Genomic DNA, 54688 nt, shown 5'->3' with positions numbered 1-54688 from the left:
TCGTCCTGCTGGACCGGGATGAATTTCAGCACGCGGAATATCTGCTTGCCGATGGAATCGCCGTTCTGGTCGGTGAAGTTGGTGGCGGTCTCGATGAAGTAGCCGAAACCCCGCGCCGTCTTCTTCGGCTCGGAGATGCTGTCGATGATGGTGTGAAAGAAGACCTGGTCGCCCGGCCGCAGGTCGCGGTGGAACTCGGTCTTGGTGTTGGTGCCCAGGGTGCCGGTGAAACCGTGGGCTTCGAAGACGTCATGCAGTTCGCGCTGCAAATCCTTCGCCGGGTTCTTGCACATCGGGTAGCCTTCCATGGACCAGATCTGGAGCATGGTGGGCGGGGCGATCAGGCCCTTCTTGCTGGATTTGGCGGCGAATTCCGCATCGGAATACACCGGATTCTGGTCTTCGGTCACCTCGACCCAATGGCGGATCATCGCCGCATTGACGTCGTCCTTGCCCTGTCTGCGCGGGGCGATTTCGCGGCCCACATAGGCGTGGATCTTTTCTTCAAACGCTTTGAGTTCTTCAGGAGTCATGGTTCTTTTCCCAGATGAGATCAAGCTGAAACGTTAATTCATGGAGACGGGCGTCCCCGAACCGGCGGCAGAACGGGGAGCCCTGACCGGAGTTATCGAAAGTACCGTCAGAAGCACGTGGAATCGGCCATCGCAGGCAAAAGGGCGCAGAGTGGCACAGCACAATCCCCTCGTTTCCATTATATGAGGCTGCGACAGCGGGTTTTGTTCGCATCCGCCGGCAGCCTGGCGCCAGGCGCCAGCAACAGCGCCGCCCTCGGTTCGCAACCGGGCGCCATGAAATCTCGGGGAAACCGCAACACCGCTTGGGAATGCCAACGGCAACCCGTGATGCCCGCCGCGGATTATTTGATGCGTGTCAGTTTCGGTCGCGCCGCGCCACTCGACTCCGGTGCCGGGGCATCCGTCGACGACGCGGTCCCGGCACCGGGTTCGGGTTCGAGTTCGCTCGGCTGGCTTTCCTCGTCGAGACTCCGCGACTGCCCGGATGCCTCGCCGGCGACCTCGAAAGCCATGCCCTGGCCATTTTCCCGGGCATAAATGGCAGCCACGGCCGACACCGGCACGATGATGGGAAATGCCGTGCCGTTGAAACGGGCCTGAAAGGTGATTTCCTCGTTGCCCATCAGCAATTGATGGGTTGCATCGACCCCGACGTTGAGGACGATCTGACCGTCTCGCACGTACTCCCGCGGCACACGGGTACGGCTGTCGACCACGACCTGGAGATAGGGCGTAAACCCCTGGTCGACGCACCATTCTTGGATGGCGCGAATCAGGTAGGGCTTGGTGGAGATCATCGGGAAATGCGAGGCGATGGCCGGGACGACGCACCGCCCCGACCAAGTGCGCCTATCGGCGCATGACTTTCTCGGAAGGCGTCAGGGCATCGATGAAACCTTGCCGCGAGAAGATGCGCTCGGCGTATTTCATCAGCGGCACCGCGGCTTTCGACAATTCGATGCCGTAGTGGTCCAGGCGCCACAACAGCGGCGCGATGGCCACGTCCAGCATCGAGAATTCCTCGCCCAGCAGGTGCTTCTGCTTGGCAAACAATGGCGCCAGTTCGGTCAGGCGGTCCCGCACGTGCGCGCGGGACTTCTCGGCCGACTTGAGGTTCTTCTCCAGTGCGTCGATATGGCTGAACAACTCGTGCTCCATGGTGTAGAGCAGTTGCCGCGCCTTGGCCCGGGTCTGCGGGTCCGGCGGCATCAGTTGCGGATGAGGGAAACGCTCGTCAATGTATTCATTGATGATGTTGGCCTCATAGAGCACCAGATCGCGGTCCACCAGAACGGGAACACGATTGTAGGGATTGATGACGGCGATATCTTCGGGTTTGTTGAAGAGGTCGACATCGATCACCTGGAAGTCCATCTGCTTTTCGTACAGAACGATGCGGCAACGATGGCTAAACGGACACGTCGTGCCCGAGTACAGGTTCATCATGGTACTCGTACCCCAGGAATAATCGGCATCGCGCACAACCTTCCGGGCTGGTGGTGCGCTGGCTTCACGATGCCCCATAGTATTGGATCAAGCGATAAGTTAATGAACGTCTTTCCAGTACTCGCGTTTCAGCGCGTACGTCAAGACAAAGAGTCCGGCCAGGGCGATCAACACGATCACGCCCAGTTTCTTCCTGAACTCACCCACCGGCTCGCCCATGAATTGCAGATAGCCGACCAGATCGGCGACCGCGGCGTCGTATTCCTGCGGCGTAAGCTTGCCCGGTTTCTCCAGCTTGAGCTTGTGATCCTCACCCATCACCTGCTCGCCCTGCAGTTCCCAGAGCACATGGGGCATGCCCACGTTCTCGAAGACCACGTTGTTCCAGCCCGTGGGCCTGGAGGGATCGCGATAGAAAGTGCGCAGATAGGTGTACAGCCAGTCTGCACCGGAACCGAACTCCGACGCGCGGGCACGGGCGATCACCGTCAGGTCGGGAGGCGCGGCGCCGAACCAGACCTTGGCATCCTCGCGTTGCATGGAGATGCGCATCAATTCACCGACCTTGTCGGCCGTGAACAGCAGATTGTCCTTGATCTGCTGATCGCTCAGCCCGATATCCTGCAGGCGGTTGTAGCGCATGTAGGACGCCGAGTGGCAGTTCAGGCAATAGTTGATGAAAAGCTTGGCGCCATTCTGCAAGGCGGCATTGTCGCCCGCCCTGTCCGGCGCCTTGTCCAGATGGAGTTCGGGACCGCTGGCCATGGCCAGCAGAGGAGCGAACAGCAGGGTGATGAGCAGTTTTTTCATTATCCAGTCACCCTTTCCGGTTCGGGTTGGCACTTGTCCATTCGCGACCACCAGGGCATCGTCAAGAAGAACAGGAAGTAGTAGATCGTGAACAGCTTGGCGATCGGCTCGCCCGGAATCACGCCGAAGAAGGCATAGGACGGCGGCTTGGTGCCGAGGAAACCGAGCACGATGAAGACCACCACCCAGATCGACAGCAGGGTCTTGTAGATCGGCCCGCGGTAGCGGATCGACTTCACCGGACTGCGATCCAGCCAGGGCAGGAAGCCCAGGATCACCACGCCGGCGCCCATCGCGACCACGCCCCAGAACTTGGCGTCGATCCAGAAGAAGTTGACGGTGACGGCACGCAGCATCGAATAGAAAGGCGTGAAATACCACACCGGCGCGATGTGTGGCGGCGTCTTCATCGGATCGGCGGGGATGAAGTTGTTGTACTCCAGGAAGTAGCCGCCGAACTCCGGCATGAAGAAGATGATCAGCGCGAAGATCATCAGGAACACCACGACGCCGACGATGTCCTTCACCGTGTAGTACGGGTGGAAGGGAATGCCGTCCAAAGGAATCCCCTCGGCATTCTTGTGCTTCTTGATCTCGACACCGTCCGGGTTGTTGGAACCCACCTCGTGCAGCGCGATCAGGTGAGCCACCACCAGGCCCAGCAGCACCAGCGGAATCGCGATCACGTGGAAGGCGAAGAACCGGTTCAGGGTGGCGTCCGACACCACGAAGTCTCCGCGGATGAAAACCGACAGATCCGGCCCGATCAGGGGGATGGCGGAGAACAGGTTGACGATCACCTGGGCGCCCCAGAAGGACATCTGGCCCCAGGGCAGCAGGTAGCCGAAGAACGCCTCGGCCATCAGGCACAGGAAGATCAGCAGGCCGAAGACCCAGATCAGTTCACGCGGTTTGCGATAGGAGCCGTAGAGCAGGCCGCGGAACATGTGCAGGTAGACCACCACGAAGAACGCCGAGGCGCCGGTGGAGTGCATATAGCGGATCAGCCAGCCCAGCGGTACGTCGCGCATGATGTACTCGACGCTGGCGAAGGCGACCGGCACGCCGGAGGCGTTGAGCGCCGCATCCGGCTTGAAATGCATGGTCAGGAAGATGCCGGTGACGATCTGATTCACCAGCACCAGCAGCGCCAGGGAGCCGAAGAAGTACCAGAAATTGAAGTTCTTCGGAGCGTAATATTCGGACAGATGGTCCTTGTAAAGGGACATCAGCGGGAAGCGGGCATCGACCCACCCCACCAGATCCTTCAGCTTTGCATTCACCGAACTCATGTTCTCAGGCCCCCTTATTGTCTTCGCCGATTAGGAGCTTGGTATCGCTCAAGTACATGTGCGGCGGAATCACCAGGTTCTCCGGTGCCGGCTTGTTCTTATATACGCGCCCGGCCAGGTCGAAGGTCGAACCATGGCAGGGGCAGAGGAAGCCGCCCGGCCAATCGGCATCGATGCCCGATTCGGCGCCGGTCTTGAACTTGTCGGTGGGAGAGCAGCCCAGATGGGTGCAGATACCCACCGCCACCAGATACTCCGGCTTGATCGAGCGCGCCTGGTTCTTGCAGTATTCGGGCTGCATGGGCTTTTCGGACTGCGGATCGGAAACCTTGTCCTCGGTCTTTTTCAGCGACTCGAGCATTTCCGGCGTCCGATGGATGATCCAGACCGGCTTGCCGCGCCATTCGACGGTCATCATCTGGCCCAGTTCGAGCTTGCTGATATCGACTTCGACCGGAGCCCCTGCTGACTTGGCGCGCTCGGAAGGTGCCATGCTGGCCAGGAACGGCACGGCCGCCGCCACGCCGGCCACTCCGCCCGCAGCGGAGGTGGCGACGAGAAGACGGCGCTTGCCGCAATCCACTTTTTCGTCACAACTCATGGTGTTGTTGAGCCCCAGAAGATAAAGAATGAAAAAGACGCGCCCGGGCAGCCCCCGGAAAGCGGCCGATTATAGCGGAGTCGGGAGGCCGATTAAAACCCCTCCCCAAGGCACGACTTTCCTCTGGATCAAACCGCCCCCGACGTCCGCAAGGATTGAATTTCATCCGGCGCATAGCCCAGACCGGCCAATACGGCATCGGTATGCTCGCCCAAGGCCGGTCCGATCCACTCGGTACTCCCCGGCGTCGCGCCCAGCTTAGGCACTACGCCAGGGATATGGAACTCGCCGCCACCGGGCAGCGCCACCCGCTCCAGCATGCCGCGCGCCAGGAACTGCGGGTCCTTGAACATGTCGGCCACCGAGTAAATGCGGCTGGCCGGCGTCTCGGCCTGACTGGCGATCGCCAGCACCGTCGCCTCGTCATGGGTCGCCACCCAGTCGCCGATGGCGTCGTAGATCTCCGCCGACCGTGCGTCCCGACCGGCGTTGTTGGCCAGGAGCGGATCGTCGGCCAGGTCGGAACGGCCGATGGCCGTCATGAAACGCCGAAAAATCGCATCGCCGTTGGCGCCGATGGCCACGTGCTTGCCGTCCCGGGTCGTATAGGTGTTCGAAGGCGTGATCCCGGGCATGATGTTGCCGGTGCGTTCACGGACGAAACCGAGGACGTCGAATTCCGGCACCAGGCTTTCCATCATCGCGAATACGGCTTCGTACAGCGCCACATCCACCACCTGCCCGGCGCCGCCGTTGACCTCCCGGTGACGCAGGGCCATCAAGGCGCCGAGCGCCCCCCACAGGGCGGCGATGGAGTCGCCGATGGAAATCCCGGTCTTGACCGGCGGCCGATCGGGGAAACCGGTCACGTAGCGCAGACCGCCCATGGCTTCGCCGATGGCGCCGAAACCGGGCTGTCGCGCCATGGGGCCGGTCTGACCGAAACCGGACAGGCGCACCATCACCAGCTTCGGATTGAGCGCGGAGAGCGCCTCCCAGCCCAGGCCCAGCTTTTCCATGACGCCGGGACGGAAATTCTCCACCACCATGTCGGCGTCTCGCACCAGGCGATGGATCAGGGCAATTCCGTCAGGATGCTTGAGATTGACCGTCACCGATTTCTTGTTGCGGGACTGGACGAACCACCACAGCGACGTATCGCCATGCATCTTGCGCCACTTGCGCAGGGGGTCGCCCTCGCCGGGGGCCTCGATCTTGATCACCTCGGCGCCGAACTCGGCCAGGATACGGCTGCAGAAGGGTCCCGCGATCAAGGTCCCGAACTCGATCACCTTGACCCCGGCCATGGGCTTGGCAGCCACGTTTGCCATACTCAATACTCCCGTCGTTCCACCAGCGCCTGGGCCACGGTGGCGGCATCGGTGAACTCCAGTTCGCCGCCCACCGGCACGCCCCGGGCGATGCGACTGGTCTTCAGCCCCCGCGCCCGCAGCAGCTCGGAAAGATAATGCGCGGTGGCCTCGCCTTCGTTGGTGAAATTGGTGGCCAGGATCACTTCCCGCACCAGGCCGTCGCCGACCCGCGCCATCAGCCGCTCGAAGGCCAGTTCACGCGGGCCGATGCCGTCCAGTGGCGACAGCCGCCCCATCAGCACGTAATACAGGCCGTTGAAGGCGTGGGTCTGCTCCATGGTGTTGAGATCCACGGGCATCTCGACCACGCACAGCAAGGAAGGGTCGCGCTTGGACGAGGCGCAGCGCTCGCACACCTCGGCTTCGGAAAAATTGTTGCAGCGCTGGCAGTGGCGCAGGTTCTTCAGGGCATCGTCGATGGCCCGCGCCAGGCGTTCTCCACCCCGGGGATCGTGCTGAAGCAGGTGATACGCCATGCGCTGGGCCGACTTGGGCCCCACTCCCGGCAGGCAGCGCAACGCCTCGATCAGTCCGTCGAGACAGGACGGACGCGCCATCAGAAGGGCAACTTCATGCCCGGCGGCAGATTGAGGCCGGCCGTGAAAGCCCCCATGCGCTCCTGGGTGGTGGTCTCCACGCGCCGGTTGGCGTCATTGACCGCGGCCGCGATCAGGTCCTCCAGCATCTCCCGGTCGTCCATGGCGGCGGGGTCGATCGCCACGCGCCGCACGTCGTGCTTGCAGGTCATGACGATCTTGACCATGCCGGCACCGGACTGCCCTTCCACCTCGATGGCCGCCAGTTCCTCCTGGGCCTTCGCCATGTTCTGCTGCATCTGCTGGGCCTGCTTCATCAGCGCGCCCAGATTGCCAAGACCACCTTTCATTCCTGCCACTCCTCAAATGGGTTTGATCGTCGATTCGTCGATGGCGGCATCGAATATGTCCACCACTTCGCGTACAAAAGTGTCGCCCTCGATGGCCGCGATGGCCCGTTCCTGACGCTCCCGCTGTACGTTGCGGGCCTTTTGCGCCGGTGTCACCGACTCCGTCTCGGCCAGGTCCAGCGTAAGCCGCAAGGGATGACCGAAATGGTTCTGCAACTCGGCCTGCAATTTATCCTGCTGGATCTTGCCCAGCAGGTGCTTATGCACCGGTGCCAGGCGCAGGGTGACCTGGGTCTCGTCCATCGCCACCAGTTCGCAATGCTGCGCCAGCTGGCGCACCATGCCGGCGAGCGGCAGACGGGCCACCAGCTGGTGCCAGGGGTCGTCGTTCCCGGGGGTCGAACGGCTGTCCGCGGCCGGCTCCGGCGCTTGGACCTGCGCCATCGGCGCGGCGGCCGCGGGCTCCGCACGAACCACGGTCGGCGGCCGCTGCGCTGGCGCCTCGACCCGCGCCGCGCGCGCCGACATGGCCGCCGTTTCCGGACGGAAAGCCGCCAGACGCAGCAGGGTCATCGTGAAACCGGCATACTCGTCCGGCGCCAGCGCCAGATCGTCACGGCCGTGGATGACGATCTGATAGCAAAGCTGCAGGAATTCCGGGTCAAGCGCGTCCGCATAGACCTGCAAACGGCTCCGTTCGGCCGGATCGGAGAGGGCCTCCGGCGCCAGTTGCAGCAGGGCGATGCGGTGCAGCAGGGTTGCCAGTTCCTGCAACGCGGAATCGAAGGCCAGGCTGCGCGCCTCCATGCGGTCGGCCACGGCGACCAATGCCGCCGCATCCGCCGTGACCAGGGCATCCAGCAGCGCGTAGAGATAATCATCCCCCACCGTGCCCAGCATGTCCCGCACCCCCTCCTCCTCCACCTTGCCGGCGCCATGGGCGATGGCTTGATCGAGCAGGGACAGGGCGTCGCGCATGCTGCCCGCCGCGGCCTTGGCCAAGTGCCGCAATGCCTGCGCCTCGCAAGCCACCCCCTCCGCCACCAGGATGCGGGACAGATGCTCGACGATGTGCCCCTGGGGCATCTGCTTGAGATTGAACTGCAGACAGCGGGACAGCACCGTCACCGGAATCTTCTGCGGATCGGTGGTGGCGAGGATGAACTTGATATGTTCGGGCGGCTCTTCCAGGGTCTTCAACATGGCGTTGAAGGCGGAGTTGGAGAGCATATGGACTTCGTCGATCACATAGACCTTGTAACGGCCCCGAGTCGGCGCGTAGGTGGCGTTCTCCAGCAACTGCCGCATCTCGTCCACCCGGGTATTGGTCGCGGCGTCCACCTCGATCAGATCGACGAAGCGGCCGCCATCGATTTCCGTGCAGGCGGAGCAGGTGCCGCAGGGCGTGGGCGTGATCCCGGCCTCGCAGTTCAGCGCCTTGGCCATGATCCGGGCCAGCGTGGTCTTGCCGACGCCGCGGGTGCCGGTAAAGAGATAGGCGTGATGCAGCCGCTGCTGCTCCAGGGCATGGGTCAACGCCCGCACCACGTGCTCCTGGCCCACCAGCGTCGAGAAAGACTTGGGACGCCATTTGCGCGCCAATACCTGATAGCTCATGCCGCCGCCGGGTCGCTTCGAAAAATGGGAAAGGGTGGCGAGCCTGACCCCCGGCACTTGCGAGAATCGGCTGTGGCTGCTTCCTTCCGGACCTGACCAGATTCACCGCCTCACAATGCGGGGAGACCCGCCACGGCGCATTCTAACAGAGGACTCACCCGGCCAACCGGATCGAGGCAGCTATTTCAATGGCGCCACCGGGCTCGCTGTCCAGCTCATCGAGCCCGACCGGCACCCCTAACGCTGCGCAGCAGGCACCACAGGATTGACAGACACCGGCGCTCACAGCACCAGATAACTGATACCCCAGGCGATGGCCGCGATCAGTGCGCTGGCGGGAATGGTCAAGATCCAGGCCCAGAAGATGCCCCGCGCCACGCCCCAGCGCACCTGCTTGGCGCCGGCGGTCGTGCCGACGCCAGCGATGGCGCCGGTGATCGTATGCGTCGTGGAAACCGGAATGCCGAAGCCCGTCGCCATGAACAGCGTCAGCGCGCCGCCAAAGTTGGCGCAGAAGCCGCGCGGCTGGTCCAGCTTGGTGATCCGGTTGCCCATGGTCTTGACGATGCGCCAGCCGCCGAGCATGGTGCCCAGCCCCATCGACAGATAACAGGCCACGATCACCCAGGTGTCGGGCCTGGTCGACGCCGGGTCGGCAACATTGGCGGCCAGCAACAGCATCCAGATGATGCCGATGGTTTTCTGGGCATCGTTGCCGCCGTGTCCCAGGCTGTACATCGCCGCCGACAGCAACTGGAGCCGGCGGAAAGTCGCATCGGCCTTGCCTGCCGGCACTCGGATGCAAAGCCAGGCCACGGCCACCATCAGCAATCCGCCGAGCATGAAACCCAGGAAAGGCGCCACGACGATGAACAGGATCGTCTTGCCCAGTCCCGCCCAGATCAGGGAAGCGAAGCCGCCCTTGGCCACGGCGGCCCCCACCAGGCCGCCAATCAAGGCGTGGGAAGAACTGGACGGAATACCGTAATACCAGGTGATCACATTCCAGATGATGGCCCCCACCAGGGCGCCGAAGATCACATGATGATCTACGATCGTTGGATCGATGGTGCCCTTGCCGATGGTGGTGGCCACCTTGAGCTGGAAAATGAATATCGCGACAACATTGAACAAGGAGGCCCAGATGACCGCCTGATGCGGCTTCAGGACTCGGGTGGAAACCACCGTGGCAATGGAATTGGCCGCATCATGAAAGCCATTCATGAAATCGAACAGCAGCGCCAGTACCACCAGCAGGATGATGGCTGGCAGCCCTATTTCCAGACTGGACATGGCGACACCACCCGATCAGGCGTTTTCGAGGACGATGCCCTCGATGATGTTGGCCACGTCCTCGCAGCGATCGGTCACCGACTCCAGCAGCTCGTAGAGCCCCTTGAGCTTGATCAACTGCCGCACATCCGCTTCCTCGCGAAAAATCTTGGCCATGCCCTGGCGCATCACCCGGTCCGCATCGGACTCCAACTGATCGATCTCCTGGCAGGTGCGCAGGATGGCCGGGGCGTGGCTCATGTCATTCAGCAGGAATACCGCCGTCTTCACCCGCTCGCAGCAGGACACGCAGATGTCGGAAAGCCGCCGGGCCTCCTCCGTGAGCTGGCGCACGTCATACAGATAGATGGACTCCGCCACGTCCTGGATCAGGTCCAGGATATCGTCCATGCGGGTGATCAGCTTGTGAATCTCGTCCCGATTGAGGGGGGTGGTGAACACCGTATGCAGCAGGGAGATCGTGTCATGAGTGATCTTGTCGGCCCGGGTTTCGGTCTCGTCGATGGCTTTTGCATGCCGCCCGAGGGTTTCCAAATCATTGCCGACATCGGCCACCAGCGCGGCCAACTGCCGCCCGCCTTGCACCACCAATTCCGCATGAGCATTGAAAAGTTCGAAAAACTTTCCTTCCTTGGGCATCAGCTTCGAGAACATAACGGAGTCGCTAGTAGGGTTGAACGGCGCGCAGTCTACCAGCTCTGCAGCTCTGAAAGCCGCCAGTCAGAGCGGAATTGCTAGAATCCACCGCAACACTCACTCCTGCGGCCCACCCGCCATGAAACGATCCCGCTTCTCCCGCCGCAGCAAACACACCCCCGATGTCGAAACCCTCTGCCGCCTGGCCCAGGCCCTGGGGTTGTCGTCCAGCCGCATCGAGGATGCGTTCTGGGAAGCCCGGCTCATCGTCCTCATCGACAAGCTGTTGAACGCCGACGACGAAGCCGCCCTCAACGCAGCCCTCGACCATCTGTATCAGACCGGGGAACGGGGCTACGACAACCTGGCCGATCTGATCGAATCCCGCGGCGAAAGCAGGCCGGCGGAAAGCGACGGGGAGTTCGACATCCTGCTGATCGCCGCCCCCGTCCTGTCCTGGTCCCGCTACAGCATCCCTTCCGGCCCCCTGCCGAAAGAGGTGCTGACCGACCTCAAGACTCATCTACAGGCCCACATTCTGGCGGACCATGCCCGGCTGGCCCTGGCCGATGCGCTGTTCAGTCCGGATCAACTGCCCCAGAGCTATTGCGACACGCTGCACCTGACGCAGCGCCTGGGCCGCAGCGCCGTCCAGGCGCGCAACGAGCATTTCGATCCGGCGGACCTGGCCGAGACCATGAACTTCCTCTCGGACACCCGCTATTTGCTGGGTGCCGTGGCAGTGCCCAAAGGCGGCGCGGTCTTCCGCTGGCAGGAGGCCGACGGCAATCGGGAAGGCGCCATCCGCCACTGGCAACTCCAGGGCGGCGAGGCCCTGAAGCCGGCCCTGCCGGCCTGTGCCATCGAACTGCTGGCCCCTTCGGCCTATCATGCCGCCTGCCGCGACGCCGATCGGCAATCCCGGCCGCACGCCCTGCGCGCGGCGCTCGCTTTTCTCCACGCCACGTTGAACGTGACGGCCGACCAACTCCGTGCCGTGATCGCCCCCTTCCACGATCAACGGCTGGAGGAATACCGGGTCGGGCTGACCCTCGCGGCGTCGAACCAGGTCATCCATGGCGTGGTCTGGCCCCTGCTGGAAGCGGAGGACGAAGCCAGCGACATTCCCGGCCAGATCGAGGCCGTCCTGAAGGAGGCGGGGGTCAGGCAAATCATGCTCCTGGACCATCGCTTTCCGCTCGAATACTGCGACGACTGCGGCGCTCCGCTCTATCCCAATCCCGAAGGCGAGCCGATGCACGCCGAAGTTCCCGAAGGCCATGGCACCGAGCCCCCCCGGCATCTGCATTGACGCGTCTGACTGGCCAGGCGACAAAACTTGCGCATGCTCCTGTTGTCCATCCGCCAATTTTGGCGGCGAATCTTTCGAGGCGGAGGGAATTCCATGGCAAGAGTAACCAAGACCGAAGACGACTGGCGCCAGCGATTGTCGGCCATCGAGTATCACGTCACCCGTGAGAAAGGCACCGAACGGCCCTTCACCGGCCGCTACTGGGACTGCGACGAGAACGGGGTCTATCGGTGCGTCTGCTGCGGCGCCCCCCTGTTCGAGTCGTCGCAAAAATTCGATGCGGGCTGCGGCTGGCCCAGCTTCCGGCAGCCGGCGGCCGGCGCCGAAATCACGGAAAGCGCCGACCACAGCCATAATATGCGCCGGACCGAGGTCACCTGTTCCCACTGCGGCGCCCATCTCGGCCATGTTTTCGACGACGGCCCACCCCCTGCCGGGTTGCGTTATTGCATCAACTCGGCCGCCCTGAAACTGGAGAAAAAACCAACTCCATGAAATTCCTGTTCGACCTGTTCCCGATCGTCCTTTTTTTCATCGCTTTCAAACTCGGCGGCGTATTCGTCGCCACGGCCGTCGCCATTGCCGCCACCGCCGTCCAGGTCGCCTGGGTGTGGTGGCGGCATCGCAAAGTGGACACCATGTTGTGGATCAGCCTGGCGCTGATCACGGTATTCGGCGGTGCGACCCTGCTCCTCCACGACGAGGCCTTCATCAAGTGGAAGCCGACCGTGCTGTACTGGCTGTTCGCCACCGTGCTGACGGTCTCCGCGCTGTTCTTCCGCAAAAATCTGATTCAGTCCATGCTCGGCGAGCAGATCACTCTGCCCGCACCGGTATGGACGCGCCTCAACGGCGCGTGGATCGTCTTCTTCCTGGCGATGGGCGTTCTGAACCTGATTTTTGCGTTCTCCTTCCCCCTCGAGACCTGGGTGAATTTCAAGCTGTTCGGCGGCATGGGATTGATGCTGGTTTTCGTCATCGCCCAAAGCCTGTATCTGGGGAAGTATGTTGCAATGGAAAAGAAGGAAAAGCCCTGATGCTCTACGCAGTCATCGCCGACGACAGGCCCGGCAGCCTGGAAAAGCGCATGGCCGCCCGCCCCGCCCATTTGGCCCGGCTGGACGCCCTGCAGGCCGAAGGACGCCTGTTGCTGGCCGGTCCCTGCCCCTCCATCGACAGCCCGACGCCGGGCCCCGCGGGGTTTTCCGGCAGTCTGATCGTGGCGGAATTCGACTCCCTGGAAGCCGCCCAGACCTGGGCCGCCGCCGATCCCTATGTCGCAGCGGGCGTATACGCCCAAGTCACCGTTCGTCCATTCAATCGCGTCTTTCCAAAATGAGCCCGACCATTGCCGCCATGCGCCGCTTGTTGACGGACCTGGAACCTCTCGTCCTGGAAATCGAGGACCAAAGCCACCGGCATATAGGACATGCAGGCGCCGCCGCTGGCGGCGGCCATTTCGACATGACGATCGTATCTCCGCGCTTTATCGGCAAGCGCCCATTGGAGCGCCATCGCTTGGTGTATGATGCTCTCCGCTCCCTGAAAGGCCCGCACGGCTTTCACGCCCTGAGCATCACGGCCAAAGCGCCCGACGAAATCTGATCCCAAAACCAGACAAAACACCAGAGGACTCCTCCATGAAATACCCCCTGCTGAAGGCAACCCTGATCCCCCTGGCTGTCGCACTGAGCGTCCCCGCAGCCTTCGGCGCGGCTCCGGCAAAGCCCGCGGCGGCCTCCAAGGCAGATGGTTCGACTGCGGCACCGTACGTCACCGTGAACGGCAAGGCGGTGCCCAAGCACCGGGCCGAGTTCCTGCTGGCAATGCAGAAGGCCCAGGGTCGTCCCGACTCGGAGGAATTGCGCCAAGCCGTGCGCGAGGAAATCATCCGGCGCGAGATCCTCTCACAGGAAGCCATCAAGAAAGGCGTCGACAAGCGTCCCGAGGTCATCGGCCAGATCAACATGGCGGCCCAAGGCGTCCTGATCAACAGCTACATCAACGACTACCTGCACGCCAACCCGATCAGCGACGAGGCCGTCAACCGTGAATACAATGCCATCAAGGCCCAACTGGGCGACACCGAATATCGGGTGCGGCACATCCTGGTGGAATCGGAAGACCAGGCCAAGGACATCATCGCCAAACTGAAGCAGGGCGAAAAATTCGAGACCCTGGCGCAGCAGTCCAAGGATCCCGGTTCCAAGGAAAAAGGCGGCGAGCTTGGCTGGTCGATTCCGTCGAATTACGTCAAGCCCTTTGCCGACGCGATCGTCAGCCTGGAAAAAGGCAAATTCACGGAGGCCCCGGTCAAATCCGATTTTGGCTGGCATGTCATCGAACTCGAGGAAACCCGAGCCCTCAAGCTGCCGCCGATGGACGAAACCAAGCCCCAGATCGTGCAGCGCTTGCAGCAGCAAGCGGTCGAACGGCACATCGGCGAATTGCGCGCCAAGGCCAAGATCGATTGAATCCGAAGCAAACGGCAACGATCGTCACGGGGGCTGCGGCCCCCGTTTCTTTTTCGCCAATACATTGAAAGCAGCCGATGTTTGAGTGGCTCCGAAACCGATTGCGCCGCAGAGCGGTCGCACAGTTGGGGATCACCGAAGCCGAATGGAGTGCGGTAGAGGCCGGCTTGCCCTGCCTGGCCCGGCTTGACGACACCGAGCGGATGCGCCTGCGCGCACTGGCGCAGAGCTTTATCGTCGAAAAACAGTGGGCGGGGGCCGGCGGACTGGCGCTCGATGCCTCGATGCAAATCTCCATCGCGCTCCAAGCCTGCCTGCTGGTGCTCAACCTCGGCCTGGAATGGTACCGTGGCTGGGTGGGCATCGTGGTCTACCCTGGAGACTTCATCATTCCACGCAAAACCATGGACGAAAACGGCATCGTGCATGAGTACGACGACTTCGCCCTGGGCGAGGCCTGGGAGGGCGGACCGGTGCTGCTTTCCTGGTTTCCGCCCGAGGCACAGCCGTTGGGCATCAACGTGGTGATTCACGAATTCGCCCATAAGCTGGACATGCGCCAAGGCGGTATCGCCAATGGGCGCCCTCCCTTGCATCGAGGCATGTCCCGCAAAGCCTGGCAGACGATCCTGGGCGACGCCTATGAACATTTCCTGCAGACCGTCGACCGTGGTGAAGAAACCGAACTCGATCCCTACGGCGCCGAGCGGCCCGAGGAGTTCTTTGCCGTTCTCAGCGAAGCATTCTTCGAAACGCCGCAGGTGATTCAGCGCGACTATCCTGCGGTTTACGATCAATTGCGCCAGTTTTATCGTCAAGACCCATGCGCCGCCTGCTGATCATCTACCACAGCCAGAGCGGCAACACGGCCCGCATGGCGCAGTCGGCACTGGAGGGCGCACAAGAGGAAGAGGGGGTAACAGTCGTCTTCAAGCGGGCTTTTGACGCCAACATCAACGATCTGCTGGCCTGCGATGGATTGCTGATCGCCACCCCGGAAAATTTCGGCTACATGAGCGGCGCCATCAAGGATTTTTTCGACCGCACCTACTATCCGGCCGAGGGCAAGACGGTGGGAAGGCCTTATGCACTGCTGGTCTCCGCGGGCAACGACGGCAGCGGAGCGGTTCGGGAGATCGGACGCATCGCCACCGGCTACGGCTGGAAACTGGTGGCGGACCCCATCGTCGCCCGGGGACCGATCACCGCCGATACGCTCGACCGCTGCCGGGAACTGGGCGCCGCGATGGCCAGCGGCATCGCATTGGGAATCTTTTGACATGGATCAATGCGAATTCAGTCATAAAAAATCCGCCATAGTGTGCTACAAGGTGAAATTACTGCATGCTACAATCCTGCGCTGGTCGGCGTTCGAACCCGGCCGTCCGGTTCAAGCCGGGCTATATTGACTTGACTTATCGATAAAGGCAAACAAATGAAACAGTCTCTCCTCGTTGCTGCTCTGCTTGCTCTGGCCGTGACCGCTTGCGGCAAAAAAGAAGAAGCTGCTGCTCCGGCTCCCGCTCCTGAAGCTGCTGCTCCGGCTCCCGCCGCCGCTCCCGCTGCTGAAGCTGCTGCTCCCGCCGCCGCTCCCGCTGCTGAAGCTGCTGCTCCCGCCGCTGACGCTGCTGCTCCCGCCGCCGCTGCCGAAGCCAAGAAGTAATTCTGGGCTTCCCAGCACGAAAAAGCCCAGCTTCGGCTGGGCTTTTTTTTGCCGATTTTCCCCATCCGGCAACGCCGGATGGGGAAATGGAGTTTATTTGAGCTGCTCGTGAAGCAGATTGAGGATTTTCCTCGACGTTTCCGATTTATCCACTCCACCCTCCCGGGTCAGGACTTGCACCGAGGTGGCATCGGCACTGCTCTTGACGTGGATGCTGTAGCGGGCGTTGTCGATGGTCACGGGCTTGTCGCTCTTCCAGAACATCAGCTTGGAAAAGAAGCCCGGCTCGCCGGCCGTTTTTTTGACATCGGCCTCGGGGTCCACATAGCGCACGTAATAGACGCCCTGGCTGCGGTCGCGGTCTTCCACGGTGAAGCCGATCCGGTCCAGCGCCAAACCGACCCGGCGCCAGGCCCGGTCGAAAGGCTCGCTGATTTCCAGTGACGCAGGATTACCCGCGCCCGGCGGCAGGATCTTCGCCCGCTCCTGCTGCGGCTTCTCCGCCAGCATCGTCGCGGCGCGCGCCTCCTCGACGCCCAGGCGGACCATCAGGCGGCGCAGCATCTCCGACTCCAGGCCCGTATCCACGGGACGGGGCTGCCAGCGGGTCTGCTCCTTGCCCTCGTTGATGTACACCTCGACCATGCCCCGATGGCTGATGTAGATCTCGGTGGTGCCCGCAGTCGCGCCCGGTTCGAGACGGGAACGGAACTTGTCGAGCTCGCCGGTGGAATACGCGCTGTCGAAGATATTGCCCAGCGTGCTCCGCAGCATGTCCTGGGGAAGCTTGGCGCGATTCTCGGCCCAGTCGGTTTCCATCACGCCGGACTCGGGACGCTCGCTGCCGATGATGAAACCCGACTCCTGCCAGAACTCCTTCACCAGCGGCCAAACCTTGTCCGGCGCTCCCGGCACGACCAGCCAGCGCTGAGTGCCGGCATGCTCGATCCGCATATTGTCGAACTTGGGCAGCACATCCTGGCCGGTGGAAGCCCGCACCTGGCCGCCCCGCTCGCCGGAGTAGGTCGAATAGCTGGCCGTTCCCTTGGGATTGGCGATATCCGGCACCGCATAGCGTTCATCGCGGCTCGGCGCCGAAAGATCGGGGGGAATTTCCAGTGGCGGCAATTTCCCCGCCGACTTGTAGTCAACCTTTTTGTTTTCCAGCAGCGAACTGCTGCAAGCGGACAGCAGCAGTCCCAGCGACAGCGTCAGCACCAACGACTTCGGCTTCATGCGTCTTTACCTTAAGTGGTCAAATCTGGATATCCGCTTCACGCATGGCACTGCGCAGGCGGTCATGGAATTCCGGAGACAGCGGCGTCAGCGGCAGGCGCAGCCCCCCTTCGATGAGGCCCAACTGCTGCACGGCCCACTTGACCGGAATCGGATTGGCCTCGACGAACAGGTGCCGATGCAGGCCCAGGAGACGGGCGTTGAGCTCGCGGGCAGCCGCCAGGTCGCCCGCCAGGGCGGCTTCGCACATCCGGTGCATCAGCCGCGGCGCCACGTTGGCGGTCACGGAAATGGTGCCCTGGGCGCCGAGCAATATCAGGGCGAGGGCCGTGGCATCGTCGCCGCTGTAGATCGCGAACTCGCGCGGCGCCCGCTTGATCAGATCGCAGCCCCGCTCGATATTGCCGGTGGCATCCTTGATGCCGACGATGCCCGGCACCTGGGCGAGGCGCAGCGTGGTGTCGTTGGACATGTCGGCCACGGTACGGCCGGGCACGTTGTACATGATCAGGGGCAGTTCCACCGCCTCGGCGATGGCCTTGAAATGCCGGTACAAACCTTCCTGGGTAGGCTTGTTGTAATAGGGCACCACCGACAGATGCGCAGCGGCGCCGGCGCGCTTGGCGAACTGGCCCAGCTCGATGGCTTCGCGGGTCGAGTTGGCGCCGGTACCGGCGATCACCGGTACCCGGCCCGCCACGTGGCTCACCGCCGTCTCGATGATCTGGCAATGCTCTTCCACGTCCACCGTCGGCGACTCGCCCGTGGTGCCGACCACCACGATGGCGTCCGAACCTTCGGCCACATGCCAGTCGAGCAGGCGCCTGAATCCAGGCAGATCCAGGCTGCCGTCCTCATGCATGGGGGTGACGATTGCGGGGATGGAACCGGTAATCATGAACAAATCCAAGACAAATGAGCTTGTGATTCTAACCGAAAGCGCCCCGCCTACAGACCGGCCAGAACCTTGATGTGGGCGGCGGCGCTGCGCCCCAGGGCCGACAGCGCATACCCGCCCTCCAGCATCGAGACGATGCGCCCGCCCGCATGGGTCTCGGCCAGCGTCTTGAGCTGGGTCGTGACCCAGGCGTAGTCGTTCTCCACCAGCCCCAGGGAAGCCATGTCGTCCTCGCAATGGGCGTCGAAACCGGCTGAGATCAGCACCAGCTGCGGCGCGAAGGCGTTCAGCCGCGGCAGCCACAGGTCGGCCACCATGTCGCGGAATGCGTCGCCACGGGTGCCGGCCGGCAGGGGCACGTTGCACATATTGGCGGCCGGATGGTCGGTGCCGCTGTAGGGATAGAACGGGTGCTGGAAACTGCCAACCATCAACACGCGCGGATGCCCGGAAAAAATGTTCTCCGTGCCGTTGCCGTGATGAACGTCGAAATCCACGATCGCCACCCGCTCCAGTCCCCAGGCCTCCAGGGCATGGCCGGCGGCCACGGCGATGTTGTTGAAAAAGCAGAACCCCATCGCCCGCGCCCGTTCGGCGTGATGGCCGGGCGGACGCACAGCGCAAAACGCATTGCTGGCCTCCCCCTTCATCACCAGGTCGACGCCCAGCACCCCGGCACCGGCCGCCCGCAGCGCGGCCCGCAAGGTTCCGGGACTCATCACCGTGTCCGGGTCCAGATGGACGATGCCATGACCCGGCGCACTGTCCTGAAGCTGCTCGACGTAGCTGCGCGGATGCACCCGCAGCAAATGCGCCATCTCCGCCAGCGGGGCGTCATGGTGCTGGAGATAGATGTCCAGGCCGGCGGCGATCAGGCGGTCGTTGATGGCGTCCAGCCGATCCGGGCATTCCGGGTGATCCGGCCCCATGTCGTGGAGCCTGCAATCATGGTGGGTGATGTAGGCGGTGGTCATGAAAGGGATGGCATACAATCAACTGAGACGCTTTCATTATCTCCCAGCCACCTTGCGCCATGCTTGCACCCTCATCGGACTCCCCCATGCAGCAGGTCCTCGCCGCCGCCGGGCGCGTGATTCTCGGCAAGGAACGCCAGATCCGCCTGGCCGTGGCCTGCCTGCTGGCGCAGGGCCACCTGCTGATCGAGGACATTCCCGGCGTCGGCAAGACCACCCTGGCCCACCTGCTGGCCCGGCTGCTGGGGCTGGAATTCCAGCGCATCCAATTCACCAGCGACCTCCTGCCGGCCGACATTCTCGGCGTCTCCGTGTTCGACCGGGAGATCGGCGCCTTCCGCTTCCACCCCGGACCGATCTTCGCCCAGTTGATTCTCGCCGACGAAGTCAATCGCGCCACGCCGAAAGCCCAGAGCGCGCTGCTGGAGGCCATGGAAGAACGCCAGGTCACGGTGGAAGGCCGGACGCGCCCCCTGCCCGTGCCTTTTTTCGTCATCGCCACACAGAATCCCGCCCATCAGATCGGCACCTTCCCCCTGCCCGAATCGCAGTTGGACCGCTTCCTGATGCGCCTCCAACTGGGGTATCCGGACCGCGCGGCGGAACGCGAACTGCTGGCCGGCGCCGACCGGCGCACCATGGTGGCGGAGCTTTCCCCCCTGCTTCCCCCCGCGGCCCTGCAAGAACTGCAACAGCAGGTGGCGAGCGTCCATGCGGCGCCGGCACTGATCGACTACGTGCAGGCCCTGGCCGAACACACTCGCCACGGCGCCGACTTCGCGACCGGCCTGTCGCCCCGCGCGGCGCTCGGCCTGCTGGCGGCCGCCCGCGCCTGGGCCTGGCTGGAAAGACGCGACCATGTGCTGCCGGAAGACATCCAGGCCGTGCTGCCGGCGGTCGCCGGCCACCGTTTGCACCCGGGCGCCGGCACTGACGTCGCCCCCACCGCCGAGGAAATGGCGCGGCGTCTGATCGAGTCGGTGCCCCTGCCCTGAACCGGCCAAGCCGGAACCCGGCAGGGAAAGCTTCGATGAACCTGAAAACCGCACTTCAAGCCACAGAGATCACAGAGGACACAGAGTGGAAGCGGATTTGCCGCAATTGACCCGATCACCTTGCGGGTGAGCGATCCAGCGTTGGCAACCCATTGCCTTTCCCCTGTGATCTCCGTGTCCTCTGTGGTCCTCTGTGGCTGACTGAGGTTTTAAGAATGTTCGACTTGCCGTTTCAACGGGCCATTTCGCGGCCACCGTCTCCGTGAACCTCGTCGCCCCCCTGCGTCAGCGTTTCTACCGCTGGGCCTTGCGTGGCAAGACGGTGGAAGCCTCTCCCATCGTCCTCACCCAGCGCCGCATCTACGTGCTGCCCACCCGGGCCGGACTGGCCTATGCCGCGAGCCTGGCGGTGATGCTGGTCGGCGCCATCAATTACGGTCTGAGCCTGGGGCACGCCTTCGTTTTTCTGCTGACGGGCCTGGGCATCGCCGCGATCCTCGCCACTTTCCGCAATCTGGCCCGACTGCGCATCACGCCCGGCCGCGCCGAGCCGGTCTTCGCCGGCGACACCGCCTTCTTCGGCCTGGTGCTGCACAATCCACGGCCCGACAGCCGCCCCGAACTGCGGCTACGCGCCGGCAACGGCGCGGCCGTGGCGGTGAATGTGCCGGGCGGCGACTGCATCGAAGCCGCCCTTCCCGTACCCGCCGCGCAGCGCGGCTGGCTGCCCCTGCCTCGCGTCACCCTGGAAACCTCCTATCCGCTGGGGCTGGTCAGGGCCTGGGCCTATGCCGTCCCGGCCCTGAACTGCCTGGTCTATCCGCGACCGGCTCCCCTGGCACCGCCCCTGCCCCTGGGCGACGGAGGCCGGACCGGCGGGCTGCGCCAGTCCGGCGGCGGCGACGATTTCGCCGGACTGCGCAGCCACCAGCCGGGCGATCCGCGCCAGCACGTGGCCTGGAAAGCCGCCGCCCGCCATCCGGAAGGAGAGCTGCTGACCAAGACGTTCGCCGGCGAAAGCGCTCGGACCCTGTGGCTGGACTGGGAGCGCCTGCCTCCCGGGCTGGACGACGAGTCGCGCCTGTCGCTGCTCGCCCGCTGGGTCTGCGATGCGCATGGCGCCGGCCTGGCCTGGGGGCTGCGCCTGCCCGGACGCAGCCTGAAACCGGCCAGCGGCGCGGTCCACTACCACCGCTGCCTGCAAGCGCTGGCGCTCCATGGCAGCAACTAAGCCGCACTCCCCGCCGATCACGCAGCGGCAGGTCCTCTGGCTGGCCGCCGCCGCGCTGGCGGTCGGGTTGCCGCTGACGCCCTACCTGCCGCTCTGGCTCTCCGGCCTGGCGGGGCTGGCGCTGATCGGGCGCGGCTGGCTGCTCTGGCGCCGCATCCCCCCGCCACCCCACTGGATGCTCAACCTGGTCGCCGTGGCGGCTCTGATCGGCGTCGGCCTCGAATATCGCACCATCATCGGCAAGAACCCCGGGATCGCGCTGCTGACCCTGTTCCTGGCCTTGAAGCTGTTCGAGATGCGCAGCCGGCGCGACGCCTACGTGGCGTTGCTGCTGGCCCTGTTCCTGATACTGGCGCACTTTCTCCACAGCCAGAGCATCGCGGCCGCCATCGCCGCGCTCGCCGCCCTGCTCGTGACGACCGGCGCCATGATCGCCCTCAACCACGACCAGCCTTCGCCGCGCCGCACCCTGGCCCAGGCGGGAAAGCTGCTGCTCCAGGCGACACCCTTCATGGTCCTGCTGTTCATCCTCTTTCCCCGGCTGTCGACGCCGCTGTGGGGGCTGCCGGCCGACGCCCACGGCGGCCTCAGCGGCCTCTCCGAAAGCATGGCGCCCGGTTCCATCACCGAACTCTCGCTGTCCGACGCGATCGCCTTCCGCGCCCGCTTTTCCGGCCCGCCGCCGCCCAAGGCCGAACGCTACTGGCGGGGTCCGGTGCTGGAGTATTTCGACGGGCGGACCTGGCACATCGGTCCGCCCGGCATCGGCGATGGGCTGCCCTATCGCCCGGAAGGGCCGGCCATCGACTATGAAGTCACCCTGGAACCCCACAATCGCCACTGGCTCTTCGCCCTGGACCTGCCCGGCCAGGTACCGAGCCAAGGCTATATCACCCATCAATATCAATTGCTCAGCAAGGAGCCGATTCACAACCGCCTGCGCTACCCGATGCGTTCCCACCTGGCCCTGGCGGTGGGCAAGGACGAGACCGAAGCCGTGCGTCGGGCCGCGCTGCGCCTGCCCACCGGCTTCAATCCGCGCAGCCGCGCCCTGGCTGAGGCCCTGCGCGGCGCCGCGAAAGACGACCGGGCGCTGGTGAACGCGATGCTGGCCCGCTATCGAACCGAGTCCTTCGTCTATACCCTGGCGCCGCCGGCGCTGGGACGCCACAGCATCGACGAATTCCTGTTCGAGACGCGGCGCGGCTTCTGCGAGCACTTTGCCGCCAGTTTCGTTTTCGTGATGCGCGCCGCCGGTATTCCGGCTCGCGTGGTCACCGGCTACCAGGGTGGGGAAATCAATCCGGTGGACGGTTTCCTGCTGGTGCGCCAGTCCGACGCCCATGCCTGGGCCGAAGTCTGGCTGAAGGGAGAGGGCTGGCGGCGCGTGGACCCCACCGCCGCGATCGCGCCCGACCGGGTGCAAAACAGCCTGGCCGCCGCGGTGCAAAGCGGAGACCCGCTGCCGCTGCTGGAGCGGCCGACGCTGGCATGGCTGCGACAACTGCGCTACCGCTGGGAAGCCCTGTCGAACCACTGGAACCAGTGGGTGCTGGGCTATGACGACCAGCGCCAGCAGGAACTGCTGCGCCGTCTGGGTATGGCCGCCCCCGACTGGCGCACCATGGGCATTCTGCTGGCCGTCCTCTGCGGCGCGCTGATGCTGCTGCTCGCCGCCTGGACGCTGCGCCAGTGGCGGCGCGCGGACCCGTTGCAGGCGGCCTGGCGGCGCTTCCAGCGCAAACTCCGCCCGCGCGGCCTGGAACGGCGGCCCTGGGAAGGACCGTGCGACCACGGCCGACGACTGTGCGGCGCAATGCCGGGGAAGGCAGGTGAAATCGAAGCCATCTGCGGGCTTTACGAGTCCCTGCGCTACGGTAAAGTGGCCGACAGCCGTTCCGCACTGTCCGATCTCAAGCGCCGCATCGCCGAATTCTCGCCATGAAACCCATGAAGTTTCCGTCCCTCCTGTTATGCCTCCTGGCGGTCTGTCTGCCGCCCCCGGCCGCCGGCGCCAGCGCCGTCGACTACGCCCAGCGGGAGGACGTGCGCGACTTCATCGGCGACCTTTCGCGGCGCCACGGCTTCGCCAGTGAGGAACTCGCCCACCTGTTCCACCAGGCCCGGCCCCTGCCGGCCGTGCTGAAGGCGATCCAGCCCCCCAAGGACCCGGGCATCCGCTCCTGGCAGGCGTACCACGACCGCTTCGTCGAGCCCCGCCGCATCGCCGCCGGGGTCAAGTTCTGGGCCCTGCACAGGGACCCGCTGCTGCGGGTGGAGACGCTCTACGGCGTGCCGGCGGAGATCGTCGTCGCCATCATCGGCGTGGAAACCATCTACGGCCGCCACATGGGCCGTTTCGAGACCTTCTCGGCCCTGACCAACCTGGCGTTCGACTACCCGCCCCGCGCCGGACTGTTCCGCCGCGAGCTGGAGGCCTTGCTGCTGCTGGCCCGGGAGGAGGGGCGTTCTCCGCTCTCCTATCACGGCTCCTACGCCGGCGCCCTGGGCATGCCCCAGTTCCTGCCCAGCAGCCAGCGCCAGTGGGCGGTGGATTTCGACGGCAACGGCCGGGTGGATCTGGCCAGCAGCGTCGACGCGATCGGCAGCGTCGGCCGCTTTCTGGCCGAGCATGGCTGGCAGCGGGGCGGCCCGATCCTGGCGGCCGCCGCCGTGAGCGGAGAACGAGTGGAGGAATTGCTTGAGGAAGGCATCGCGCCCAGGCGCCTGCCGCGGGAAATGGCCGACTACGGCGTGGCGACGGAAGACGCGCCCGAAGCCCCGGCGGCCCTGATCGACTACGTCACCCCCGGCGCCCAGACGGAATACCGCCTGGGCTACCAGAATTTCTACGTGATCACCCGCTACAACCGCAGCAGTTTCTACGCCTCGGCCGTGGCCGACCTGGCGGCGGCCCTGCGCCAGCGCATGCGGCAGGAATCCGGCCTGGCCGCGCTCGGCTCCGCGCACGACGGCGCGGCGTCGAACGGCTCAGAGCAGGGCGTCGCGCCCCAGGCCGTCCCGCGTTAGCCGCCGGCGCAGGCTCTGCAAGGCTTCCATCTGGATCTGGCGCACCCGTTCGCGGGTCACGCCCATGGCGCTGGCGATGTTTTCCAGGGTTTCCAGTTCCTGCCCGTTCAGGCCGTAGCGGCGCTCGATGACCAGGCGCTGCCGTTCCGACAGCTCCTCGATCCAGCCTTCCATCAGCCCTTCCACCTCCACCTGGGCCAACGTCAGTTCCGGTCCGATCTCGTTGTCGTCGGCAACCGCATCGCCGATGGTCAGATCCGGATCGATCTCCAGCGGCGCATCCAGGGAAGCGGTGCGCTCCGGCAGGGTCAGGATCTGACGCACCTCATGCACCGGCTTGCCGAGCACGATCGCCACGTCCTCCGGACCGTGATGCACGGAACCGTCCTGGGTATCCAGTTGCCGCAGGGTGCGCAGCACCTGGTTGAGTTCCTTCACCACATGGACCGGCAGACGGATGGTGCGCGACTGGTTCATGATCGCCCGCTCGATGTTCTGCCGGATCCACCAGGTGGCATAGGTGGAAAAGCGGAAGCCCCGCTCCGGGTCGAACTTCTCCAGCGCATGGATCAGGCCCAGATTGCCTTCCTCGATCAGGTCGTCGAAGGGCAGGCCCCGGTTCTGGTAATGCCGGGCGATGCTGACCACCAGGCGCAGATTGGACTCGATCATGCGCTGGCGCGCGGCGAAATCCCCCGCCTGCACCGCCCGCGCCAAGGCACGCTCCTCGTTGGCCTTCAGCAGGGCATGGGTGCCGATCTCATTGAGATAGAGCTGTGTGATGTCATCGAGGAAATCAAGCTCCGCCCCTTCCGTTGCCGTGGTTTCCTCTTCACCTTCGGAGGAAGCCTCGATCTCCTCATCCCTGGCAAACGATTCGTCGCTCACGGCACGTACCTCCTAGCGTTTGGGTAAATACTGGGTGGGGTCTACCGGTTTACCTTGACGTCTGATTTCGAAATGCAGCTTGGGCTGGTCGGCGTCCGTGCTGCCTACCTCGGCGATTTTCTGTCCCCGGGTCACACTCTGCCCTTCCTTGACCAGTATTTGACTGTTGTGGGCATAGGCCGAAAGGAAGGTGGCGTCGTGTTTGACGATCACCAGCTTGCCGTAGCCGCGCAGCCCCGTTCCCGCATACACCACCTTGCCACTGCCCGCCGCCAGCACCGGATCCCCCGGCTTGCCGGCGAGGTCCACGCCCTTGTTGCTGCCCTCGCTGAAACCCGCCAGTATCTTGCCCGAAGACGGCCAGGCCCAGCCGATCCCATCGGCCGGCGCCTGCGCCGCGCCCTTGTCGGCGGCCGGCGGCGCGCTGGCCACCGGCACGGTCTGCATCGGCTCCGGCTGGCGCAGGCGCGCCAACGCCTCTTCCGAATAGGCCTGTTTTCCGCCTTTTGGTTCCCGCACCAGGACATCGCCCACCGCGACCGCCGCCGCCGCGGCCACCGGGCGGGATTCCACGGCCGGCGGCGCCGCCACCGGCCGCACCTCGACGCCGGCGCCGGCATTGTCCGGGGGCGTCACCCGCAACTGCTGGCCGATCAGGATGCGGTTGGGATCCTCCAGATTGTTCCAGGCCGCCAGATCGCGATACGACTGGCCATGGTCGAGCGCGATGCCATACAGGGTATCGCCCTTTTTCACCACGTAATGACCCGCCGGCACCTCGGCCGGCGCGGCGGCCAGCGACAGGCCACGGGTTTCCACCGGCACCGGCGGGTGGCTGGAACAGGCGGCCAGCCCCAGGGTGGCGGCGCAAAGCAGGAGAACTCTCATTCAACCCCCGGCAACAGCGGCACGAAACGCACCGCGTCAAAACGCGTTTCCTTGAATCCCTCGGGACCACGCTCGACCAGCAGCAGAACCTGTTCATGGCCGCCGCCCACGGGCAGGATCATGCGCCCGCCCGGCGCCAGCTGGTCCCGCAACGCCTGCGGCACCCCGGCCGCGGCCGCCGCGACGATGATCGTATCGTAAGGTGCCGCCTCCGCAAGCCCCAGATTGCCGTCAGCGTGCTTAAGTCTCACTTGCGGGAGACGCAATTGGCGCAGATTCTCCCGGGCGCGGCTCAGCAACGGCGCGATGCGCTCCACCGCATACACGTTCTTCGACAACATCGCCAGCACCGCCGCCTGGTAACCGCAGCCGGCGCCCACCTCCAGGGTCTTGCCCAGCCCCTCGCGGCCGGCCAGCAGCAACTCGATCATCCGCGCGACCACGTAGGGCTGCGAGATGGTCTGGCCCAGGATCAGGGGCAGCGCCGTGTCCTCGTAGGCCCGGTGCGCCAGCGCCGGCTCGACGAAAATGTGTCGCGGCACGGCGGCGATGGCCGCCAGCACCCGTTCGTCGCGGATGCCCTGCTCCCGCAGGCGCTCGATCATGCGCGTCCGGGTGCGCTGCGAGGTCATGCCGATGCCCTGCAGGGTATTCATGCCAGCAGCCATTCCTGGGCAGCGCCGATCTGGGCCGTGTGGGTCAGATCGATCTGCAGGGGCGTCACCGAGGCGTAGCCCTCGGCCACCGCGTGGAAATCGGTGCCTTCCCCGGCATCGGCGGCCTCGCCGGCCGGGCCCACCCAATACACGGTCTCGCCGCGCGGACTCAACTGCCTGACCACCGGCTCGGCCTTGTGGCGCCGGCCGAGGCGGGTGACCCGCAGTCCTTTCAGTTCGGTCAGGGGAATGTCCGGCACATTCACGTTCAACAGCACGGGGCCGCTGAAGGGCCGGCGCTGGAACCGCTGCACCAGATCCCGGGCGACCTTGGCCGCCGTCGCGAAATGCTCGCCGTGCTTGCCCACCAGGGATACGGCGATCGACGGCACGCCCAGCAGGTAGCCTTCGGTGGCCGCCGCCACGGTGCCCGAGTAGATGGTGTCGTCGCCCATGTTGGCGCCCAGGTTGATGCCGGAGAGCACCATGTCGGGCTTGTCCTCCAGCATGCCGGTCACCGCCAGATGCACGCAGTCGGTCGGCGTGCCATTGACGAAGTGGAATCCGCTGGGCGCGCGGCGCAGCGAAAGCGGACGATCGAGCGTCAGGGAATTGCTGGCGCCGCTGCGGTCGCGCTCCGGCGCCACCACCGTCACCGTGGCCAGGTCGGCGACCGCCCGCTCCAGGACCATGATGCCCGGAGCAAAATATCCGTCGTCGTTGCTGAGCAGAATGCGCATAGCGGCAGCCTTGATGTTTTCATGATGGATGCGGGGGGCGGCTTGCCTGTCTCCCCGCCCGGCGCGGCGCCGCCCCTCCCCGGTCGCTCGACCGCGCCTGATGGGAGCGGATTCTAAAACAAGAACGCGGCGTCCGCGCCGCGTTCTTGAAGACAAGCGCTTACGCTTGTCGACGACTCAGGCGTCGCCCTGGGTCAGCGCCAGCATCAGATCGTTGATCCGCCTGACGAAGGTGGCCGGATCGTCGAGCTGCCCGCCCTCGGCCAACAGCGCCTGTTCGAACAGTACCGTGGCCCACGCGTCGAACCGGTCTTCCTCGTGCCTGAGGCGCAGCACCACCGGATGCCTGGGGTTGATCTCCAGGATCGGCTTCACGTCCGGCGCCGACTGCCCCGCCGCCTTCAGCAAGCGGGCCAGGTTGGCCGACATGTCGTGCTCGTCGGCCACCAGGCAGGCGGGGGAATCGGTCAGACGATGGGTCACCCGCACATCCTTGATCCGCTCTCCGAGCGCGGTCTTGATCCTCTCCACCAGGTTCTTGAATTCGCCCGCGGCGGACTCCTGCTCCTGCTTCTCGGCCTCGTCGGCCAGTTCGCCCAGGTCCAGGCCGCCCTTGGCCACCGAGGCCAGCGCCTTGCCCTCGAACTCGTGCAAGTTACCCACCACCCACTCGTCCACCCGGTCGGAGAGCAGCAGCACCTCGATACCCTTCTTGCGGAAGATTTCCAGGTGGGGGCTGTTCTTCGCCGCATTGAAGCTGTCGGCGGCGACGTAATAGATCTTGTCCTGCCCCGCCTTCATCCGCGCCACGTAATCGGCCAGGGCGACGGTCTCCTCCGGCGTGTCGGCGCGGGTCGACGCGAAGCGCAGCAGGCCGGCGACTTTCGCCTTGTTGGCGAAATCCTCGCCGACCCCTTCCTTCAGCACGCGGCCGAACTCGCCCCAGAACCGCGCGTACTTCGCCTTGCCTTCGTCATCCTCGCTGCCGGCCAGGTCCTCCAGCAGACCGAGCACCTTCTTGGTGCAGCCGCTGCGAATGGCCTCGATGTCCTTCGATTCCTGCAGGATCTCGCGCGACACGTTGAGCGGCAGGTCGGCCGAATCCACCACCCCGCGCACGAAGCGCAGGTAGTTGGGCAGCAGCTGCTCCGCGTCGTCCATGATGAACACGCGGCGCACGTAGAGCTTGATGCCGTGGCGCGCGTTGCGGTCCCACAGGTCGAACGGCGCGCGGCCCGGCACGTAGAGCAGCTGGGTGTATTCCTGGCGCCCCTCGACGCGGGCATGGACCCAGGCCAGCGGGTCGTCGAAGTCATGGCCGACGTGCTTGTAGAACTCCCTGTATTCGTCCTCGGCGATGTCGCTCTTGGCGCGGGTCCACAGGGCGGAGGCCTTATTGACCGTCTCGTCCTCGTCGGTGACGACCTGGGCCTTCTTCTCCTCGTCCCAGGACTCCTGCTTCATCACGATGGGCTGGACGATGTGGTCGGAATACTTGCGGATGATGGAGCGCAGCATCCATCCCGAGAGCAGGTCGTCCTGGCCTTCGCGCAGATGCAGGGTGATCTCGGTGCCGCGGCTGGGCTTGTCCACCATCTCCACGCTGAACTCGCCGGCGCCTTCCGACTCCCAGCGCACGCCCTGGCCGGACTGCTCGCCGGCGCGGCGGGTGAGCACCGTCACCTTGTCGGCGACGATGAAGGAAGAATAGAAGCCGACGCCGAACTGGCCGATCAGATGGGCATCCTTCTGCTGGTCGCCGGTCAGCCGGCCGAAGAACTCGCGGGTGCCGGACTTGGCGATGGTGCCCAGGTTGGCGATCACCTCGTCCCGGCTCATGCCGATGCCGTTGTCGCTGACGGTCAGGGTACGGGCTTGCGCGTCGAAGGCGATGCGGATCTTGAGGTCGGGATCGGACTCGAACAGCGCACCGTTGTGCAGGGCCTCGAAACGCAGCTTGTCGCAGGCGTCGGAAGCGTTGGAGATCAGTTCGCGCAGGAAGATTTCGCGGTTGGAATACAGGGAATGGATCATCAGGTGCAGCAGCTGCTTCACCTCGGTTTGAAAACCCAGGGTTTCCCGATTGGCGGCATCGACGGACATGAAGGGAGCTCCAGAAAACAGACGAGTCCGATTGATGGGGGCGAAACCGCGGATTTCAAGGGGCGGCCCCCAGGAGGCTGCCGTTTCACATCGCGTCGAGTTAGGATGCGGACTCCCCACCAGACGAACCAGACAGGAAGGAGAGCCCCATGAAACTCTATTACGCCCCCGGCGCCTGCTCCCAGGCCGCCCACATCGTCGCCCGGGAAGGCGGCCTGACGCTCCAGTTGGTCAAGGTCGCCCTGGGCAAATCGGTCACCGAGCAGGGCGCGGACTACAAGGAGATCAGCCCCCTGGGCTTCGTGCCCCTGCTGCAGTTCGACGACGGCCGCACCCTGGGCGAATGCTCCGCCGTGGTCCAATACCTGGCCGACCAGGCGCCGCAAGCGGGCCTCTTGGCGCCGGCGGGCAGCTTCGAGCGCAACAAGACCCAGGAATGGCTGAGCTTCATCGCCACCGAAATCCACAAGAGCTTTTCGCCCCTGTTCAATCCACGGCTCGACGCCGCCGCCCGTGAGCAGGTCCTCAAGACGCTGACCAGCCGGCTGAACCATGCCGCCAGCCAACTGGAAAAGCAGGACTACCTGGTGGGCAACCGCTTCAGCGTCGCCGACGCCTACCTGTTCGTCACCCTGGGCTGGACGCAGTACACGAAGGTCGATCTCGCCGCCTGGCCGGCCCTGACGGCCTTCGTGCAGCGGGTGGCCGCCCGCCCGGCCGTCCAGGCCACCCTCAAGGCGGAAGGGCTGATCTGAGCCGCCGTCATTTTCAGCGGTAGAGAATTTCCAGAATCTCGATCTCGCGCCACCCCTGGGGGCTCTGGAAACGCACCAGGTCCCCCTCCCGCGACTTCATCAAGGCCCGCGCCAGCGGAGAGATCCAACTGATCATGCCGGCGCCCACGTCGGCCTCGTCGATGCCGACGATCTGGTAGCGGGCCTCCGCGCCCTCCTCGTCGCAGATCGTCACCGTGGCGCCGAAGAACACCTGATCGACGTTCTCCTGTTCGGCCGGGTCCACCACCACCGCGCTGTCCAGGCGCTTGGTCAGGAAACGCAGGCGGCGGTCGATCTCCCGCAGCCGCTTCTTGCCGTAGATGTAGTCGCCGTTTTCCGAGCGATCGCCGTTGCCCGCCGCCCAGGACACCACCTGGACCAGATTGGGCCGCTCCACCTTCACCAGATGCTCGAACTCCTCGCGCAGCAACCGATGGCCGCGCCGCGTCATGTAGTTTCGGGTGCCGGGCGGCAGGGCGGGCGCGGCGACCTCGCCATCGTCCTCGTCCTGATCGGTTTCCCGGGTAAATGCCTTGCTCATCGCTATCTCAACGAAAAATCCACCCGGTTGCCCGGCGCCTCGCCCTTGGCCGCCTCGACCTTGGGCGCCAGCAGGAACACCCGCTCGGCGGGCACCTTGCCCGTCTCCAGCAGCCAGGCCTGGGTACGCCGCCCGCGCTGCTCGGCCAGGGCGCGCAGCTCCGCGTCCCCGGCCGGATAGAACGCCAGCAGGCGGGCCTCCATTTCCGCCGGCGGCAGGCTCTTGGCCAGGCCGACCACGTTGCGCGGCTTGTCCGGAATCTTCTCGTCCGCATACACCTTTTCCAGATACAGCGGATATTCGGCGGCGGAAAGCGTCACTTCGTGCAGGCGGCCGCCTTTTTCCGCCTTGCGCACCTGCTCGGCCAACTTGCGCGCGCGCAGCTTGCGGTCCAGCGTGGCGCGCTTGATCCCGGCCTTGTCCTGCTCCGGATCGGCCCGGCCGGTCACTTCGAGGGTCAGCGCCGGGCGCTCGGCCATCGCCTTGGCCAGCGCCCGCAGCCGGGTCTCCACTTCCGGCGTCGGCACGGCCAGTCCCGGCGGGAAGACCGCATTCGACAGATCCTCGCCGCCGCCGAACAGGGAACCCAGCAGGGCGAATGGCGATGTCACGGCCTTCACCACCAGATTGAGCAGCGCCTTCACCACGATGCCGCCGATGCTGAACTTGGGATCGTTCAAGGAACCGCTGATGGGCAGATGGATGTCGATCTCGCCGCGTGAATTCTTCAGCAGGGCGACGGCCAGATTCACCGGAATGGACAGGGCGTCCTTGCTTTCCACCTTGTCGCCGAATGTGAGCTGGTCGAGGAAAAGCTGGTTCTCGGCCGTCAACTGTCCATGTTCCACCTTGTATTGCACGTCCATCGAAAGCTTGCCTTTTTCGATCGCGTAACCCACATAACGACCGGAATAGGCGGAAAAACCGGGCATGTCGATCCCCCGTGCGCTGGCCTGGATCTCCAGGTTCGGCGGCGAGGAAAGCGGATCGATCCGCCCCTTGATCTTGAGCGGCGCCGTCCCATCGATGCTGCCCTGCAATTCCAGGGGACTCAGCGTGCCCGCGGCGAGCGCCTCCACGGAGCCGTTCAGATCGGTCAGGCGGACTGAATAGTTCGGGCGGATGAAGCGGTCGGTAAACCTCACCCTGCCGTCGGTGATCGTTACGCGGCCGATGCGGACGTCCGGACCGGGCTCACGTACGGCCGGTACGACAGGTACGGCCGGCGCGGCCTGGGCGACGGCGTCCGCCATCGGAGCGACCGGCGCCGGAACACCCTGGACCAGCGCCCCATCGGCATGCTCGACATGCTCGACATGCTCGACATGCTCGGCATCACCCGGCTCGGCCGCGGACAGATCGACAAGCTCGGGATCGGACCGGGCAATGCCCTTCAGATTCAATTGGCCCCGCTCGTTGAGCAGCACCTTGGCGGAAAAGTCGTTCAGCGCCACCTCCCCGACCCGCAGCGACAGCGGCGCGGTGGCCAGGGACAGACGCGTCAGGCGCAGACGCTTCCAGCGCAGCAGATCCTCGGCATTCACCCGATCCAGCACATTCACGTTGCCCAGCGCCAGTTCACCATCGACCGCGGCCCGTCCGCCCTGGTACTTCGCGCTTCCCTTGAAACTGAGCTCGCCCCGGGTCAGCAGCGCATTGAAGCGATCGGCCGCCCAACCTTGCAGCGCCACCAGATCCACCTGGCGCGCATCCAGCGCCAGATCCGCCTCGCCCTTGAGATTGACGCTGCCGGCCAGCGCCAGGCGCCCCTTGCCGCTGACCGAGGCCGAGGCCTTGAGCGGAACCGGCGCCGCCTCCCCGCTCGCCAGCCGCCCCACATCGACGGCCAGGCCGGCCAGGGTGAAGGGCTTCACCTTGGGCAGATTGTCGTCGCCATAGGTCACGTTCCCGCCGTTGACGGAGAAATGCGCCAGCGACCAGGACCAGGGCGCAGCCGCAGTCTCGGCGGCCGCCGGTTCCCGCGCCGCCTTGCCCTCAGCCCCACCCGCCCCACCGCCGGCGGCCAGCGCCATCAGATCCAGCCGCCCCTCGCGGGTGCGCCGCAGGGTCAGATCCGGCGCCGACAACTTTCCGTCGGCGACCGTGATCCGGCGCGCGCCCAGGTCTACGGCGATATCCGTCAGGCCCAGCGATTCCAGGTGCAGGAAGTCGGCCGTGCGCCCCTCCGGCCCTTCTTGCCCGCCCTGCCCGACCTGGCGCAGCGCCAGGGCCGTTCCCTGGGCGGGGACCAGGCGCAACGCCTTCAGCTCGACGCGGCGCCTGGCGAGATCGGCCCGAACGCCATCCGCCGACAATTGCGCGGCCCGCACCCGCAGGCGCCCGCCGAGCAGGTCGGCCCGCACATCCTTCAGAGAGACGTCGCCCGCCACGCTCAGCGCCGGCGCCTTGCCCGCCGGCGCCTGGAGGTCGAGCTCCAGCCGGGCGCCCAGCCGGGCGGCGCGAAGCAGCGCCGGAGACGGCGGCGCATAGGCGAGCAGCGGCATCAGATCGAGATCCGTCAGCGCCACCGCCAGGGTTCCGTCCCGCGCCGCGCCGAAAGGCCGCAGCCTGCCGCCGATGCTCAGCGCGGCGCCATTGACGCGGGCGCTGAAACGGGGCTCGACGAACACCTCGCGGCGTGAAGCCACGCTGGTGATGAAGGGCACCGTGAGTTCGACGTCGCTCAGGCGCTGGGTACGCCCGGCCACCTTGTCCACCAGCTCGATCTCGCCGCCCTCGACGGCGATGTCATGGATGGCGAACTCGGGCGTTGGACGCTCCTCCTTTTTCTCCGCCAGCCAGACGTCCAGCAGATCGGAGACATTCAAGCGCCAGCCCGATTCCCGCACCAGATGCAGCTTCGGCCGCTCCACCCGCAGCGCGCTGACGACCGGAACGCCGCGCAGCAGGGACGCCGCGGACAGATCCAGGTACAGCCTGTCCACCGAAAGCACATCCCCCGCCTTGAACCCTTCGACGGTCGCCGCCAGGGCATAGGGCGACACCGTCAGCCGCTCGATGCTGACCGGACGATGCAGCGCGGCGCCCAGGGCCGACTCCAGCCTGGACTTGGCGAATCCCGGCAGCCAGAAATATCCCAGGACGCCGAACAGCAGCGCCAGGCACACCGCCCCCAGCGCCAGCCAGCACAGCAACCGCAACCGCCCGCCGACGGCGGAGAGTGGAGAAGAACGCGGAACATTCGGAGTGGGAGTGCTCATGATCGGCCGACGCCTTTCAACTGGACTGTTTGATCGCGAGCAATGCCTGATTGCGCAGGGTCTTCAGCAATTGCAGCTCCCGTTCGGGAATGGAGATCGACCCCGCCCTGTCCCTGTCACAATAGATCAGCGCCACCGGATTGCTCTTGATCACCAGCGGGAACAGGGCGAAGGTCTTGGCCGGTATCCGCTCCCGGAACCAGGACGGGATCTTGCCGGCGATCTTGGGATCGTCGATGTCGGTGATCAGGATATCCACCGACTTGGCCAGCGCCAGATGGAACACGTCAGGCTCGTAGGCCATCGAAAACCTGAATTTCCTGGCGATCTCCGCCGTGTCCGGGCCGAAGCCGAAACGACCCGACATCTGGCCGCTCTTGACATCCTTCAGGCAGAGCAGGACCCGCTGGAAACCCATCGCCCGATATATGGTCTCCAGCGTGATGCGCAGGATGTCGTTGAGAGAGAAATCGTCGACCAGAGAATTGCTGATGTCCTGGATGCCGGCCGCGAGCACCGACTCCGCGTCGCGCCGCAACGCATCCTCGTTATCCCCGCCGTCCCCGCCCAATTCCACGGTCTCGATACCCGGCAGCGGATCGTTGAGCACCGTCCGGGCCAGGGAGTCGCTCAGTCCGTCGCTCTCGCCGCCGGCCTCGGCATCCTTGTTCGCGCCGTTGAATATCCGCACCTGGCGGGCGAAGGGGCTTTGCTTCAGATTGACGTGCAGGATGCTGGCCAGGTCGGCCAACTCACTGAAGGACTTTTCCACCAGGCCATGGATTTCCTGATTGGACAAGCCCACGCTGGCCGCGAAGCGCTCGGAGACGCTGCGCATCCGCCTGGCGCGCTCCTCGGGCGTACCGCCGGCGATCATGTCGCACAGCTCGTTGGCGAATCCCGAAATCACCCGCAAGGTTTCCTGGTGGGTGGCCGGCTTGCGCACCGGCCCCGCATCCAGCTTGCGCATGCTGGCGACGATGGTCTCGGGAAAGCCCCAGTTCCTGGCGATGGCGATGCCCAGATGCTCGAAGGAAACCCCCAGTACCTGGGCCGACGCCTGAACCTCGCCGATCTGTTTTTGCTGCATGGCGATGCGGATGGTCTCCACTTCCTCGGGGAAGTAGAACTGGGACAAAAGCTTGCCCAGATCGTGGAACATGGAGCAGATGAAGGCTTCCTCGGCGTCGCGCGCGATGGAGCGCCTGCTGGCGTCGCGGGCCATCAGCGCGGCCATGTTGGCGCGCAGGAATCCCTCCTTCAGATCCTTGGCATTGGCCTTGTCCTGCAGATGCTCGAACAGCAGCACCGTGATCGCGAGATTCCGGATCGCATCGAAGCCCAGCACGACCACCGCCCGYGAYACCGTGCTGATGCTGCCGCCGCCGGCCTGGCGGTAATACGCCGAATTCACCAGGCGCAGGATCTTGTTGGTCAGCGCGAAGTCCTTCAGGATGGTGTTCGACAGCTTGTTGATGCTCTCTCGATCCGAATTGGTGAGYTTGTTGATCGCCGACACGGAATCCGACAGCGCCGGGAAATCCGACTTGTGGCGCATCCGGCGCAGCAGGAATTCCAGGGTGGCCTGCTGCTGTTCCGTCGCGCCATCGGCGGCGGCGCTGCCGATGTCCAGATAGGCGTCGACGCCGCCGCGCATCTGCCCCGCGTCGCCGAAGCGCAGTTCGCGCTTGCGCGCGCAGGCCTTGAGAATGATGTCGCCGAGCTTCTCGTCGATGCCCCTGGGCAGTTGCACGTCCTCGTTGCGGATGCGGTAGACGATCTGCCCCACCGAGTCGCCCTGGATGGCACGCCGGCCGGTGATCATTTCCAGCAGGATCAGCCCGGCGGCGAACACGTCCATCTGTTCGCTGACGCAGCGGCTCTCCAGGTACTCCGGCGCCATGTAGGCGGGCGTGCCCAGTAGTCCCTCCTCGCCCGCCGGCAGATCGTTGCCCCGCACGGCGATGCCGAAATCCATCACCCGCGGCGCGCCATCCGCGTCCATGATGATGTTGGAAGGCTTCAGGTCCCGATGGATGATGCCCTGCGCATGGGCCTGCGCCAAGGCGCCGAGTACCTGGCGCATCAGGCCGGCGGCCAGCGCCGGCTCGATCGGCCCCTCGCGCCGCAGCCGTTCGGCCAGGGTCTGTCCGGCCACGTATTCGAACACCAGATAGGGATCGCCGCCCTGCTCGCCGGCATCGAAAATCGCCACCACGTTGGGGTGCTGCAGCTTGCTGACGGTGCGCGCCTCCGCCAGCAGCATGGCATTGCGCTGAGGATCGGGCTGGTCGAAATGCATGGTCTTGATGGCGATCTCCCGCTGCAGTTGGGGATCCCAGCCGAGGTAGACCACGCTTTGCGCGCCGCGCCCGAGCTCGCGGCGGATTTCATAACGTCCGATTGTCCGTGCCATGCGCCCGATTCTAGCGCCCGGCGCGCCGCTGCCGGTGCAATTTGCGCGGGGTCGCGGGGCAGCCGCATGAACGACTGCAAATTGGCTCCCCCCCTCCGCAAGGGGGAGGCCAGGAGGAGGACGGGGTGGGATAAATGGCGCATTCAAACGCTTACGCCCCCCCAAAAAAACCCATCCCCACCGCCGTCCCTCCCCTTGAAGGACTCTATTTCTGCAACGGCTTCTCGGCGCCGGTATGCACCTGGGCAAAGGTCAGGATGACCTCGCGAAGTATCTTGCGCTGCGGCGCGGGAAGGCTCAGGAATGCCTCGAACACCTCGCGTTCCTGGTAGCCCACCGTGGCATCCCATCGCTTCTTTTTCTCGCGCACCGAATTGATGGCGCTCTCGCCGAAGCGCAGGACATGGGGTTCCACCTTCAGCCAGTCGGCGAGCACCTGAAGCTTTTCCTGCGATGGAATGGCTTCGCCCCGCAGCCAGCGGCGCACCGCCTGCACCGTGACCGCCCGGCCCCAGTAGCGGATATTGAACTCCCGTTCCAGCACGATGGGCCTCAGGGGATAACCCGCGTTTTCCATCGCCTTTCGCAGACGCTGACTGAACTCCGCTTTTTCGTCCATGAACAGGAAGTTAATTTCTTGTCACCTTCAATAGAAACTATTTGTTCATTTATTGATAAATTTCATGTTCATTACATTAAAAATGAACGCATCATCCCGATTCGCCTGTCGCCGGTAAGTGGGTGCTGCTCTTGACTCTTCGCCAATGTCCCTCCTGTATCTGAAACATTTCGAACTCGCCCGCCCCCCCTTTCAGATCACGCCTGACACCGATTTCTTCTTTTCGGGCAGCCGGCGTGGGGGCATTCTTTCCGCACTGCAGCATGTCGCCTGCCACGAGGAAGGCATCGTCATCGTGGTGGCCGAGATCGGCAGCGGCAAGACGCTACTCGCCAGATTGCTGATCGCGCACCTGGCGGACAATGTCGATTCGGTGTACCTGGCCAACCCCCGCTTCAGCCGCGACGAGATCATCACCGCCATCTCGCGCGACCTGGGCCTGACCGATCTGTCGTCCTCCACGGAGGGAAGCCTGGCACGCCTGCACGAGGAGCTGCTGCGGCGCCATGCCCAGGGACGCCGCGTCATGCTGGTGGTCGACGAAGCGCACGCGATGCCGCCTGAATCGCTGGAAGAGGTGCGCATGCTGTCGAACCTCGAAACCGACCGTCACAAGCTGGTCAACATCGTGTTGTTCGGCCAGCCCGAGCTCGACACGCTGCTTGCCGACAGGAAGCTGCGGCAGGTCAGGGACCGCGTCATCCACCGCTTCGAACTGCCGCCGCTCACTTCCGAAGAAGCGGAGGCGTATATCGACCACCGCCTGCGCATCGCGGGATGGCGCGGCGGCAGGCTGTTCTCCCCGGCCGCGATGGCGCTGGTGATCAAGGCGTCCCAAGGCCGCGCCCGCCGCATCAATCTGCTCGCCGACAAATCGCTGCTGGCCGCCTATGCCAAAACCGCGCAGCGCGTCGACAAGAGCCATGTGCGGACGGCCTTCGGCGATCTCGACGCAAACCCGGCGCAGACACGAACAGCGGCAAGCCGCCGCGGCTGGCGCCTGGGGGTTTCGAGTTTCGCGCTGGGAGCGTTCCTGTCGGCGGCGGTTGCCTGGTGGCTGGCGCATCCGGCGGCGTCGGCGAGTCCGGCGCCGCAGACCGCCGCCGCCGTCCAGGACGGCATGGGAACGTCATCGCGGGCGGTGTCGCGCAAGGTTTCCCCCGTGGTTTCCCCCGTGGTTTCCCCCGTGGTTTCCCCCGTGGTTTCCCCCGTGGTTTCCCCCGTGGTTTCCCCCGTGGTTTCCCCCGTCATTGCAGAGCCGGACCCAGACATGATCATCACACGCACGGAAGCGGCGGTTGCCGACCCGCAGCAGCGCGGATTCACCCTGCAACTGGCGACACTGCCCGCGCGAGTCGATCTGGCGAAATACCTGAACAAAATCAAACCGCACGTCGACCTTTCGAACGTCTATGCGCACAGGAGAAACTATGCCGACCGGGCCGCGGTCGCGATATACCTCGGCAGCTACCCCGACGAGCAGGCGGCTCGTGAGGCGCTGAGCGCCTTGCCGCCGCAACTCAGGGCGGATCATCCGGTACTCAGGACATGGGCCGGCATCCGAGCGGAGCAACATCCTTGAAACGACACCATCCCCCGACCCAGCGCGCCAGCGCGCGCACCCTCGCGCTCTCGCTGGCACTGGCCATCCTCGTCGCCGGCTGCGCCACGCCGGCGCCCGCCCCATCGGCGCAGCATCTCGAACCCGCCCCTCCGGTCGCCGGTCAGGCGCCGGGGTTCTCCGCCGTACCGGCGCTGCCGCCCCCTCCCCGGCCGACGGAAAAGGCGGAGGTCTACAGCGTCGTCGTGCACAACCTGCCAGGAAATGATCGAAAACAGCAAGACCAAATCGATCGTCAACGACATGAAGTCGATCCAGGCCGCCTACAACGGCTACATCGACCGCTACAACACGCCCCCGGGAGACGAAGCCCTCACCACCTTCCAAGCCCGCGGCTGGCCCAACACGGTAGGAAGCGCCGCTAGCAACGGCATTCTCACGGCCCCGATCGGCGCCACCTTCACCAACGCGGCCGGCGAGAACCAGGTCTTCTGGCAGGCCTTGCGCGCTTCCGGACTGTTGAGCGGAGACCCCACCGCCGTGGGCACGGCGGCACTGCCCAGGCATCGCGCCAACGGCGCGCTCGGCATCGCCACCGGCCAGGTGTACGGACTGACAGGAGCCTTCGTCTGCGCTTCCAATCTGTCGTCCAAGCAAGCCGCCGCGGTGGATACCTTGATCGACGGTCCCCTGCCCGCCAACAACATCGGCAACAACATCGGCAATCTGCGTGGGGCGACCGGTGTCGCGCCGTTGGCACCCACCGCCCTCGTGCCTGGCGGGGCCACTTACGACGAAACCATCGCTACCACCTGGACCGTGTGCATGAAGATCGGTTGATCGATCCCTGCTTCGCACTGCCGCCACGGCAGGTGCCGCGATCACGCGGCGCCTGCCGTTTTTTCATGGCGACCGGAGCAAGGTCGCGGGGCAGGCCAGGGCAATCACATGAAATACCCTGCGCGGGGTCGTTGCCAAGGCCGGACAGCCCGCATAAGATGCCAGCATGGAACCGATTGCCGACATTGAAGCCATCCAGCTTCGACTCGATGAGCTACGCCTGGAGCACCGCGATCTGGATACGGCCATTGCCCGGCTGATCGACGATCCGGTGGGGGACGAATTGATGCTGCGGCGGCTGAAAAAGCGCAAGCTGCTGCTCAAGGACCAGATCGCCCTGCTCGAACGCCAGCTCGAGCCCGACGAACCGGCCTGACCTCCCGATTCCCTCACACCGCCCGGCTCCACGACACGATGCGCCTGCAACCATCCCGCCCCCTGCTGCTCACGATTCTGATCGCCGTCCTGCTGTTCGCCGGCTTCAAGTTCATGACCCGCCCCAAGCCGGTGCCGGTGCTGGTGACCGCCGCCGCGCCCGGCCGGGTGGAGGCCACCGTCGCCAACACCCGTGCCGGCTCCGTGGCCGCCTGTCGGCGGGCCAAGCTGGCGCCCCCGGCCGGGGGCCGCATCGCCCGCCTGCCGGTGAAGAAAGGCCAGCGGGTGGCGGCCGGCGAGTTGCTGCTGGAACTCTGGAACGACGATCTCTCGGCGCGGGAACGCCTGGCCCGCGAGCAACTGGTCACCGCCCGGGCACGGGTCGTCGAGGTCTGCCAACTGGCCCGCGCCAGCGGCAGCGAGGCCCGCCAGGCGCGGCAGTTGCGGGACAAGGGCTTCATTTCCGAGGAGCGGGTAGTGCGCGCGGAGGCCCAGGCCAATTCCGGCGCCGCCAGCTGCGACTCGGCACGGGCCCAGATCAAGGAGGCCGAGGCCCGCATCGCGGCGGCTCATGCGGACACCGAGCGCACCGTGCTGCGGGCGCCCTTCGCCGGCATCGTCGCCGAGATCAACGGCGAACTCGGGGAATACCTGACGCCCTCGCCACCGGGCATTCCCACCCTGCCGGCGGTGGATCTGATCGACGACACCTGCCTCTACGTCACCGCGCCGATCGACGAGGTGGATGCCGCCCGGCTGCGCACCGGCATGGTCGGCCGCATCACCCTGGACGCCTATCGCGGCCACCATTTCAAGGGCCATGTGCGACGCATCGCGCCCTACGTGCTGGCGCTGGAGAAACAGGCCCGCACCGTGGAAGTGGAAGTCGAGTTCGACGAACCGCCGCGCGGCGAGGGCGGCGGCAACCTGCTGGTGGGCTACAGCGCCGACATCGAAGTGGTGGTGGAAGCCCGCGACGACGTGCTGCGCATCCCGACGCCGGCCCTGATGCCGGGCAACAAGGTGCTGGTGCCCAAGGACGGCCGCCTGGAGGAACGCAAGCTGGAAATCGGCCTGTCCAATTGGGAGTACACCGAAGTCAAAAAAGGTCTGGGCCGGGGCGAGCAGGTGGTCACCTCCCTGGATCGGGAGGGCGTCAAGGCCGGCGCCAGCGTCACGATCGAGGCGCCCAAGCCCTGATCAGGCCCGGATGCCCGCCTCCACCCCGATGATCCAGCTCTCCGGCATCAAGCGCGTGTTCCGCGTCGGCGACGAGGAGGTCCATGCCTTGCGCGGCGTGGACCTGTCCATCGGTGCCGGCGAATACCTGTCGATCATGGGCCCCTCGGGGTCCGGCAAGTCCTCCCTGCTCAACGTGCTGGGCCTGCTGGATCGCCCCAACGCCGGCCATTACGCGCTCGACGGCCGCGACGTGACCGGACTCTCCGACGACGAGCTGGCCCGGGTGCGGCGCGAGAAGATCGGCTTCGTGTTCCAGTTCTTCCATCTGGTGTCCCGCCTTTCCGCCGAGCAGAACATCGAACTGCCGATGGTCCTGGCCGGCGTCGAGCCGGCGGAGCGCCGCCGCCGCCTGGACACCCTGCTCGCCGAATACGGCCTGGAGAACCGCGCCCGGCACCGTCCCGACCAGCTCTCCGGCGGCCAATGCCAGCGGGTCGCGATCGCCCGGGCGATGTCCATGCGCCCCCGGCTGATCCTGGCCGACGAACCCACCGGCAACCTCGACCGGCATACCGGCCAGGAGGTGATAGCGCTGCTGGAGAAACTCCAGGCCGCCGGCGGCACGCTGGTGGTCGTCACCCACGACGCCGAGCTGGGCGCCCGTGCGCGCCGCCGCCTGCGCATGGTGGACGGCGAGCTGGTGTCCGACGAAACGGACTAAGCGCCGTGCGGCCGGCCGATACCCTCGACTTCGCCTGGAAGGTGGTGCGCGGCAATCGCACCCGCACCCTGCTGATCCTGCTGGCGATGGGCATCGGCGTCGCCGCCGTGCTGATGGTGACGGCGCTGGGCGAGGGCGCGCGGCGCTACGTGCTGCAGCAGTTCAGCGGCCTCGGCGCCAACCTGCTGATCATCCTGCCGGGCCGGGCCGAGACGGCGGGCGGCATCCCCGGCTTCCTGGTGGGCAAGACGCCGCGCCTGCTGACCCTGGACGACGCCCTGGCGCTCACCCGCAGCCACGGCGTGCGCCGGGTGGCGCCGCTGATCGTCGGCACCGGCGACGTCCATGTGAATGCCCGCAGCCGCGAGACCGCGGTGCTGGGTTCCACCGCCGAATTCATCGAGGTGCGGCAGACGGACCTGGCCCAGGGCGTGTTCCTCCCGGCGGGCGACCCCCACCATGCCCAGCCGGTCTGCGTGATCGGCGCCAAGATCAAGCAGGAGCTGTTCGGCACCCAGGGCGCCGTCGGCGAGTGGCTGAAGATCGGCGACCGGCGCTTCCGGGTGGTCGGCGTGCTGGCGGCCCAGGGCCAGTCGCTCGGCTTCAACACCGATGAGATCGTGATCGTGCCGGTGGCCTCGGCCCAGGCCCTGTTCAACAGCGAGGCGCTGTTCCGGGTGATGGTCGAGGTCAAGTCGCGCGCCCAAGTGCCGGCCGCCAAGGAGGACGTGCTGGAGATCCTGCGCCAGCGCCACGAGGGCGAGCGCGACGTGACGGTGCTGACCCAGGACGCGGTGCTGTCCACCTTCGACCGCATCCTCGGCGCCCTGACCCTGGCCGTGGGCGGCATCGCCGCCATCAGCCTGTCCGTCGCGGGCATCCTGATCATGAACGTGATGCTGATCTCGGTCACCCAGCGCAAGCGCGAGATCGGCCTGTTGAAGGCCCTGGGCGCCACCAGCCGCCAGATCCGCCTGCTGTTCTTCACCGAAGCCGTGCTGCTGGCGCTGGGCGGCGCCGGCACCGGCCTGGCGGCGGGCAAGCTGGGGCAATGGCTGATGGCCGACATCTACCCGGCCATCCCCATCGCCCCGCCCTGGTGGGCGCTGCTGGCCGCGCCCCTCACCGCCATCGTCACCGCCGTGCTGTTCTCGGTGGCGCCGGCGCGCCGGGCGGCACGCCTCGACCCGGTGCTGGCCCTGTCCTCTGGACGCTGAACGATGCGCGCCGCCGACTTCCTCCGCTTCGCCTGGCAATCGCTCACCGCCCACCGCCTGCGCACCGTCCTCTCGGCCCTGGGTATCGCGGTGGGCATCACCGCGGTGATCCTGCTCACCAGCATCGGCCGCGGCCTGCACAGCTTCGTGATCGACGAGTTCACCCAGTTCGGCACCAACATCATCGGCATCACGCCGGGCCGCACCGACACCCGCGGCGGAGCGATCGGCGCCATCAACACCGTGCGCCCGCTGTCCATCGACGATGCCCTGGCCCTGCGCCGTGCGCCCCACGTGCTGGCCACCGACCCCACGGTGCAGGGCAACGGCGACGTGGCGTACGAGGGCAAGAGCCGGCGCGTGATGATCTACGGCGTCAGCCACGCGATGTCGCAAGTGATGCGGATGAACGTCAGCAGCGGCGACTTCCTGCCCGATGACGACCCCCGCAGCGCCCGGGCGATGGTGGTGCTGGGCGCCAAGGTGGCGCAGGAGCTCTTCGGCGACGCCAATCCGCTCGGCGCCCGCCTGCGGGTAGGGGGCGAACGCTACCGGGTGGTGGGCGTGATGGAGGCCAAGGGCCAGGTGCTGGGGCTGGATCTGGACGACACGGTGTACATCCCGGTGGGCCGCGCCATGGAGATGTTCAACCGGGAAAGCCTGATGGAGATCCACCTCACCTACGAGCCCACCGCCCCGCTGGCGGATGTGGAGGCCGGCATCCGCGCCGTGCTCACGGCCCGCCACGGCCGCGAGGACTACACCGTCACGCCCCAGCAGAAGATGCTGGAGACCTTCGGCACCATCCTCGACGCCATCACCTTCGCCATCGCCGCGATCGGCGGCATCTCGCTGCTGGTGGGCGGCATCGGCATCCTCACCATCCTCACCATCGCGGTCTCCGAGCGGACCGGGGAAATCGGCCTGTTGCGGGCGATCGGCGCCACGCGCAAACGCATCCTGCTGATCTTCCTCGGCGAGGCGGCGGTGCTGGCCGCCCTGGGCGGCGGCGCCGGTCTCGGCCTGGGCTGGCTGCTGGCCCTGGCGCTGAAGCTGGCCCTGCCCGCGCTGCCGCTGGAAACGCCCTGGTCCTACGCCCTCGCCGCCGAGCTGATGGCGGTCAGCGTCGGCCTGGTCGCCGGCGTCCTGCCCGCCCGCCGGGCGGCCCTGCTGGACCCCCTGGAGGCGCTGCGTTCAGAATAAAACGGGTCGTCGCCCGCGTCCGGCCCCTCGCTTAACGTGTTAACGTGCTGTTGAGCAAGGACTGATTCGGTAAGGCTGGCAACTCAAAAACGGCGAGATTCCACAATAGGATTTCGCCGTTTTCTTTTGCCAATCAACACCGCGGTGGCGAAATCTCGAATGCCAAATTATTCCCGTCCTCACGGTAGGCACCGGCAGATGTGCCGTTTCGGTTGCAGCATAGGCCGATGGGCAAAGCACCGCAGCTTATCGCCCTGTCTGGCAACAGGCCCTCGAGCCGTCAGACTTCCGGCATGGCCCCGCCCGGGGTTGCAGTGCCAGCACCGGATGGCGCTGCCTCGGGCAGACTCTCCCCCATACTGGAGCTAGCATCACCAGCCGCCGCCTTGCCTGCCAACTTTTGCCGGCGTTTTTCTTCCTGTTTGTTTTTCTTCGCCAGATCTCGCTGGCGTTTTTCGAACTGGTAATTTGGTTTCACCAAGAGGGATCCTCTATTCGCCGCAAGGGCTTAATTGAATGAACACAACAAACGTGCCGACCGGCGCAAACGTGCCGACCGGCGTCCATTACATAATCAGGAACGCTTGCTGCCGCCATGCCTGGGCAACTGGGACCGGGCTTCGTCCACACTCAGGCTGCGGCCTTCGACGCTGCTGCCATTGAGTCCGGCAATAGCGGCCTGCGCCTCGTCGGCGGAACCCATCTCGACGAAAGCGAAACCTTTGGAGCGACCGGACTCCCGATCCATGATCAACTGCACCGAGATAACCGCACCGTAGGGCACGAACATCTGTTCGAGATCCGGCTGGGTGATCTTGTAGTCCAAATTACTGACATAAAGTTTTTTACACAAGGGCATTCTCCAGCGATTAAAGGAGGGGAAACCGGGGGCATCAGTCTGACTGCCGGCCTCCTGGCAGAGGCCTATTTATACTTTTTGAAAACGGTTCTTGCATCCTGGTGCGCCCGTTCCAGGGTACAGATTGACGGATCGTCGTCGTGTCCGCTGAAGAAGTCATCGGCTTGGGCGCGCATCACCATCTGTATCGCCGCCTGATCGCCCAGGCCGTACTTTTCGGTGATCAGCGTAGTGACTTCGTCGAGGAATTCTTCATAGATCATTTCTTATCGGCTCCGTGGTTGCCTCGGCCCCTGCCGCACCATATCGATATATAGCGACTCCACCTGCGTCCGCGCCCAGGGAGTACGGCGCAGGAACTTGAGGCTCGAGGCGATGCTGGGTTCGTGGCTGAAACAGCGGATATCGATCCGACGCGCCAGACCGTCCCAGCCGTAACATGCCACCAGTTCGTTCAGGACCGTCGCCAGGGTGACGCCATGGAGGGGATTGTTAGGCTGTGTTTCTGTCATGGATACTTGATGTCCGGCGGACGCAAAGCCAGAGACGATCACCCTAGGGTTCTGAGTTATGGCGCAACCGCTCGGGATCGTTCCTCAAGGCAACCACTTCCACCCATCTGATAGTCACGGCATATGACCGGCCGACGCTCGTAGATCGTGCACCGCATTGTGTTTCGATCCAGGGCCGCACACCAGCCGTCGTCCAGGCGAAGCATCACCCATCCGCCCCACCGATCCTCGGCTGTCAGTCGCAGCGGGAGGTCATCGTCCCCCATCACCATGACCTCCAGCTTGCAACAACAGGCCGCACAGGTGGCGCACGCTACCGCCGAGCCCTGGTCCGCGTGGGGCATCTCGTTTCTTGTGCTCATAGCCGGCATTGTCCCATGGGGAAAGCCAGGGATACCATGAATAAACGGCCGACACCGCACCTCCTGCCCGACCCACACGAGCCCTCTGGCCGGGGGGCGCCGTGGCAAGGGGCTTTCTTGGCCGCTCACGTGGTCCTGATCGACTATGCGGACTGACACTCTGACCGGGGTCCCTGGCCCCCTCTTCCCTTTTTAATCCTACGCCATCGCCGCCGACGACCGCGCCTTCGCCTGGGGCCGCCGCTACGGCTGCTATCTGGAACGCCTGCGCGGTATCGGCCTGGCGGCCTACGCCAGCGATCCGGCGAGCTGCCCCGCCCCGGGCGGCCCCAGCGTCCACCCTCCCGGCGGAATTACCCGGGGCCGGCCGGGTTCCACCGATCTCCCGCTCGAGCCCGACTGAACCAGTCCAGCAGCGCGCGGGCATCCTCGCCGCCATCGGCCGGCGCCCAGGGAGCACAGTCGGCAGGACCGACCGGAAGGTAGGGCCCCTGTTTGACCTCGAAGATGACCCCGCCCGGATCCAGCGAGAGCACCGCATGCCAGACGCCGGCCGGAGTTTCCACCACCGCCGCGTCCTCGCCCAGGACGTGGCGCGCCGATACCATGCCGGCCTCGTCGAAATGCAGCACCACGAAGCGGCCCCGCAGAGGATGGAGCAGCTCAAACGTCTGCTGATGGCGGTGCGGAACCACCATGGTATCCGGCTCCATGGCGATGGCCAGGCGCTGGACCGGATCGGCCAGTTCGGCATGCAGGTTCAGGTTCATGCGCCGCCGGGGCGAGCGCTGGGCGGCGCCGGCGAGGGCGTCGAGATCGGCTGGGCTGATGGTTTTCAAGACGACAATCCGCAGATGGAAATGCAAAGTGAAGAATTGTCGCCGCAAATGGCGTCGGACATCTCGCCGCTTACTCCGATACCTGTCGGCTGGCGGCGTCCAGCAGCGCCTCGACCGCCGCCAGGGTAGCGCCGTCGCGGTCCCGCCCCGGATGGTATTCGACGATCTCCAGGCCCAGCAGATCCGGCCGGCGCAGCAGCCCGCGCCAGACCGCCACCAGTTCCGCCGGGGCCAGGCCCGGCCCCGCGGGGGTGCTGACGGCGGGCGCCAGGGCGCTGTCGAGGACGTCCAGGTCGAGGCTGACACCAAAGGGCGTGCCGGCGATGGCCAGGGCTTCCGCCCAGACCTCGGCCAGGCCGCGACGGCGGACTTCCTCCAGCGCAAAGACCCGGACGCCGTGCCGCGCCAGCAGCGCCGACTCCGCAGCCTCGAAGGAATGGGCGCCCACCACGCAGACGCGGCGCGGGTCCAGCACCGCACCGGCATGGCCGGCCCATGCGCCGCCCCCTTCACCCAGCAGCGCCGCCAGGGGCATGCCGTGGCAATTGCCCGACGGCGTGGTGGCGGGCGTATGGGCGTCCAGGTGGGCATCGACCCAGATCAGGCCCGCTTCGGTCCCCTGGCGCCGGCACCAGCGGGCGACGCCGCGCCAGGTGCCGGCGGCGATGCTGTGGTCGCCGCCCAGCACCAGGGGGCGCTCCCCCGCCGCCAGCGTTCGCTCCGTCGCCCGCGCCAGGTCCTCCAGCAAATCGGGCAGCGTTGCCGCGGCGGACGGCGTCAGCAGCGGACCGCCTGCTACGGCATCGCGCCAGCGGACGAGGAGTCCGCCACGACGCAGCGCCGCGAGCAGATCGGCCTCCATCATCCGGGCGGGCGCGGCGGCCGTCCCGGTCGCGCCATGAACAATGCCCAGCGCGCTGGCCACCCCCAGGGCGCACAGAGGATGCCGGGAAAAGTCCATAGGCTCGCTCATCGGCCCAGGACGGAATTCAGGCGTGGCCGGTGCTGCCGAAACCGCCGGCACCCCGGTCGCTGGCGGGGAATTCATCCACCACGTTGAAGCCCACCTGCACCACCGGCACCACCACCAGTTGGGCGAGCCGGTCCAGGGGACTCAGGGTGAACGCTTCCTTGCCGCGGTTCCAGGTGGAGACGAAGATCTCGCCCTGGTAGTCGGAGTCGATCAGCCCCACCAGGTTGCCCAGCACGATGCCGTGCTTGTGGCCCAGCCCGGAGCGCGGCAGGATCATCGCCGCCAGGCCCGGGTCGGCCAGGTGGATGGCGATGCCGGTGGGCACCAGATGGGTCTCGCCCGGCTGAAGGGTCAGCGGCGACTCGATGCAGGCCCGCAGGTCCAGGCCGGCCGCGCCGGGCGTGGCGTAGTGGGGCGGCGCGGCGCGCAGCCGGGAATCGAGAATCTTGACGTCGATGTGGTGCATGTGTGGACCTTTCCCCCAGCCCCTTTCCCGAGGAAAGGGGTGACTTCGGTTCGCTTCGCTCCCCGCTTCTGGCTACCCCGCCTTGGGGCGGCCCGGCGGCGGGGGACCTTTCCCCCAGCCCCTTTCCCGAGGAAAGGGGTGACTTCGGTTCGCTTCGCTCCCCGCTTCTGGCTACCCCGCCTTGGGGCGGCCCGGCGGCGGGGACCTTTCCCCCTCCCTCTTTCCCGAGGAAAAGGGTGACTTCGGTTCGTTTCGCTCCGCCTTATCGCGCCAGCAGGGCGGCGATGTGGACGATGATGCCGCGGGCGACGGTGAGCTTGTCGGCCACCGGCAGCGGATGGGCGCCGGCGGCGTCGAACAGGGTGACGGCGTTGCTGTCGCCCCCCAGGCCGTCCTGCACCAGATTGCCCACCACCAGCGGCAGTTGCTTGGCCCGGCGCTTGCCCTCGGCGTACTCGGCCAGGTTGCGGCTCTCGGCGGCGAAGCCGACGCAGAAGGGCGCATCCGGCCGGGCCGCCACTTCGGCCAGGATGTCCGGGTTGGGCGTCAGTTCGATGGTCAGCTGCGCGCCGGATTTCTTGATCTTGTGCTCGGCGGCGGCGAGCGGACGGTAGTCGGCCACCGCCGCCACGCCGATGAACACGTCCTGGCCCGGCAAGGCGGCCAGCACCGCGTCCCGCATTTCCAGGGCGCTGCCGACGTCGCGCCGCGTCACGCCGCGCGGCGTGGGTTGGGCGGTGGGGCCGGCCACCAGGGTGACTTCGGCGCCGGCCTCGGCGCAGGCCCGCGCCAGGGCGAAGCCCATCTTGCCGGAACTGGCGTTGGTGATGCCGCGCACCGGGTCCAGCGGCTCGAAGGTCGGGCCGGCGGTCATCAGCACCCGCTTGCCGGCCAGGACCTTGGGCTGGAGGAAGGCCAGCAGATCCTCGAAGATCTCCGCGGCTTCCAGCATCCGGCCCTCGCCCACTTCGCCGCAGGCCTGCTCGCCGCTGGCCGGGCCGAGCAGGGTCACGCCGTCGGCGCGAAGCTGCGCCACGTTGCGCCGGGTGGCCGGGTTGTCCCACATCTGGCGGTTCATCGCCGGGGCCGCCAGGAGCGGACAGGCCCGCGCCAGGGCCAGGGTGGAGAGCAGGTCGTCGGCCAGACCCTGCGCCATCTTGGCCAGGAAGTCGGCCGTGGCCGGCGCCACCAGCAGGGCGTCGGCGCCGCGGGTGAGGTCGATGTGGGCCATGCCGTTGGCCATGCGGTCGTCCCACAGCGCGGTCCATACGGGCCGACCGGACAATGCCTGGAACGTCTGCGGGCCGACGAAGCGGGCGCCGGCCTCGGTCAGCACCACGTCCACCGCGGCTCCGGCCTTGACCAGCAGGCGCGTCAGCTCCGCCGCCTTGTAGGCCGCCACGCCGCCGGTGATGCCCAGCACGATGCGCCGGCCCTGCAACTGTGCCACAGCCTGATTCATGACATTAGAATGGAACGTTGTGTCGAATGCGGAGATTCTACTATGTCGATTTCCACCTGGCCCGCGGCCGAGCGCCCGCGCGAGCGCCTGCTGCTGCAGGGTCCCGCCGCCCTCTCCGACGCGGAACTGCTGGCCATCTTCCTGCGCACCGGGCTGCGCGGCAAAAGCGCGGTCGATCTGGCGCGGGACCTGTTGGCCGGTTTCGACGGCGGGCTCTCGACCCTGGCCGCCACGCCGGCCCGCGAACTGGCGCGGCGCCCCGGCCTGGGGCCGGCCAAGGCCGCCCAACTGGCAGCGGTGATGGAACTGGCCCAGCGCATCCTGCATGAGGACGTCCGGGAACGCGACCTGCTCTCATCCCCCGCCCAGGTGCGCGACTGGCTGCGGCTCAAGCTGGGCGGGCTGCCCCACGAGGTGTTCGGCGCCCTCTGGCTCGACAGCCAGAACCGGCTGATCGCCTACGACGAACTGTTTCACGGCACCCTCAGCCAGACCAGCGTCTATCCCCGCGAGGTGGTCAAGCGGGCCCTGGCCCGCAACGCCGCCGCCGTGGTGCTGGTGCATAACCACCCCTCCGGCGCCGCCGAGCCGTCGCGCGCCGACGAGGCCCTGACCCGCGCCCTGCGCGAAGCCCTGGCCCTGGTGGAGGTGCGCCTGGTCGATCACCTGGTGGTCGCCGGCCCCCGTGGGACGGTGTCCTTCGCCGAGCGGGGACTGCTCTGACGCGCTCTGACAAAAGACTTGAATAAGTCGCGGACTCTCGTATAGAATGCCGCGCTTTGCTGTAATCGACTGACTGGAGCAACCAAATGTCCCGCGTTTGCCAAGTGACGGGTAAGGCCCCGATGGTGGGGAACAACGTGTCCCACGCCAACAACAAGACCAAGCGCCGCTTCCTGCCCAACCTGCAGAGCCGCCGTTTCTGGATCGAATCCGAAAACCGTTTCGTGCGCCTGCGCGTGTCCAATGCCGGCCTGCGCACGATCGACAAGAAGGGCATCGAAACTGTCCTCGCCGAGCTGCGTGAACGCGGCGAAGCGGTATAACCTGACGGAGAATCATCATGGCTAAAGGCGGCCGCGAAAAGATCAAGCTGGAGTCCACCGCTGGAACCGGCCACTTCTACACCACCAACAAGAACAAGAAGACCACGCCCGAGAAGCTCGAATTCATGAAGTTCGATCCCAAGGCGCGCAAGCACGTGCTGTACAAGGAAATCAAGCTCAAGTAATAGGCAAGTCCGGCCGATCTCCGGTCGCACCTATCGATCAAAAGCCCGCTCCGGCGGGCTTTTGGCGTTTACGTCGCTCACGTACGCCGCTCACAACCCAGGCCGCGTCCGCCGCGCTCACCCCTGGAGCAGACGCACCTCCCGCTGCGGGAAGGGGAACGCGATGCCGACCTCCTTGAAAGCGCGCCAGATCGACAGGTTGATGGCGGAGCGCAAGCCGCCGGTCCCGGCCTCCGGATCGCGGATCCAGAAGCCCAGCTCCAGACTGATGCCGGAATCGGCGAAAGCCAGCACCACCGCCTGCGGCGCGGGGTCCGCCAGCACCCGGGGCTGGGCCCGGGCGATCCCCTCCAGGATCGCCAGCGCCTGTTCCAGGTTGGTGCCGTAGGACACCTGGACCGGCAGACCGACCCGTACCTGGCGATCGGTATAGGATTCGTTGCCGACCACGGAACTGACCAGCAGTTCGTTGGGCACGATGGCCTCCACGCCGCCCAAGCCCTTCAGCACCGTATAGCGGGTGGTGATCCGCGTCACCTGGCCGCGGTCCGAGCCCACCGAGATCACGTTGCCGATGCGGATCGAGCGGTCCAGCAGGATGATGAAACCCGACACATAGCTGGCCGCGATCTTCTGCAGGCCGAAACCCAGCCCCACGCCCAAGGCGCCGCCGAATACCGAGAGGGTGGTCAGGTCGATCCCCACCAGGGGCAGGCTGATCAGCACCGCCAGCAGCAGCAGCAGGGCGCGGGCGAGACGGGACAGCACCTCGCGCAGATTCCGGTCCAGCCCCTCCACCCGCCCCAGGCGACCTTCCACCAGACTGCCCAGCCAGAGCGCCGCCAGCAGGGCCACGACCACCGTGACGACCCCCTGCGCCACCAGCCAGAGGTTGAGCTGCTGCCGCCCGACGGGGAAGCTGATCTCCTCCAGCAGCCCCACCAACTGCGGCAGCAGCCCAGGACATGGAGCGCCACCAGCGACCAGGCGCAGAAGGCGAACATGCGCTCGAAAGCACCCAGCCAGCGGGCGGCGCTGAAACTGATGCGCAGCACATAGAACACGATGCGGATCGCCGCCAGGGAAAGCAGCAGGGGCACCGCCACCGACAGCAGCGTTACCGGGAAGTGGCCGCGCAGCAGGGCGCGCCCGATCAGCACCAGCACCAGCGCCGTCATCGGGAAGATCAGGCGCCTCACCCCGCCCTTGCCCACGCTGTGGTGCATGCCTGCGGCCGGGCGCGCGCGCAGGGTCCGGTCGAGCAGCGCGGCCAGCAGCAGACAAAACGCCAGCATACCCACCTGCCACCAGACGTCGGGCCGTTCCAGATCCCGCCAGAGTCCCGTCGCCAGACTGTCCCATTCACCGCTCATGGCTCGTCCCTCATCTTTCAAAACCTCCCGCGCACCGTTTCACCGGCCCCCCCGGCTCCCGCATTCTCCCAGCGTCGCCAGCAAGCGGGCGTCCTCCCGGGCAGATGGGCGCAGGGCGCGCCCGCCCATTGCCGCCGCGCCGGCCTGCGACCGGCCCGCCCCCTGCTCCGCCTGCGCATAGGGTTCCGCCTCGTCGCGGTGGCGCTGCCAGTTGGCCAGGTAGGCCCGCGCCAGCGCCGGATGGTCGCGCAGCAGCAGCAGGTTCTCGGCATTGCGGGCCTGGGCCGACCAAGTGTAGTTGTAGCTGCCGGTGATCACCACCGGGTGTTCCCCTTCCGGGTCGATCAACAGAATCTTGTTGTGGGCGGCGCTGTAGCGCCGCTCCAGGCGCAGCGGAATGCCCGCCGCCGCCAGCAGCGGCAACTGGGAATTCCCGCCTTTCTCCGCCATCGCCGCGTCGGCCAGGACTTCCACCCGCACGCCGCGCTGGTGCGCCTCCACCAGGGCGCGCGCCAGGGTGCGGCTGGTCAACAGATAGGCCTGGACATGGACCGCCTGGCGCGCCCGGCGAGCGCGCGCAGGATCGCGCCCTCGGCGTCGTCCCAGGGCGTGAACAGCGCCTCCACGGTGCCGCGCGCCGGCAGCGGAGCGGCCGCGCGGGCCGCCCCCGTCGCCAGCAGGGACGCCGGCCAGGGCGGCCAGCGCAACCCGAGCCACGCATGCCACCCATGCCACCGAAGCGCGGCGCGGCTTCAAGACTGGCGTTCCAGCACCGCGGCGTAGAAACCGTCGGTGCCATGGCGGTCGGGCAGCAGCCGCAGCGACTCCCCCATCTCCAGGGCGATGCCCTGGGCGGCCAGGATCTCGCCGCAGGAACGGCGCGCGAATTCCGGATGGGCGGCGAGGAAACCGGCGACCACCGCCTCGTTCTCCTCCTCCAGCAGACTGCAGGTGGCATACACCAGGCGGCCGCCGACCTTCACCAGACGGGCCGCGGCCGCCAGGATGGCGGCCTGCTTGGCGGTCAGCTCGGCCACCGAGTCCGGCGTCTGGCGCCATTTCAGGTCCGGATTGCGGCGCAGGGTGCCCAGGCCCGAGCAGGGCGCATCCACCAGCACCCGGTCGATCTTGCCGGCCAGGCGCTTGATGCGCTGGTCCTGCTCGCTGGCGATCGCCGCAGTATGGACGTTGGACAGGCCGGAGCGCGCCACGCGCGGCTTGAGCTTGGACAGGCGCTTTTCCGAGACGTCGAAGGCGTAGAGCCGGCCGGTGGAGCGCATCAGCGCGCCCAGCAGGAGGGTCTTGCCGCCGGCGCCGGCGCAGAAATCGACCACCATCTCGCCGCGCCTGGGCGCCACCAGATGGCCCAGCAACTGGCTGCCCTCGTCCTGCACCTCGATGCTGCCGTCGAGGAACAGCGGATGCTTGGCCAGCGCCGGCTTGTGGACCAGGCGCAGCCCGAGCGGCGCGTAAGGACAGGCGCCGGCCTCGATGCCGTCCGCCTTGAAGCGCTCCAGCACCGCCTCGCGCGTGGTCTTCAGGGGATTCACCCGCAGATCCAGCGGCGCCGCCTGGTTGAGGCTGTTGGCCAGTTGCAGCACCTCTTCCGCCGAACGCCCGGCGGCGAGCAGCTTGTCCGTCAGCCAGCCGGGGAAGTCGGCCGCTTCCGCCAGACTCAATTCCGGCGCCACCCCGGATTTGGCCTGTGCCTTCAGCTCGGCCACCCATTCCAGTTCCCGGGCCGTCAGCGCCTCGGCCAGCTGGCGCTGGCTGAACCCATCAGGGCGCACCAGGGCCGCCAGCAACAGGCGGCGCGGCGTCACTCGCTCGCCGCAGAGCTTTTCCAGCCCAGCGGCGGCGCAACACGCCGTAGGTGAGGTCGGCCACGAAGCCCCGCTCGCGGTGGCCCAGATCGCGGTGGTCGCGGAAGATCCGGGACAGTACCGCGTCGGCCGGCTGCTCGAAGCGCAGCATGGCGGTGAGTGCGTCGCCGGCATGATCCAGCAGGCGGGAAGTGATTTTCATCGTCGTCATTTTTCGTAGTCCATTTCTTCGGCGAGCTGGTCGAACAACTCGCCCTTGCGATCCAGATGGCGGATTTTCACCGGCAAGCCGGCCGCCTCCTTGCCCAGCCAGACCTCGGTGGTGTCGCCGCCGCCACTGGCGGAGCGCACCCGCACATGCCAGGTGGTGAAGCGGCCCGCCTTCAGGAGCAGGGTTTCCTGGCCCAGCCACTCGAAGGCGTAGCGTTCCACCTTGCGGCCCGTGGCCACCGCCATCTGGAAACCCTCGCCGCGCTGCGCGGCCTGCATCAATTGGTAAAACATCGACAGCATGTCCTCGGCCCCCTCGCTGAACGCC

The 54688-nt window shown here is 66.0% G+C and carries 63 protein-coding genes and 1 other RNA gene (1 of these 64 cut by a window edge); 24 read left to right on the top strand and 40 right to left on the bottom strand.

Annotated elements, in window-relative coordinates:
• From B9N43_RS00310 to B9N43_RS00250, 13 genes are all read right to left on the bottom strand, one after another.
• Positions 1-533, bottom strand: the 5' portion of a protein-coding gene (locus B9N43_RS00310; RefSeq protein WP_145840358.1) for a bifunctional MaoC family dehydratase N-terminal/OB-fold nucleic acid binding domain-containing protein. The gene continues 430 nt to the left of window position 1, outside the view; the window shows 533 of its 963 coding nt (coding positions 1-533); the start codon lies at positions 531-533; its stop codon lies off the left edge, out of view.
• Positions 534-877: 344 nt separating this feature from the next.
• Positions 878-1333, bottom strand: coding sequence for a ClpXP protease specificity-enhancing factor (locus B9N43_RS00305; protein WP_145840357.1), 456 nt, complete (start codon positions 1331-1333; stop codon positions 878-880).
• A gap of 52 nt (positions 1334-1385) precedes the next feature.
• The gene (locus B9N43_RS00300) at positions 1386-1982 is read right to left on the bottom strand and encodes a glutathione S-transferase N-terminal domain-containing protein (protein ID WP_145840356.1); all 597 of its coding nucleotides are present in this window, start codon (positions 1980-1982) and stop codon (positions 1386-1388) included.
• Positions 1983-2081: 99 nt separating this feature from the next.
• Entirely contained in the window at positions 2082-2792 is a 711-nt protein-coding gene (locus tag B9N43_RS00295) for a cytochrome c1 (protein ID WP_145840355.1), read from the bottom strand.
• Positions 2792-4084: a cytochrome b gene (locus B9N43_RS00290; protein ID WP_222428767.1), complete on the bottom strand. Its 1293-nt coding sequence runs from the start codon at positions 4082-4084 to the stop codon at positions 2792-2794. Before B9N43_RS00290 ends, B9N43_RS00295 begins: the two co-directional genes overlap by 1 nt.
• A gap of 4 nt (positions 4085-4088) precedes the next feature.
• Positions 4089-4685, bottom strand: coding sequence for a ubiquinol-cytochrome c reductase iron-sulfur subunit (petA, locus tag B9N43_RS00285; protein WP_145840354.1), 597 nt, complete (start codon positions 4683-4685; stop codon positions 4089-4091).
• Positions 4686-4813: 128 nt separating this feature from the next.
• Positions 4814-6016, bottom strand: a complete 1203-nt coding sequence (locus tag B9N43_RS00280) for a CaiB/BaiF CoA transferase family protein (protein ID WP_145840353.1) — start codon at positions 6014-6016, stop codon at positions 4814-4816.
• Positions 6017-6018: 2 nt separating this feature from the next.
• Complete coding sequence (gene recR / locus B9N43_RS00275; protein WP_145840352.1) at positions 6019-6615, bottom strand: recombination mediator RecR; 597 nt, start codon at positions 6613-6615, stop codon at positions 6019-6021.
• Complete coding sequence (locus B9N43_RS00270; RefSeq protein ID WP_145840351.1) at positions 6615-6944, bottom strand: YbaB/EbfC family nucleoid-associated protein; 330 nt, start codon at positions 6942-6944, stop codon at positions 6615-6617. The genes recR and B9N43_RS00270 overlap by 1 nt, the downstream gene beginning before the upstream one ends.
• A 12-nt stretch (positions 6945-6956) precedes the next feature.
• Positions 6957-8561 (bottom strand): DNA polymerase III subunit gamma/tau, encoded by a 1605-nt coding sequence (dnaX, locus tag B9N43_RS00265; protein ID WP_145840350.1) that lies wholly within the window; start codon positions 8559-8561, stop codon positions 6957-6959.
• 33 nt (positions 8562-8594) lie between these two features.
• Positions 8595-8693: signal recognition particle sRNA small type (gene ffs, locus B9N43_RS00260), an RNA gene on the bottom strand.
• A gap of 150 nt (positions 8694-8843) precedes the next feature.
• On the bottom strand, positions 8844-9854 hold the full coding sequence (locus B9N43_RS00255) for an inorganic phosphate transporter (protein ID WP_145840349.1): 1011 nt from the start codon (positions 9852-9854) through the stop codon (positions 8844-8846).
• A gap of 15 nt (positions 9855-9869) precedes the next feature.
• Entirely contained in the window at positions 9870-10508 is a 639-nt protein-coding gene (locus B9N43_RS00250) for a DUF47 domain-containing protein (RefSeq protein WP_145840348.1), read from the bottom strand.
• Between the two features lie 121 nt (positions 10509-10629).
• Between B9N43_RS00250 and B9N43_RS00245 the strand changes: the two genes are divergently transcribed.
• The 9 genes from B9N43_RS00245 (at position 10630) to B9N43_RS00205 (ending at position 15939) form a co-directional block, all read left to right on the top strand.
• The gene (locus B9N43_RS00245; RefSeq protein ID WP_145840347.1) at positions 10630-11802 is read left to right on the top strand and encodes a DUF2863 family protein; all 1173 of its coding nucleotides are present in this window, start codon (positions 10630-10632) and stop codon (positions 11800-11802) included.
• A gap of 93 nt (positions 11803-11895) precedes the next feature.
• The gene (gene msrB, locus B9N43_RS00240; protein WP_145840346.1) at positions 11896-12297 is read left to right on the top strand and encodes a peptide-methionine (R)-S-oxide reductase MsrB; all 402 of its coding nucleotides are present in this window, start codon (positions 11896-11898) and stop codon (positions 12295-12297) included.
• On the top strand, positions 12294-12839 hold the full coding sequence (locus tag B9N43_RS00235) for a septation protein A (protein WP_145840345.1): 546 nt from the start codon (positions 12294-12296) through the stop codon (positions 12837-12839). Before msrB ends, B9N43_RS00235 begins: the two co-directional genes overlap by 4 nt.
• Positions 12839-13141, top strand: a complete 303-nt coding sequence (locus B9N43_RS00230) for a YciI family protein (protein WP_145840344.1) — start codon at positions 12839-12841, stop codon at positions 13139-13141. Before B9N43_RS00235 ends, B9N43_RS00230 begins: the two co-directional genes overlap by 1 nt.
• Entirely contained in the window at positions 13138-13407 is a 270-nt protein-coding gene (locus tag B9N43_RS00225) for a BolA family protein (RefSeq protein WP_145840343.1), read from the top strand. The genes B9N43_RS00230 and B9N43_RS00225 overlap by 4 nt, the downstream gene beginning before the upstream one ends.
• 35 nt (positions 13408-13442) lie before the next feature.
• Positions 13443-14276, top strand: a complete 834-nt coding sequence (locus tag B9N43_RS00220; protein WP_145840342.1) for a peptidylprolyl isomerase — start codon at positions 13443-13445, stop codon at positions 14274-14276.
• 77 nt (positions 14277-14353) lie between these two features.
• Positions 14354-15115: a zinc-dependent peptidase gene (locus tag B9N43_RS00215; protein WP_145840341.1), complete on the top strand. Its 762-nt coding sequence runs from the start codon at positions 14354-14356 to the stop codon at positions 15113-15115.
• Positions 15100-15555, top strand: a complete 456-nt coding sequence (locus B9N43_RS00210) for a flavodoxin family protein (protein WP_145840340.1) — start codon at positions 15100-15102, stop codon at positions 15553-15555. The genes B9N43_RS00215 and B9N43_RS00210 overlap by 16 nt, the downstream gene beginning before the upstream one ends.
• Positions 15556-15711: 156 nt before the next feature.
• Positions 15712-15939, top strand: coding sequence for a hypothetical protein (locus B9N43_RS00205; protein WP_145840339.1), 228 nt, complete (start codon positions 15712-15714; stop codon positions 15937-15939).
• A 93-nt stretch (positions 15940-16032) separates the two neighbouring features.
• Here the strand turns inward: B9N43_RS00205 and bamC are convergent, their stop codons facing one another.
• Genes bamC through B9N43_RS00190 form a run of 3 tightly spaced genes read right to left on the bottom strand, consistent with a single transcriptional unit; the run spans position 16033 to position 19047 of the window.
• Entirely contained in the window at positions 16033-17175 is a 1143-nt protein-coding gene (gene bamC / locus B9N43_RS00200; protein WP_145840338.1) for an outer membrane protein assembly factor BamC, read from the bottom strand.
• A 19-nt stretch (positions 17176-17194) separates the two neighbouring features.
• The gene (gene dapA, locus B9N43_RS00195; RefSeq protein WP_145840337.1) at positions 17195-18073 is read right to left on the bottom strand and encodes a 4-hydroxy-tetrahydrodipicolinate synthase; all 879 of its coding nucleotides are present in this window, start codon (positions 18071-18073) and stop codon (positions 17195-17197) included.
• A gap of 50 nt (positions 18074-18123) precedes the next feature.
• Positions 18124-19047 carry a histone deacetylase family protein gene (locus B9N43_RS00190; protein WP_222428766.1) on the bottom strand — a complete coding sequence of 308 codons (924 nt, stop codon included), beginning with the start codon at positions 19045-19047 and terminating at the stop codon, positions 18124-18126.
• Positions 19048-19133: 86 nt separating this feature from the next.
• Here B9N43_RS00190 and B9N43_RS00185 point away from each other — a divergent pair, with 86 nt between their 5' ends.
• The 4 genes from B9N43_RS00185 (at position 19134) to mltB (ending at position 24303) form a co-directional block, all read left to right on the top strand.
• Positions 19134-20042, top strand: coding sequence for an AAA family ATPase (locus B9N43_RS00185; protein ID WP_145840336.1), 909 nt, complete (start codon positions 19134-19136; stop codon positions 20040-20042).
• Between the two features lie 262 nt (positions 20043-20304).
• Positions 20305-21273 (top strand): DUF58 domain-containing protein, encoded by a 969-nt coding sequence (locus B9N43_RS00180; protein WP_261379358.1) that lies wholly within the window; start codon positions 20305-20307, stop codon positions 21271-21273.
• Entirely contained in the window at positions 21260-23218 is a 1959-nt protein-coding gene (locus B9N43_RS00175; protein ID WP_145840335.1) for a DUF3488 and DUF4129 domain-containing transglutaminase family protein, read from the top strand. Before B9N43_RS00180 ends, B9N43_RS00175 begins: the two co-directional genes overlap by 14 nt.
• Before the next feature lie 5 nt (positions 23219-23223).
• Positions 23224-24303, top strand: coding sequence for a lytic murein transglycosylase B (gene mltB, locus B9N43_RS00170; protein ID WP_261379357.1), 1080 nt, complete (start codon positions 23224-23226; stop codon positions 24301-24303).
• On the opposite strand, the gene rpoS is transcribed toward mltB, so the two are convergent.
• The 5 genes from rpoS to htpG all read right to left on the bottom strand — a co-directional run bounded on the left by rpoS (position 24265) and on the right by htpG (position 29578).
• Positions 24265-25191 (bottom strand): RNA polymerase sigma factor RpoS, encoded by a 927-nt coding sequence (gene rpoS, locus B9N43_RS00165; protein WP_145840333.1) that lies wholly within the window; start codon positions 25189-25191, stop codon positions 24265-24267. The genes mltB and rpoS overlap by 39 nt on opposite strands.
• A gap of 12 nt (positions 25192-25203) precedes the next feature.
• The gene (locus B9N43_RS00160) at positions 25204-26079 is read right to left on the bottom strand and encodes a peptidoglycan DD-metalloendopeptidase family protein (RefSeq protein ID WP_145840332.1); all 876 of its coding nucleotides are present in this window, start codon (positions 26077-26079) and stop codon (positions 25204-25206) included.
• Positions 26076-26747 carry a protein-L-isoaspartate(D-aspartate) O-methyltransferase gene (locus B9N43_RS00155; RefSeq protein ID WP_145840331.1) on the bottom strand — a complete coding sequence of 224 codons (672 nt, stop codon included), beginning with the start codon at positions 26745-26747 and terminating at the stop codon, positions 26076-26078. Before B9N43_RS00155 ends, B9N43_RS00160 begins: the two co-directional genes overlap by 4 nt.
• Positions 26732-27475 (bottom strand): 5'/3'-nucleotidase SurE, encoded by a 744-nt coding sequence (surE, locus tag B9N43_RS00150; RefSeq protein WP_145840330.1) that lies wholly within the window; start codon positions 27473-27475, stop codon positions 26732-26734. Before surE ends, B9N43_RS00155 begins: the two co-directional genes overlap by 16 nt.
• Before the next feature lie 177 nt (positions 27476-27652).
• The gene (gene htpG / locus B9N43_RS00145) at positions 27653-29578 is read right to left on the bottom strand and encodes a molecular chaperone HtpG (RefSeq protein ID WP_145840329.1); all 1926 of its coding nucleotides are present in this window, start codon (positions 29576-29578) and stop codon (positions 27653-27655) included.
• Positions 29579-29727: 149 nt separating this feature from the next.
• Between htpG and gstA the strand changes: the two genes are divergently transcribed.
• Positions 29728-30333 (top strand): glutathione transferase GstA, encoded by a 606-nt coding sequence (gene gstA, locus B9N43_RS00140; RefSeq protein WP_145840328.1) that lies wholly within the window; start codon positions 29728-29730, stop codon positions 30331-30333.
• A 13-nt stretch (positions 30334-30346) separates the two neighbouring features.
• On the opposite strand, the gene greB is transcribed toward gstA, so the two are convergent.
• The 4 genes from greB to B9N43_RS00120 form a co-directional block, all read right to left on the bottom strand.
• Positions 30347-30895 carry a transcription elongation factor GreB gene (gene greB / locus B9N43_RS00135; RefSeq protein WP_145840327.1) on the bottom strand — a complete coding sequence of 183 codons (549 nt, stop codon included), beginning with the start codon at positions 30893-30895 and terminating at the stop codon, positions 30347-30349.
• A 2-nt stretch (positions 30896-30897) separates the two neighbouring features.
• Entirely contained in the window at positions 30898-34116 is a 3219-nt protein-coding gene (locus B9N43_RS00130) for a DUF748 domain-containing protein (protein WP_145840326.1), read from the bottom strand.
• A 16-nt stretch (positions 34117-34132) separates the two neighbouring features.
• Positions 34133-36532 (bottom strand): serine/threonine protein kinase, encoded by a 2400-nt coding sequence (locus B9N43_RS00125; protein WP_145840325.1) that lies wholly within the window; start codon positions 36530-36532, stop codon positions 34133-34135.
• Positions 36533-36737: 205 nt separating this feature from the next.
• Positions 36738-37151, bottom strand: coding sequence for a transcriptional regulator (locus B9N43_RS00120; RefSeq protein WP_145840324.1), 414 nt, complete (start codon positions 37149-37151; stop codon positions 36738-36740).
• Positions 37152-37296: 145 nt separating this feature from the next.
• Here B9N43_RS00120 and B9N43_RS00115 point away from each other — a divergent pair, with 145 nt between their 5' ends.
• From B9N43_RS00115 to B9N43_RS00085, 7 genes are all read left to right on the top strand, one after another.
• On the top strand, positions 37297-38733 hold the full coding sequence (locus B9N43_RS00115; protein ID WP_145840323.1) for an ExeA family protein: 1437 nt from the start codon (positions 37297-37299) through the stop codon (positions 38731-38733).
• Positions 38734-38976: 243 nt separating this feature from the next.
• Positions 38977-39552 carry a prepilin-type cleavage/methylation domain-containing protein gene (locus tag B9N43_RS00110; protein ID WP_145840322.1) on the top strand — a complete coding sequence of 192 codons (576 nt, stop codon included), beginning with the start codon at positions 38977-38979 and terminating at the stop codon, positions 39550-39552.
• 166 nt (positions 39553-39718) lie between these two features.
• A complete protein-coding gene (locus B9N43_RS00105; protein ID WP_145840321.1) occupies positions 39719-39928 on the top strand; it encodes a YdcH family protein in 210 nt (69 codons plus the stop codon).
• A gap of 38 nt (positions 39929-39966) precedes the next feature.
• Positions 39967-41127 carry an efflux RND transporter periplasmic adaptor subunit gene (locus B9N43_RS00100; protein ID WP_145840320.1) on the top strand — a complete coding sequence of 387 codons (1161 nt, stop codon included), beginning with the start codon at positions 39967-39969 and terminating at the stop codon, positions 41125-41127.
• A 28-nt stretch (positions 41128-41155) separates the two neighbouring features.
• Positions 41156-41830, top strand: coding sequence for an ABC transporter ATP-binding protein (locus B9N43_RS00095; RefSeq protein WP_145843376.1), 675 nt, complete (start codon positions 41156-41158; stop codon positions 41828-41830).
• Between the two features lie 5 nt (positions 41831-41835).
• Entirely contained in the window at positions 41836-43047 is a 1212-nt protein-coding gene (locus B9N43_RS00090; protein ID WP_145840319.1) for an ABC transporter permease, read from the top strand.
• A gap of 3 nt (positions 43048-43050) precedes the next feature.
• A complete protein-coding gene (locus tag B9N43_RS00085; RefSeq protein WP_145840318.1) occupies positions 43051-44250 on the top strand; it encodes an ABC transporter permease in 1200 nt (399 codons plus the stop codon).
• Between the two features lie 280 nt (positions 44251-44530).
• Here the strand turns inward: B9N43_RS00085 and B9N43_RS00080 are convergent, their stop codons facing one another.
• The 9 genes from B9N43_RS00080 to coaBC all read right to left on the bottom strand — a co-directional run bounded on the left by B9N43_RS00080 (position 44531) and on the right by coaBC (position 49723).
• Complete coding sequence (locus B9N43_RS00080) at positions 44531-44728, bottom strand: hypothetical protein (RefSeq protein WP_222428765.1); 198 nt, start codon at positions 44726-44728, stop codon at positions 44531-44533.
• 96 nt (positions 44729-44824) lie between these two features.
• Positions 44825-45103, bottom strand: a complete 279-nt coding sequence (locus tag B9N43_RS00075) for an RNA recognition motif domain-containing protein (protein ID WP_145840316.1) — start codon at positions 45101-45103, stop codon at positions 44825-44827.
• A 71-nt stretch (positions 45104-45174) separates the two neighbouring features.
• Entirely contained in the window at positions 45175-45372 is a 198-nt protein-coding gene (locus B9N43_RS00070; RefSeq protein WP_145840315.1) for a hypothetical protein, read from the bottom strand.
• Positions 45373-45375: 3 nt separating this feature from the next.
• Positions 45376-45621, bottom strand: coding sequence for a VF530 family DNA-binding protein (locus tag B9N43_RS00065; protein ID WP_145840314.1), 246 nt, complete (start codon positions 45619-45621; stop codon positions 45376-45378).
• Between the two features lie 56 nt (positions 45622-45677).
• On the bottom strand, positions 45678-45965 hold the full coding sequence (locus tag B9N43_RS00060; RefSeq protein ID WP_222428843.1) for a YkgJ family cysteine cluster protein: 288 nt from the start codon (positions 45963-45965) through the stop codon (positions 45678-45680).
• Positions 45966-46336: 371 nt separating this feature from the next.
• Positions 46337-46822: a WbuC family cupin fold metalloprotein gene (locus B9N43_RS00055; protein WP_145840312.1), complete on the bottom strand. Its 486-nt coding sequence runs from the start codon at positions 46820-46822 to the stop codon at positions 46337-46339.
• Positions 46823-46892: 70 nt separating this feature from the next.
• Positions 46893-47783, bottom strand: coding sequence for an arginase family protein (locus tag B9N43_RS00050; RefSeq protein WP_186453895.1), 891 nt, complete (start codon positions 47781-47783; stop codon positions 46893-46895).
• A 28-nt stretch (positions 47784-47811) separates the two neighbouring features.
• Entirely contained in the window at positions 47812-48261 is a 450-nt protein-coding gene (gene dut / locus B9N43_RS00045; RefSeq protein ID WP_145840310.1) for a dUTP diphosphatase, read from the bottom strand.
• A 262-nt stretch (positions 48262-48523) separates the two neighbouring features.
• Positions 48524-49723, bottom strand: coding sequence for a bifunctional phosphopantothenoylcysteine decarboxylase/phosphopantothenate--cysteine ligase CoaBC (gene coaBC, locus B9N43_RS00040; RefSeq protein WP_222428764.1), 1200 nt, complete (start codon positions 49721-49723; stop codon positions 48524-48526).
• 42 nt (positions 49724-49765) lie between these two features.
• Between coaBC and radC the strand changes: the two genes are divergently transcribed.
• From radC to rpmG, 3 genes are all read left to right on the top strand, one after another.
• The gene (gene radC, locus B9N43_RS00035) at positions 49766-50446 is read left to right on the top strand and encodes a RadC family protein (protein WP_145840308.1); all 681 of its coding nucleotides are present in this window, start codon (positions 49766-49768) and stop codon (positions 50444-50446) included.
• An 86-nt stretch (positions 50447-50532) separates the two neighbouring features.
• Entirely contained in the window at positions 50533-50769 is a 237-nt protein-coding gene (gene rpmB, locus B9N43_RS00030) for a 50S ribosomal protein L28 (RefSeq protein ID WP_145840307.1), read from the top strand.
• A gap of 17 nt (positions 50770-50786) precedes the next feature.
• Positions 50787-50954: a 50S ribosomal protein L33 gene (gene rpmG, locus B9N43_RS00025; RefSeq protein WP_145840306.1), complete on the top strand. Its 168-nt coding sequence runs from the start codon at positions 50787-50789 to the stop codon at positions 50952-50954.
• A 117-nt stretch (positions 50955-51071) separates the two neighbouring features.
• Here rpmG and B9N43_RS17450 read toward each other — a convergent pair whose 3' ends face one another.
• Genes B9N43_RS17450 through B9N43_RS00005 form a run of 6 tightly spaced genes read right to left on the bottom strand, consistent with a single transcriptional unit; the run spans position 51072 to position 54639 of the window.
• Entirely contained in the window at positions 51072-51659 is a 588-nt protein-coding gene (locus tag B9N43_RS17450; RefSeq protein ID WP_261379455.1) for a mechanosensitive ion channel family protein, read from the bottom strand.
• A gap of 14 nt (positions 51660-51673) precedes the next feature.
• Entirely contained in the window at positions 51674-52327 is a 654-nt protein-coding gene (locus B9N43_RS17445; RefSeq protein ID WP_261379356.1) for a hypothetical protein, read from the bottom strand.
• A 39-nt stretch (positions 52328-52366) separates the two neighbouring features.
• A complete protein-coding gene (locus tag B9N43_RS00015) occupies positions 52367-53044 on the bottom strand; it encodes a phospholipase D-like domain-containing protein (protein WP_186453903.1) in 678 nt (225 codons plus the stop codon).
• Positions 53045-53079: 35 nt separating this feature from the next.
• Positions 53080-54150, bottom strand: a complete 1071-nt coding sequence (locus B9N43_RS00010) for an RsmB/NOP family class I SAM-dependent RNA methyltransferase (RefSeq protein WP_315904553.1) — start codon at positions 54148-54150, stop codon at positions 53080-53082.
• The gene (locus B9N43_RS17655; protein WP_315904552.1) at positions 54107-54361 is read right to left on the bottom strand and encodes a hypothetical protein; all 255 of its coding nucleotides are present in this window, start codon (positions 54359-54361) and stop codon (positions 54107-54109) included. The genes B9N43_RS00010 and B9N43_RS17655 overlap by 44 nt, the downstream gene beginning before the upstream one ends.
• On the bottom strand, positions 54358-54639 hold the full coding sequence (locus B9N43_RS00005) for a DUF3108 domain-containing protein (protein ID WP_261379454.1): 282 nt from the start codon (positions 54637-54639) through the stop codon (positions 54358-54360). The genes B9N43_RS17655 and B9N43_RS00005 overlap by 4 nt, the downstream gene beginning before the upstream one ends.
• Positions 54640-54688 lie beyond the last annotated feature (49 nt).

The sequence above is a fragment of the Denitratisoma sp. DHT3 genome (assembly GCF_007833355.1).
Classification (GTDB): domain Bacteria; phylum Pseudomonadota; class Gammaproteobacteria; order Burkholderiales; family Rhodocyclaceae; genus Denitratisoma.
The sequence above is the reverse complement of the archived record's forward strand: the minus strand, read 5'-3'. Positions and strand labels throughout refer to the sequence as shown.

Coding starts and splice junctions, on each gene's coding strand:
- B9N43_RS00305 (WP_145840357.1), bottom strand. CDS start 1,333: ATGATCTCCACCAAGCCCTACCTGATTCGCGCCATCCAAGAATGGTGC.
- B9N43_RS00300 (WP_145840356.1), bottom strand. CDS start 1,982: ATGATGAACCTGTACTCGGGCACGACGTGTCCGTTTAGCCATCGTTGC.
- B9N43_RS00295 (WP_145840355.1), bottom strand. CDS start 2,792: ATGAAAAAACTGCTCATCACCCTGCTGTTCGCTCCTCTGCTGGCCATG.
- B9N43_RS00290 (WP_222428767.1), bottom strand. CDS start 4,084: ATGAGTTCGGTGAATGCAAAGCTGAAGGATCTGGTGGGGTGGGTCGAT.
- petA (WP_145840354.1), bottom strand. CDS start 4,685: ATGAGTTGTGACGAAAAAGTGGATTGCGGCAAGCGCCGTCTTCTCGTC.
- B9N43_RS00280 (WP_145840353.1), bottom strand. CDS start 6,016: ATGGCAAACGTGGCTGCCAAGCCCATGGCCGGGGTCAAGGTGATCGAG.
- recR (WP_145840352.1), bottom strand. CDS start 6,615: ATGGCGCGTCCGTCCTGTCTCGACGGACTGATCGAGGCGTTGCGCTGC.
- B9N43_RS00270 (WP_145840351.1), bottom strand. CDS start 6,944: ATGAAAGGTGGTCTTGGCAATCTGGGCGCGCTGATGAAGCAGGCCCAG.
- dnaX (WP_145840350.1), bottom strand. CDS start 8,561: ATGAGCTATCAGGTATTGGCGCGCAAATGGCGTCCCAAGTCTTTCTCG.
- B9N43_RS00255 (WP_145840349.1), bottom strand. CDS start 9,854: ATGTCCAGTCTGGAAATAGGGCTGCCAGCCATCATCCTGCTGGTGGTA.
- B9N43_RS00250 (WP_145840348.1), bottom strand. CDS start 10,508: ATGTTCTCGAAGCTGATGCCCAAGGAAGGAAAGTTTTTCGAACTTTTC.
- B9N43_RS00245 (WP_145840347.1), top strand. CDS start 10,630: ATGAAACGATCCCGCTTCTCCCGCCGCAGCAAACACACCCCCGATGTC.
- msrB (WP_145840346.1), top strand. CDS start 11,896: ATGGCAAGAGTAACCAAGACCGAAGACGACTGGCGCCAGCGATTGTCG.
- B9N43_RS00235 (WP_145840345.1), top strand. CDS start 12,294: ATGAAATTCCTGTTCGACCTGTTCCCGATCGTCCTTTTTTTCATCGCT.
- B9N43_RS00230 (WP_145840344.1), top strand. CDS start 12,839: ATGCTCTACGCAGTCATCGCCGACGACAGGCCCGGCAGCCTGGAAAAG.
- B9N43_RS00225 (WP_145840343.1), top strand. CDS start 13,138: ATGAGCCCGACCATTGCCGCCATGCGCCGCTTGTTGACGGACCTGGAA.
- B9N43_RS00220 (WP_145840342.1), top strand. CDS start 13,443: ATGAAATACCCCCTGCTGAAGGCAACCCTGATCCCCCTGGCTGTCGCA.
- B9N43_RS00215 (WP_145840341.1), top strand. CDS start 14,354: ATGTTTGAGTGGCTCCGAAACCGATTGCGCCGCAGAGCGGTCGCACAG.
- B9N43_RS00210 (WP_145840340.1), top strand. CDS start 15,100: ATGCGCCGCCTGCTGATCATCTACCACAGCCAGAGCGGCAACACGGCC.
- B9N43_RS00205 (WP_145840339.1), top strand. CDS start 15,712: ATGAAACAGTCTCTCCTCGTTGCTGCTCTGCTTGCTCTGGCCGTGACC.
- bamC (WP_145840338.1), bottom strand. CDS start 17,175: ATGAAGCCGAAGTCGTTGGTGCTGACGCTGTCGCTGGGACTGCTGCTG.
- dapA (WP_145840337.1), bottom strand. CDS start 18,073: ATGATTACCGGTTCCATCCCCGCAATCGTCACCCCCATGCATGAGGAC.
- B9N43_RS00190 (WP_222428766.1), bottom strand. CDS start 19,047: ATGACCACCGCCTACATCACCCACCATGATTGCAGGCTCCACGACATG.
- B9N43_RS00185 (WP_145840336.1), top strand. CDS start 19,134: ATGCAGCAGGTCCTCGCCGCCGCCGGGCGCGTGATTCTCGGCAAGGAA.
- B9N43_RS00175 (WP_145840335.1), top strand. CDS start 21,260: ATGGCAGCAACTAAGCCGCACTCCCCGCCGATCACGCAGCGGCAGGTC.
- mltB (WP_261379357.1), top strand. CDS start 23,224: ATGAAGTTTCCGTCCCTCCTGTTATGCCTCCTGGCGGTCTGTCTGCCG.
- B9N43_RS00160 (WP_145840332.1), bottom strand. CDS start 26,079: ATGAGAGTTCTCCTGCTTTGCGCCGCCACCCTGGGGCTGGCCGCCTGT.
- B9N43_RS00155 (WP_145840331.1), bottom strand. CDS start 26,747: ATGGCTGCTGGCATGAATACCCTGCAGGGCATCGGCATGACCTCGCAG.
- surE (WP_145840330.1), bottom strand. CDS start 27,475: ATGCGCATTCTGCTCAGCAACGACGACGGATATTTTGCTCCGGGCATC.
- htpG (WP_145840329.1), bottom strand. CDS start 29,578: ATGTCCGTCGATGCCGCCAATCGGGAAACCCTGGGTTTTCAAACCGAG.
- gstA (WP_145840328.1), top strand. CDS start 29,728: ATGAAACTCTATTACGCCCCCGGCGCCTGCTCCCAGGCCGCCCACATC.
- greB (WP_145840327.1), bottom strand. CDS start 30,895: ATGAGCAAGGCATTTACCCGGGAAACCGATCAGGACGAGGACGATGGC.
- B9N43_RS00130 (WP_145840326.1), bottom strand. CDS start 34,116: ATGAGCACTCCCACTCCGAATGTTCCGCGTTCTTCTCCACTCTCCGCC.
- B9N43_RS00120 (WP_145840324.1), bottom strand. CDS start 37,151: ATGGACGAAAAAGCGGAGTTCAGTCAGCGTCTGCGAAAGGCGATGGAA.
- B9N43_RS00115 (WP_145840323.1), top strand. CDS start 37,297: ATGTCCCTCCTGTATCTGAAACATTTCGAACTCGCCCGCCCCCCCTTT.
- B9N43_RS00110 (WP_145840322.1), top strand. CDS start 38,977: ATGATCGAAAACAGCAAGACCAAATCGATCGTCAACGACATGAAGTCG.
- B9N43_RS00105 (WP_145840321.1), top strand. CDS start 39,719: ATGGAACCGATTGCCGACATTGAAGCCATCCAGCTTCGACTCGATGAG.
- B9N43_RS00100 (WP_145840320.1), top strand. CDS start 39,967: ATGCGCCTGCAACCATCCCGCCCCCTGCTGCTCACGATTCTGATCGCC.
- B9N43_RS00095 (WP_145843376.1), top strand. CDS start 41,156: ATGATCCAGCTCTCCGGCATCAAGCGCGTGTTCCGCGTCGGCGACGAG.
- B9N43_RS00085 (WP_145840318.1), top strand. CDS start 43,051: ATGCGCGCCGCCGACTTCCTCCGCTTCGCCTGGCAATCGCTCACCGCC.
- B9N43_RS00070 (WP_145840315.1), bottom strand. CDS start 45,372: ATGATCTATGAAGAATTCCTCGACGAAGTCACTACGCTGATCACCGAA.
- B9N43_RS00065 (WP_145840314.1), bottom strand. CDS start 45,621: ATGACAGAAACACAGCCTAACAATCCCCTCCATGGCGTCACCCTGGCG.
- B9N43_RS00060 (WP_222428843.1), bottom strand. CDS start 45,965: ATGCCCCACGCGGACCAGGGCTCGGCGGTAGCGTGCGCCACCTGTGCG.
- B9N43_RS00050 (WP_186453895.1), bottom strand. CDS start 47,783: ATGGACTTTTCCCGGCATCCTCTGTGCGCCCTGGGGGTGGCCAGCGCG.
- dut (WP_145840310.1), bottom strand. CDS start 48,261: ATGCACCACATCGACGTCAAGATTCTCGATTCCCGGCTGCGCGCCGCG.
- coaBC (WP_222428764.1), bottom strand. CDS start 49,723: ATGAATCAGGCTGTGGCACAGTTGCAGGGCCGGCGCATCGTGCTGGGC.
- radC (WP_145840308.1), top strand. CDS start 49,766: ATGTCGATTTCCACCTGGCCCGCGGCCGAGCGCCCGCGCGAGCGCCTG.
- rpmB (WP_145840307.1), top strand. CDS start 50,533: ATGTCCCGCGTTTGCCAAGTGACGGGTAAGGCCCCGATGGTGGGGAAC.
- rpmG (WP_145840306.1), top strand. CDS start 50,787: ATGGCTAAAGGCGGCCGCGAAAAGATCAAGCTGGAGTCCACCGCTGGA.
- B9N43_RS17445 (WP_261379356.1), bottom strand. CDS start 52,327: ATGAGCGGTGAATGGGACAGTCTGGCGACGGGACTCTGGCGGGATCTG.
- B9N43_RS17655 (WP_315904552.1), bottom strand. CDS start 54,361: ATGACGACGATGAAAATCACTTCCCGCCTGCTGGATCATGCCGGCGAC.
- B9N43_RS00005 (WP_261379454.1), bottom strand. CDS start 54,639: ATGCAGGCCGCGCAGCGCGGCGAGGGTTTCCAGATGGCGGTGGCCACG.